Origin of the sequence: Rhodococcus sp. BE178 (assembly GCF_050433545.1) — a bacterium.
Classification (GTDB): Bacteria; Actinomycetota; Actinomycetes; order Mycobacteriales; family Mycobacteriaceae; genus Prescottella.
Genome location: NZ_JBNPXA010000018.1, coordinates 57,672 through 114,274 on the forward strand (window position 1 = coordinate 57,672; position 56,603 = coordinate 114,274).

Annotated in this window: 54 protein-coding genes (2 of these 54 cut by a window edge); 24 read left to right on the plus strand and 30 right to left on the minus strand. The window is 69.2% G+C overall.

Going from position 1 to position 56,603, the window contains the following annotated elements:
* Positions 1-561, plus strand: partial view of an adenosine deaminase gene (locus J2X34_RS24690; protein ID WP_114721836.1) — the 3' portion only. It extends 528 nt beyond the left edge of the window; 561 of the gene's 1,089 nt are visible here — the last part of the coding sequence; its start codon lies beyond the left edge, outside the window; it ends in the stop codon at positions 559-561.
* An 18-nt stretch (positions 562-579) separates the two neighbouring features.
* Here J2X34_RS24690 and J2X34_RS24695 read toward each other — a convergent pair whose 3' ends face one another.
* The 5 genes from J2X34_RS24695 to J2X34_RS24715 are packed head-to-tail and all read right to left on the minus strand — an operon-like array spanning position 580 to position 3,995.
* Positions 580-1,815, minus strand: a complete 1,236-nt coding sequence (locus J2X34_RS24695) for a primosomal protein (protein WP_174912102.1) — start codon at positions 1,813-1,815, stop codon at positions 580-582.
* A gap of 48 nt (positions 1,816-1,863) precedes the next feature.
* Positions 1,864-2,169: a YbaB/EbfC family nucleoid-associated protein gene (locus J2X34_RS24700; RefSeq protein WP_114721838.1), complete on the minus strand. Its 306-nt coding sequence runs from the start codon at positions 2,167-2,169 to the stop codon at positions 1,864-1,866.
* A complete protein-coding gene (locus J2X34_RS24705; RefSeq protein WP_429520004.1) occupies positions 2,166-2,510 on the minus strand; it encodes a hypothetical protein in 345 nt (114 codons plus the stop codon). Before J2X34_RS24705 ends, J2X34_RS24700 begins: the two co-directional genes overlap by 4 nt.
* A gap of 10 nt (positions 2,511-2,520) precedes the next feature.
* Complete coding sequence (locus J2X34_RS24710) at positions 2,521-3,681, minus strand: C40 family peptidase (protein ID WP_114721840.1); 1,161 nt, start codon at positions 3,679-3,681, stop codon at positions 2,521-2,523.
* A complete protein-coding gene (locus tag J2X34_RS24715; RefSeq protein ID WP_114721841.1) occupies positions 3,678-3,995 on the minus strand; it encodes a type VII secretion target in 318 nt (105 codons plus the stop codon). The genes J2X34_RS24710 and J2X34_RS24715 overlap by 4 nt, the downstream gene beginning before the upstream one ends.
* A gap of 128 nt (positions 3,996-4,123) precedes the next feature.
* Between J2X34_RS24715 and upp the strand changes: the two genes are divergently transcribed.
* On the plus strand, positions 4,124-4,747 hold the full coding sequence (gene upp / locus J2X34_RS24720; protein ID WP_114721842.1) for a uracil phosphoribosyltransferase: 624 nt from the start codon (positions 4,124-4,126) through the stop codon (positions 4,745-4,747).
* 54 nt (positions 4,748-4,801) lie between these two features.
* Here the strand turns inward: upp and J2X34_RS24725 are convergent, their stop codons facing one another.
* The 3 genes from J2X34_RS24725 to J2X34_RS24735 are packed head-to-tail and all read right to left on the minus strand — an operon-like array spanning position 4,802 to position 7,770.
* The gene (locus J2X34_RS24725; RefSeq protein ID WP_429520005.1) at positions 4,802-5,467 is read right to left on the minus strand and encodes a PepSY domain-containing protein; all 666 of its coding nucleotides are present in this window, start codon (positions 5,465-5,467) and stop codon (positions 4,802-4,804) included.
* 39 nt (positions 5,468-5,506) lie between these two features.
* On the minus strand, positions 5,507-6,988 hold the full coding sequence (locus J2X34_RS24730) for a phospho-sugar mutase (RefSeq protein ID WP_429520006.1): 1,482 nt from the start codon (positions 6,986-6,988) through the stop codon (positions 5,507-5,509).
* Positions 6,985-7,770, minus strand: coding sequence for a purine-nucleoside phosphorylase (locus J2X34_RS24735; RefSeq protein ID WP_429520007.1), 786 nt, complete (start codon positions 7,768-7,770; stop codon positions 6,985-6,987). Before J2X34_RS24735 ends, J2X34_RS24730 begins: the two co-directional genes overlap by 4 nt.
* Positions 7,771-7,836: 66 nt before the next feature.
* On the opposite strand from J2X34_RS24735, the gene J2X34_RS24740 reads away from it, so the two are divergent.
* The 3 genes from J2X34_RS24740 (at position 7,837) to J2X34_RS24750 (ending at position 10,908) form a co-directional block, all read left to right on the plus strand.
* The gene (locus J2X34_RS24740; RefSeq protein WP_114721846.1) at positions 7,837-8,535 is read left to right on the plus strand and encodes an enoyl-CoA hydratase/isomerase family protein; all 699 of its coding nucleotides are present in this window, start codon (positions 7,837-7,839) and stop codon (positions 8,533-8,535) included.
* A gap of 88 nt (positions 8,536-8,623) precedes the next feature.
* The gene (locus J2X34_RS24745) at positions 8,624-9,760 is read left to right on the plus strand and encodes a M20 family metallopeptidase (protein ID WP_429520023.1); all 1,137 of its coding nucleotides are present in this window, start codon (positions 8,624-8,626) and stop codon (positions 9,758-9,760) included.
* The gene (locus J2X34_RS24750; RefSeq protein ID WP_429520008.1) at positions 9,757-10,908 is read left to right on the plus strand and encodes an amidohydrolase; all 1,152 of its coding nucleotides are present in this window, start codon (positions 9,757-9,759) and stop codon (positions 10,906-10,908) included. Before J2X34_RS24745 ends, J2X34_RS24750 begins: the two co-directional genes overlap by 4 nt.
* Positions 10,909-10,948: 40 nt before the next feature.
* Here the strand turns inward: J2X34_RS24750 and J2X34_RS24755 are convergent, their stop codons facing one another.
* Positions 10,949-11,419 (minus strand): gamma-glutamylcyclotransferase, encoded by a 471-nt coding sequence (locus tag J2X34_RS24755; RefSeq protein WP_114721848.1) that lies wholly within the window; start codon positions 11,417-11,419, stop codon positions 10,949-10,951.
* Positions 11,420-11,620: 201 nt separating this feature from the next.
* Here J2X34_RS24755 and J2X34_RS24760 point away from each other — a divergent pair, with 201 nt between their 5' ends.
* Positions 11,621-13,024, plus strand: a complete 1,404-nt coding sequence (locus J2X34_RS24760) for an NAD(P)H-quinone dehydrogenase (RefSeq protein WP_114721849.1) — start codon at positions 11,621-11,623, stop codon at positions 13,022-13,024.
* Between the two features lie 196 nt (positions 13,025-13,220).
* Positions 13,221-14,444 carry a PLP-dependent aminotransferase family protein gene (locus J2X34_RS24765; protein WP_429520009.1) on the plus strand — a complete coding sequence of 408 codons (1,224 nt, stop codon included), beginning with the start codon at positions 13,221-13,223 and terminating at the stop codon, positions 14,442-14,444.
* 170 nt (positions 14,445-14,614) lie between these two features.
* Here J2X34_RS24765 and glpK read toward each other — a convergent pair whose 3' ends face one another.
* Positions 14,615-16,153 (minus strand): glycerol kinase GlpK, encoded by a 1,539-nt coding sequence (glpK, locus tag J2X34_RS24770; RefSeq protein ID WP_429520010.1) that lies wholly within the window; start codon positions 16,151-16,153, stop codon positions 14,615-14,617.
* Positions 16,154-16,228: 75 nt separating this feature from the next.
* On the opposite strand from glpK, the gene J2X34_RS24775 reads away from it, so the two are divergent.
* Positions 16,229-17,989 (plus strand): glycerol-3-phosphate dehydrogenase/oxidase, encoded by a 1,761-nt coding sequence (locus tag J2X34_RS24775; RefSeq protein WP_429520011.1) that lies wholly within the window; start codon positions 16,229-16,231, stop codon positions 17,987-17,989.
* Here the strand turns inward: J2X34_RS24775 and J2X34_RS24780 are convergent.
* Both J2X34_RS24780 and J2X34_RS24785 read right to left on the minus strand, forming a co-directional pair.
* Positions 17,964-18,506 (minus strand): hypothetical protein, encoded by a 543-nt coding sequence (locus J2X34_RS24780; protein ID WP_174912073.1) that lies wholly within the window; start codon positions 18,504-18,506, stop codon positions 17,964-17,966. The two genes, J2X34_RS24775 and J2X34_RS24780, sit on opposite strands and share 26 nt — an antisense overlap.
* Before the next feature lie 20 nt (positions 18,507-18,526).
* Positions 18,527-19,465: an oxygenase MpaB family protein gene (locus J2X34_RS24785; RefSeq protein WP_114721854.1), complete on the minus strand. Its 939-nt coding sequence runs from the start codon at positions 19,463-19,465 to the stop codon at positions 18,527-18,529.
* An 83-nt stretch (positions 19,466-19,548) separates the two neighbouring features.
* On the opposite strand from J2X34_RS24785, the gene J2X34_RS24790 reads away from it, so the two are divergent.
* Entirely contained in the window at positions 19,549-20,151 is a 603-nt protein-coding gene (locus tag J2X34_RS24790) for a TetR/AcrR family transcriptional regulator (RefSeq protein ID WP_429520012.1), read from the plus strand.
* On the opposite strand, the gene J2X34_RS24795 is transcribed toward J2X34_RS24790, so the two are convergent.
* Complete coding sequence (locus J2X34_RS24795) at positions 20,136-20,921, minus strand: DNA-formamidopyrimidine glycosylase family protein (protein ID WP_429520013.1); 786 nt, start codon at positions 20,919-20,921, stop codon at positions 20,136-20,138. The two genes, J2X34_RS24790 and J2X34_RS24795, sit on opposite strands and share 16 nt — an antisense overlap.
* Positions 20,922-20,925: 4 nt before the next feature.
* Positions 20,926-25,449, minus strand: coding sequence for an ATP-dependent helicase (locus tag J2X34_RS24800; RefSeq protein WP_429520024.1), 4,524 nt, complete (start codon positions 25,447-25,449; stop codon positions 20,926-20,928).
* Between the two features lie 114 nt (positions 25,450-25,563).
* On the opposite strand from J2X34_RS24800, the gene J2X34_RS24805 reads away from it, so the two are divergent.
* The 4 genes from J2X34_RS24805 to J2X34_RS24820 all read left to right on the plus strand — a co-directional run bounded on the left by J2X34_RS24805 (position 25,564) and on the right by J2X34_RS24820 (position 31,028).
* A complete protein-coding gene (locus J2X34_RS24805) occupies positions 25,564-26,901 on the plus strand; it encodes an anaerobic C4-dicarboxylate transporter family protein (protein ID WP_429520014.1) in 1,338 nt (445 codons plus the stop codon).
* A gap of 108 nt (positions 26,902-27,009) precedes the next feature.
* Positions 27,010-27,777: a PaaX domain-containing protein, C- domain protein gene (locus tag J2X34_RS24810; RefSeq protein ID WP_254622607.1), complete on the plus strand. Its 768-nt coding sequence runs from the start codon at positions 27,010-27,012 to the stop codon at positions 27,775-27,777.
* 68 nt (positions 27,778-27,845) lie between these two features.
* Positions 27,846-29,474, plus strand: a complete 1,629-nt coding sequence (locus J2X34_RS24815; RefSeq protein ID WP_114721861.1) for an acyl-CoA dehydrogenase family protein — start codon at positions 27,846-27,848, stop codon at positions 29,472-29,474.
* A 45-nt stretch (positions 29,475-29,519) separates the two neighbouring features.
* The gene (locus tag J2X34_RS24820; RefSeq protein ID WP_114721862.1) at positions 29,520-31,028 is read left to right on the plus strand and encodes an acyl-CoA synthetase; all 1,509 of its coding nucleotides are present in this window, start codon (positions 29,520-29,522) and stop codon (positions 31,026-31,028) included.
* Here J2X34_RS24820 and J2X34_RS24825 read toward each other — a convergent pair.
* Entirely contained in the window at positions 31,012-32,127 is a 1,116-nt protein-coding gene (locus tag J2X34_RS24825) for an N-formylglutamate amidohydrolase (RefSeq protein WP_429520015.1), read from the minus strand. The two genes, J2X34_RS24820 and J2X34_RS24825, sit on opposite strands and share 17 nt — an antisense overlap.
* A gap of 232 nt (positions 32,128-32,359) precedes the next feature.
* Between J2X34_RS24825 and J2X34_RS24830 the strand changes: the two genes are divergently transcribed.
* Positions 32,360-32,959: a hypothetical protein gene (locus J2X34_RS24830; RefSeq protein ID WP_254622606.1), complete on the plus strand. Its 600-nt coding sequence runs from the start codon at positions 32,360-32,362 to the stop codon at positions 32,957-32,959.
* On the opposite strand, the gene J2X34_RS24835 is transcribed toward J2X34_RS24830, so the two are convergent.
* The gene (locus J2X34_RS24835) at positions 32,953-33,585 is read right to left on the minus strand and encodes a TetR/AcrR family transcriptional regulator (protein WP_114721865.1); all 633 of its coding nucleotides are present in this window, start codon (positions 33,583-33,585) and stop codon (positions 32,953-32,955) included. The genes J2X34_RS24830 and J2X34_RS24835 overlap by 7 nt on opposite strands.
* A gap of 60 nt (positions 33,586-33,645) precedes the next feature.
* On the opposite strand from J2X34_RS24835, the gene J2X34_RS24840 reads away from it, so the two are divergent.
* Genes J2X34_RS24840 through J2X34_RS24850 form a run of 3 tightly spaced genes read left to right on the plus strand, consistent with a single transcriptional unit; the run spans position 33,646 to position 36,877 of the window.
* Positions 33,646-34,590, plus strand: a complete 945-nt coding sequence (locus tag J2X34_RS24840; protein ID WP_114721866.1) for a patatin-like phospholipase family protein — start codon at positions 33,646-33,648, stop codon at positions 34,588-34,590.
* Positions 34,587-36,053 carry a flavin-containing monooxygenase gene (locus J2X34_RS24845; protein WP_429520016.1) on the plus strand — a complete coding sequence of 489 codons (1,467 nt, stop codon included), beginning with the start codon at positions 34,587-34,589 and terminating at the stop codon, positions 36,051-36,053. Before J2X34_RS24840 ends, J2X34_RS24845 begins: the two co-directional genes overlap by 4 nt.
* Positions 36,050-36,877, plus strand: coding sequence for an SDR family oxidoreductase (locus J2X34_RS24850; RefSeq protein ID WP_114721868.1), 828 nt, complete (start codon positions 36,050-36,052; stop codon positions 36,875-36,877). Before J2X34_RS24845 ends, J2X34_RS24850 begins: the two co-directional genes overlap by 4 nt.
* Before the next feature lie 34 nt (positions 36,878-36,911).
* Here J2X34_RS24850 and J2X34_RS24855 read toward each other — a convergent pair whose 3' ends face one another.
* The 3 genes from J2X34_RS24855 to hglS form a co-directional block, all read right to left on the minus strand.
* Entirely contained in the window at positions 36,912-37,574 is a 663-nt protein-coding gene (locus J2X34_RS24855) for a DUF305 domain-containing protein (RefSeq protein ID WP_258557873.1), read from the minus strand.
* Positions 37,575-37,720: 146 nt separating this feature from the next.
* Positions 37,721-39,262: an L-piperidine-6-carboxylate dehydrogenase gene (amaB, locus tag J2X34_RS24860; RefSeq protein ID WP_429520017.1), complete on the minus strand. Its 1,542-nt coding sequence runs from the start codon at positions 39,260-39,262 to the stop codon at positions 37,721-37,723.
* Positions 39,259-40,512: a 2-oxoadipate dioxygenase/decarboxylase gene (hglS, locus tag J2X34_RS24865; RefSeq protein WP_114721870.1), complete on the minus strand. Its 1,254-nt coding sequence runs from the start codon at positions 40,510-40,512 to the stop codon at positions 39,259-39,261. The genes amaB and hglS overlap by 4 nt, the downstream gene beginning before the upstream one ends.
* Positions 40,513-40,577: 65 nt before the next feature.
* Between hglS and lat the strand changes: the two genes are divergently transcribed.
* From lat to J2X34_RS24880, 3 genes are all read left to right on the plus strand, one after another.
* Positions 40,578-41,909, plus strand: a complete 1,332-nt coding sequence (gene lat / locus J2X34_RS24870; RefSeq protein WP_429520018.1) for an L-lysine 6-transaminase — start codon at positions 40,578-40,580, stop codon at positions 41,907-41,909.
* A gap of 116 nt (positions 41,910-42,025) precedes the next feature.
* Complete coding sequence (locus J2X34_RS24875) at positions 42,026-43,609, plus strand: MBL fold metallo-hydrolase (RefSeq protein ID WP_114721872.1); 1,584 nt, start codon at positions 42,026-42,028, stop codon at positions 43,607-43,609.
* Positions 43,610-43,687: 78 nt separating this feature from the next.
* On the plus strand, positions 43,688-44,503 hold the full coding sequence (locus J2X34_RS24880; RefSeq protein ID WP_114721873.1) for a tyrosine-protein phosphatase: 816 nt from the start codon (positions 43,688-43,690) through the stop codon (positions 44,501-44,503).
* Between the two features lie 3 nt (positions 44,504-44,506).
* Here J2X34_RS24880 and J2X34_RS24885 read toward each other — a convergent pair whose 3' ends face one another.
* From J2X34_RS24885 to J2X34_RS24915, 7 genes are all read right to left on the minus strand, one after another.
* Positions 44,507-44,860, minus strand: a complete 354-nt coding sequence (locus tag J2X34_RS24885; RefSeq protein ID WP_397484705.1) for a VanZ family protein — start codon at positions 44,858-44,860, stop codon at positions 44,507-44,509.
* A gap of 8 nt (positions 44,861-44,868) precedes the next feature.
* Positions 44,869-45,210 carry a hypothetical protein gene (locus J2X34_RS24890; RefSeq protein WP_429520019.1) on the minus strand — a complete coding sequence of 114 codons (342 nt, stop codon included), beginning with the start codon at positions 45,208-45,210 and terminating at the stop codon, positions 44,869-44,871.
* Complete coding sequence (locus J2X34_RS24895) at positions 45,210-45,602, minus strand: DUF1707 SHOCT-like domain-containing protein (protein ID WP_114721875.1); 393 nt, start codon at positions 45,600-45,602, stop codon at positions 45,210-45,212. The genes J2X34_RS24890 and J2X34_RS24895 overlap by 1 nt, the downstream gene beginning before the upstream one ends.
* A gap of 83 nt (positions 45,603-45,685) precedes the next feature.
* A complete protein-coding gene (locus J2X34_RS24900) occupies positions 45,686-47,476 on the minus strand; it encodes an acetyl/propionyl/methylcrotonyl-CoA carboxylase subunit alpha (RefSeq protein ID WP_114721876.1) in 1,791 nt (596 codons plus the stop codon).
* Between the two features lie 158 nt (positions 47,477-47,634).
* A complete protein-coding gene (locus J2X34_RS24905) occupies positions 47,635-49,062 on the minus strand; it encodes a condensation domain-containing protein (protein WP_429520025.1) in 1,428 nt (475 codons plus the stop codon).
* 136 nt (positions 49,063-49,198) lie between these two features.
* A complete protein-coding gene (locus tag J2X34_RS24910; protein ID WP_174912029.1) occupies positions 49,199-49,612 on the minus strand; it encodes a SufE family protein in 414 nt (137 codons plus the stop codon).
* A complete protein-coding gene (locus J2X34_RS24915; RefSeq protein ID WP_114721878.1) occupies positions 49,609-50,520 on the minus strand; it encodes a sulfurtransferase in 912 nt (303 codons plus the stop codon). Before J2X34_RS24915 ends, J2X34_RS24910 begins: the two co-directional genes overlap by 4 nt.
* A 128-nt stretch (positions 50,521-50,648) precedes the next feature.
* Here J2X34_RS24915 and J2X34_RS24920 point away from each other — a divergent pair, with 128 nt between their 5' ends.
* Positions 50,649-51,035: a group III truncated hemoglobin gene (locus tag J2X34_RS24920; protein WP_174912026.1), complete on the plus strand. Its 387-nt coding sequence runs from the start codon at positions 50,649-50,651 to the stop codon at positions 51,033-51,035.
* Between the two features lie 7 nt (positions 51,036-51,042).
* On the opposite strand, the gene J2X34_RS24925 is transcribed toward J2X34_RS24920, so the two are convergent.
* From J2X34_RS24925 to J2X34_RS24935, 3 genes are read right to left on the minus strand one after another with little or no spacing between them, the layout of a single operon-like run.
* Complete coding sequence (locus J2X34_RS24925) at positions 51,043-51,687, minus strand: Maf family protein (protein WP_174912023.1); 645 nt, start codon at positions 51,685-51,687, stop codon at positions 51,043-51,045.
* Between the two features lie 16 nt (positions 51,688-51,703).
* Positions 51,704-52,042 carry an acyl-CoA carboxylase subunit epsilon gene (locus J2X34_RS24930; protein WP_174912020.1) on the minus strand — a complete coding sequence of 113 codons (339 nt, stop codon included), beginning with the start codon at positions 52,040-52,042 and terminating at the stop codon, positions 51,704-51,706.
* Entirely contained in the window at positions 52,039-53,679 is a 1,641-nt protein-coding gene (locus J2X34_RS24935) for an acyl-CoA carboxylase subunit beta (protein WP_114721882.1), read from the minus strand. Before J2X34_RS24935 ends, J2X34_RS24930 begins: the two co-directional genes overlap by 4 nt.
* Before the next feature lie 140 nt (positions 53,680-53,819).
* On the opposite strand from J2X34_RS24935, the gene J2X34_RS24940 reads away from it, so the two are divergent.
* On the plus strand, positions 53,820-54,653 hold the full coding sequence (locus J2X34_RS24940; protein ID WP_429520026.1) for a biotin--[acetyl-CoA-carboxylase] ligase: 834 nt from the start codon (positions 53,820-53,822) through the stop codon (positions 54,651-54,653).
* A 3-nt stretch (positions 54,654-54,656) separates the two neighbouring features.
* On the opposite strand, the gene J2X34_RS24945 is transcribed toward J2X34_RS24940, so the two are convergent.
* Positions 54,657-55,076: a DUF7144 family membrane protein gene (locus tag J2X34_RS24945; protein ID WP_114721884.1), complete on the minus strand. Its 420-nt coding sequence runs from the start codon at positions 55,074-55,076 to the stop codon at positions 54,657-54,659.
* 233 nt (positions 55,077-55,309) lie between these two features.
* Here J2X34_RS24945 and J2X34_RS24950 point away from each other — a divergent pair, with 233 nt between their 5' ends.
* Together J2X34_RS24950 and J2X34_RS24955 are read left to right on the plus strand one after the other, a co-directional pair.
* Complete coding sequence (locus J2X34_RS24950) at positions 55,310-55,885, plus strand: HdeD family acid-resistance protein (protein WP_174914886.1); 576 nt, start codon at positions 55,310-55,312, stop codon at positions 55,883-55,885.
* A gap of 42 nt (positions 55,886-55,927) precedes the next feature.
* Positions 55,928-56,603, plus strand: partial view of an AI-2E family transporter gene (locus J2X34_RS24955; protein ID WP_429520020.1) — the 5' portion only. It continues 437 nt past the right edge of the window; 676 of the gene's 1,113 nt are visible here — the first part of the coding sequence; its start codon is at positions 55,928-55,930; its stop codon lies beyond the right edge, outside the window.

The following is a 56,603-nucleotide window of genomic DNA, read 5'->3' on the forward strand; positions in this document are numbered from 1 at the left end:
TTCGACATCGCGGGCGCCGAGGCCGGCTACCCGCCGAGTCGGCATCTCGATGCCTTCGAATACATGCGGACCTGCAACGCCCATTTCACGATCCATGCCGGTGAGGCGTTCGGTCTGCCGTCCATCCACGAGGCCATCGCGTTCTGCGGCACCGATCGGTTGGGGCACGGAGTCCGGATCACCGACGACATCACGATCGGACCGGAAGGCGACGTCACACTCGGACTGCTCGCCGACTACGTGCGCGACAAGAGGATTCCGTTGGAGCTGTGCCCCAGCTCCAACGTCCAGACCGGGGCAGTGGCGACTCTCGAGGAGCACCCCTTCGATCTGCTCGCGCGCCTGCGGTTCCGCGTCACCGTCAACACCGACAACCGGCTGATGAGCGACACCTCCATGAGCCGCGAGATGCTGGCGCTGGTGAACACGTTCGGGTACGGCTGGAGTGACCTCGAACGTTTCACCATCAATGCGATGAAGTCCGCGTTCATCCCGTTCGATCAGCGGCTGGCGCTGATCGACGACGTCATCAAGCCCGGCTACGCAGTCCTCATCGGCTGAGCCGGGCCCGATCCCGGCCTACTCCGGACGCAGCCGGTTCTCGAACTCGTTCTCGAGCGCCCGCCACGATTCGGACTCGGCCTGGAACGGCGGATTGGGCGTCATCCGGCTCGGGGTGGGCTCGATGATGTACGAGACGTACCAGCCCAGCGGGGTCGACGGTGCCAGCGCTGCGTCGGTCGCGTCGTCCTTCGCGAAGTCCGCCGCATCGGTGAACAGCTCGACGGCGAGTTCGAGCTGATCGGCATCGACGGTGTCGGGGCCCGCGGCGAGGTCGTCGGCCAGGCCCGGCAGCACGTAGACGTTCTCGTCGGTGACCTCGACGTCGAGCGATCCGTCCACCGCGGCGTTCTGCACCTGCTCGTACGTGCTGACCCGAGCCAGCTCGTGGTCGTGGTTGTCGGCGAGGTAGCGGGCGAGCGCGCGCTCGGAACCGAACACCGAGATCCGGCCGCCGTGTCCGAGGAACACCGCGTGATCGTTCAGGTAGCAGCGGAGCGAGTAGTACGTGGTCTCCGACGTGATGATCTTGATCGGGTCGATTCCGACGAGAGTCCAGAAGGTCTCTTCTTCTTCCTCCTCGGTCTCGTCGGTGTCGTACTCCTCGTAGTCCTCGTCCGATTCGGCGTCGTCGTCGGCGTCGACCACGTTCTCCTCCGCCGCGAGGACCTCCGCCTCCGCGATCGACAGGGCGTCGGCGTCGATGTCGGGGGCGGTGACGATCGAATCGATCGCGTCGAGCACGGCGTCCCAGTCCTCGGCGACCGCGGTGCCGATCCGGTCCCACAGCGCCTCGCCCTCGCGGCCGACGAACTCGTCGGCGCCGCCGCGCAGGTAGGCGAGTTCGGGGTGGTTCTCGAAGAACTTGATCACCGGCTCGAGATCGCACACCTCACCGATGTTGCGCACCATCGCCAGCGTGCTCTCGAGCTCCGAGATGGTCAGCCCTTCCGGATCGCCGGCGGCCAGTTCGGGAACGCCGATCAGATCGAACGCAAAGTTCTCGTCCGGCTCGAGCTCGGGCGCGGCCAGCTTGGAGACGACCGGCCACGACGGGTGCTCGACGAGGTCGTTGTCGTTGTTCGTGCGGATGAAGGCGGCGAGTTCGGCGACGGAGGGGAAGCCGTACAGGTCCTCCTCGTGACCGAGGAACGCCTCCCACTCGTCGTCGCCCTCGCGCCAGCGAGGAGCCCACAGCGTGACGAGGTCGCCTCGGGTGAGACCGAGTTCGATCGGGACGATGTCTCCAGCCATGGCCGGAAGCCTAGCCAGCTCACGCGCAAAGATATAGCCGGACACAGGTCAGCTGTTCGTGAAGTCGGTGAACAGGGCCGCGGTGATCCGGTTCCGTTCCTCGGCGGCGACGGCCGCCGCCCGGTGCGCGGTGTGTGTGATCGTCCGGCCGAGGGCACGGGCGTCGAGCCCGAGCAGGGAATCGCTGAGCCACAGCCCGGTCGGGCTGCCGTTCCCGTCGACCTCGACACGCACCCTGCCGTCGTCGCTGACCGCGTGCGCCCGGATGGATCGCAGCCCCGACAGCGCGTCGTCGAACATATTCAATTGCGCCGACGCCCGCCGCACGATGGCGTCCATGTCGTGTCCGCTCATACCCGTCGCATCCAGCTCGTCGGGGCCTGGTTCTCGTCCTCGGCCTGTTGGGCGACCGCGACCTGCTCACGGGTCGGTAGCCCGAGCCGGTCGAGGACGTCTTCGGGCATGCCGTCGTGCGCGAGCTGCTCGCGTCGGCGGCTGCCGGCCTCCCGCGCGGCCTCTCGGCAGAGCCGGAGGATCTCGTCGGCCAGACACTCGCCGCCGTAGCGCAGTTCGCGCTCGTCGATCCGAATGTCGAGTGGCAGGCCGGCTTCGGTGGCGCGCACCGCGACGGTCCGCGCGCGGTTGACCGCGGTCGCGACCTCGGGGGCCGGCGGGGACGGTGGTTCGAGGGTCATGTTCCTCCGGTCACTCGGTGGGGCGGTAGAAGCCGTAGAAGCCCATGCCGCTGTTCGTTGTACGGATCGAGCTCACCGAGACCGGGTCGCCGGCCTCGACCATCTGGCCGTTGCCGATCACCATCGCCACATGCCCGTCCCACACGGCGAGGTCGCCGGGCATGAGGCTCTCCTGGTCGACGGGGATCCCGACACCCTGTTCCTGAGCGAGCCGGGGCAGCTCGACACCGGCCTCGCCGTATGCCCACTGCGTCAGGCCACTGCAGTCCAGACCCTGCCCCGGCGTGGTGCCACCCCATTGATAGGGGACGCCCTGCTGCGTGAGCGCATTGCGGACGGCGTTCGCGGCTTCCTCGTTGGGGGCGACGGCGGTGCTGCCGTCGGGCAGCAGGATCTCGATGCCGCTGCCACCGAACCGGGGGTCGTACGAGCTGGACCCGCCGGCGCTCCCGGTCTCGACCGAGCCGGCGGACGACCCGGACCCGTAGGAGACGGTGCCCGCAGGTGCGCCGCCGACCGGCGGTGTCGGCGAGCGGTAGGAGCCGGCGAACGCCGACACGAGACGGCCCGCGGCGTCGGACTGCGGAGTGCCGGTCGGCGGCGCGGCGGCCGCAGGTGTGACGGGCGCGGGTGCGCTGGCCGAGGCCGCGACGGTGCGGGCATCGCTGGGTACGGGGTCCGGTGCCGTCAGCTCGACCATCTTCCCGGTGTGCACGGCCAGCTCGCCGCGTACCCGATCGACCACGGCCAGGGCCCGTCCGAGGTGCTCGATCGCGGCGCCGATCAGCATTGCCTGCCCAGCCGGCGTCGCCAGCATGGGCAGCGCGGACGAGGCGATGGACAGGAAGGAGTCGAGGATGCCTTGCAGTTCGGCGGTACCGGCCCGGACGCACTCGGACGCGGCCTCGACGACCGCCGCGATCTCCCGGCCCCGATCGGACAGGTGTACCGACGCGGCCTGCGTGGCCTCGGCCTTGTCGATCGCCGCGTCGGCGGCGGTCCCGGTCCACACGCCGCCGAGGTCGCTGATCCCGATGCGACCGAGCGCGTGGACGGCGTCGACCGCATCGGACGCGGCTCGGATGGCGTCGGCGGGGGACCCGCTGGGCAGGGCGCCCGAACCGAAGGCGCCGAGCAGGTCGAGGACGGGTCGCGCGAGCAGGTCGATCACGGCGCGACTCCGGTTGCACCGAGCGACGCCGCTGTCCCGGCGTCGGTCGCGTCGTAGGTGGCGGCGGTGGTCGCCGCGGCCGCGCTCATCGCCGACCAGGCCGCGGCCAGGCGCCCCAGTTCCGTTGCATGTGCGGCCTGGGCGGTCTCGAACGCCGTGACGAAGTCGCCGCCGATCAGTCCGAACACCGGTCCGAGCAGTGCCGAACCTGCGGCTGCGGCGCCCGCCTGGGCGGCCTCGGACTGTGCGGCCATGGTCGCGGCGGTGACGCCGAACGCGGTGATTCCCTCCGTCACCGCTGAGAACTCGCTCATTGCATCCCCCCGTGCATCCCCGTCGAACTGATTCCGTCGCAGGGTTGGACGCACGGGCGGTGGATTCGGTTCCGGCAAGTTTCCGGGCGAGTTCGAGTGGCGGCGGCGCCCCACTATCCTGTGAAGTCATGGATACGCACGTGGTCGACCATCCGCTCGCAGCAGCTCTCCTCACAACGATGCGGGACGAACGCAGCAGCAACGCAACGTTCCGGTCCGCGCTGCGTGAACTCACCCAGATGCTGATCTACGAGGCCATCCGCGACGCCCCGGTCGAGGAGTTCGAGGTCAAGACGCCCGTCGCCGTGACGACCGGAATCCGGCTGGCGCATCCGCCGCTGCTGGTCCCGGTCCTGCGGGCCGGTCTCGGCATGGTGGAGCAGGCCAGTTCGCTGATCCCGCAGTCCCAGGTGGGATTCGTCGGCATGGCGCGTGATGAACAGACGCACCAGCCGGTGCCGTACCTCGAGTCGCTGCCGGCCGACCTGTCCGGCATTCCCGTGTACGTGCTCGATCCGATGCTCGCGACCGGTGGTTCGATGGTGCACACGATCGACCTGCTGGTCGCGCGGGGCGCCACCGATGTCACCGCCGTGTGTGTCGTCGCGGCCCCGCAGGGTGTGGACGCTCTCGCGAACTCCGGCCACCCGGTGCGGCTCGTGACCGCGACCGTCGACGAGGGCCTCGACGAGAACGCCTTCATCGTGCCGGGACTCGGCGATGCGGGTGATCGCCAGTTCGGTCCGCGTTAGCTCGATCGTGCGTGGACGGAGGTGGCTACCGGACCGGTGGCCGCCTCCGTTCGGTCAGCGCGTCGTGTTCTGCAGGACGCGGCCGGTGACTGCATCGACGTCCACTGCGCGCTGCACGCCTGAGGCGTCGATCACGTCGGCCTCCCACACGTACGTGCCGCCCTTCTCCACCACGAGCTCCAGGTCGATGATCCGGCCGCCCGGGACCTCCGCGAGGACGACGCCCGTAGCGGCGGTGTAATCGAGGTTCGCCTCCTCGGTACCCGGGTTTCGTTCCCCGGTTGCCGAGGGTCCTGCGATGATGCTGTCGCCGTCGGGGGAGACACCGACCTCGATCGCGGCGCCGTCGGTGTTGATGAGTTGGACCACCCAACTACCGTCGCTGTTCTCCTCGATGGAGACCAGCGAGCCGCCGGGAACCGCCGCGATCGCGGTCCGGCCGGCGTGCTCGAAGACCTTCGTGTTCCAGCCCGGTGCCAGGGCCCCGCCCGAACTCGCCGGTGATTTCGTGGCCGGCGCGGGAGTCGTGGCGTTCGCGGCGGCGGCCGTCGCGCTGGACGACTGGGATGCGCTCGTCGCCACAGCAGTCGACGTGGTTGTCGTCGGCGTGGCCGCTGCGGTGGCGGTGTCGCCGTCGTTGTTTCCGCAGCCGACGAGAGCAACCAACGTGACGCCGACGAGCGCGGCCGTCTTCGTTCTCGTGCTGCCGATGACCTTCATGTCGCGACCCCTCGTTGTATTGATGTTTGTCTCAGGCTCTCACGTGACCGCATCCTCCAGCTGACGACGCACCAGCCCGGCGCGCACGAACGCGGTCGCCCGCGCCGCAGCGACGTCACCGGCCGGGACGGCTTCGACCACCTCGAAGTAGCACTTGAGTTTCGGTTCGGTGCCCGACGGGCGGACCGTCACGAGCAGATCGCGTCCGGTGAACACGACGGCGTCCGTGTGCATCGCGCCGCGCGACCGACCCAGATCGGTTGCCTCGACCGGGATCCCGGCGATCTCGGTCGGGGGATCGGTACGCAGCCGCGCCATGATCCGAGCGATGTCGCCGAGGTTGTCGAAGCGAATCGACACCTGGCCGGTCGCGTGCACCCCGAACTCGACGGCGAGTTCGTCGAGCACGCCCTGCACGGTGCGGCCCGAACCGGCCAGGTCGGCGACCAGGTCGGCCACCAGCACCGCCGCCGAGATGCCGTCCTTGTCTCGCACGACGTCGGGGTCCACGCAGTGTCCGACCGCTTCCTCGTACGCGTAGACCAGGCCGTCCCCGGCGCGGACGAGCCACTTGAATCCCGTCAGGGTGCGGGCCGAGCGGAAACCGCGGGCAGAGGCGATCTTCCCGAGCAGCGTCGACGACACGATCGTGGTCGCGACGAGGGCCCCGTCGGGGGCGTGCTGCAGGATCCGCTGCCCCAGTAGCGCTCCGGTCTCGTCGCCGGTGAGCATCCGCCAGCCGTCCCCGGCGGGAACACCGACGGCGCAGCGGTCGGCGTCGGGGTCGAGCGCGATCGCGACGTCCGCATCGACCTCGGCGGCCAGGGCCAGCAGTGTGTCGGTCGCACCCGGTTCCTCGGGATTCGGGAAGGTCACCGTGGGGAAGTCCGGGTTCGGCAGGAACTGCGACGCGACGGTGTGGATGTCGGTGAAGCCGGCGGCACGCAGTGCTGCGACTGCGGTCTCGCCGCCCACGCCGTGCAGCGCGGTCAACGCGATCCGGACATCGCGGCGATCCCCGTACGGCAGTGTGGCCACGCGCTCGAGGTAGTCGTCGAGCAGAGTGTCGTCGGCGGGGGAGACCGGTTGGCGGCGGATCTGCCCCACCCGTCCGATCGCGTCCTCGATCTCCCGGTCCGCGGGCGCGGCCAGCGGCGCGCCGCCCGACAGATACACCTTGTAGCCGTTGTCGGCGGGCGGATTGTGCGACGCCGTGATCTGGACCCCGGCCACCGCGCCCAGGCGGCGCACCGCGAACGCGACCAGGGGAGTGGGCAGCGGTCGCGGCAGCACGGTCACCGCGAATCCCTCCGCGGTCAGGACCTCCGCGGCGGCGCGGGCGAACTCCTCCGACCCGTGTCGTGCGTCCCGGCCGACCACCACGGTCCCGCCGCCGAGGCACCGGTCCCGCAGCCACTGTGCGAGGCCGGCCGTCGTGCGCTCGACGACGCCGACGTTGATGCAGCCGGGTCTGTCCCCGACGGGCCCGCGCAGGCCCGCGGTGCCGAAACGGAGATTCACAACCGCGCCAGCAACTCGCGCAGCAGCCCACCCATGCGTGCAGCGGACGCCTGCCCGGCCGCGAGGACCTCGGCGTGGTCGAGTGGCTGGCCGGTGATCCCGGCCGCGAGGTTGGTGACCAGCGAGACACCCAGTACCTCGGCGCCGAGCGCCCGGGCGGCGATGGTCTCGTGCACGGTGGACATCCCGACCAGGTCGGCGCCGAGGGTGCGCAGCATCCGGATCTCCGCGGGGGTCTCGTAGTGCGGCCCGGGCAGGCCCGCGTACACGCCCTCGCTCAGCGTCGGGTCGATCTCGCGGGCGAGCCCGCGCAGTCGCGGGCTGTAGGCGTCGACCAGGTCGACGAACTGCGCGCCCACCAGGGGCGAGCGTGCGGTGAGGTTGAGGTGGTCGCTGATGAGAACCGGTTCGCCGACGCTCATGCCCTCCCGGATGCCGCCGGCGGCATTGGTGAGGATGACGGTTCCGGCGCCCGCCGCGATCGCGGTGCGCACCGGATGCACGACGCGGGACAACTCGTGGCCTTCGTATGCGTGCGCGCGGCCGAGCATCACCAGCACCGGGGTGTCACCGACACGGATCGACAGCATCGTCCCGGCGTGGCCGGACGCGGACGGTGTCGCGAAGCCGGGCAGGTCGGCCATCGGGACGGCGGCGGACGCCCGGCCGAGGGCGTCGGCCGCGGCCTGCCAGCCGGATCCGAGGACGACGGCGGCGGCGTGTTTCGCGATTCCGGTGCGGTCGGCGAGGACGTCGGCGGCCTGCTGCTCGAGTGTGCCCATGAAGGGACACAGTAGTGCGACCGGTAGCGACGCCACGAAATGTTACTCACGGGTAGTATCCGGAACATGCCATACCTGAATCGCCAAGGCGACGTCTTCGTCCTCTACCTCGGCAACGAGGGGGAGACGGACAACGAGAACCGGTTCCATCCCGACTGGATCGATGCGACGCACGCGTTGCTCGACGAGGTCGAGGCGCACGAGGGACCCGCGGCGCTGGTCACGACGGCCACCGGCAAGTTCTTCACGAACGGCCTCGACACCGACTGGATCTTCGGCAATCTCGACAAGCTGCCGGGCTACCTCGACCGGGTCCACACGGTGTTCTCCCGCATCCTCGAGTTCCCGATGGCGACCGTCGCCGCCGTGCAAGGGCACGCGTTCGGCGCCGGCGCGATGCTGGTCGCCTCCCACGACTTCCGGGTGATGCGCAGCGACCGCGGCTACTTCTGCCTCCCCGAGGTCAACCTGAACATGCCGTTCACGGTGGGCATGTCGACGCTGCTGTCGACGCGGCTGCCCCGTCAGACGGCGGTCGAGGCGATGACGACCGGTCGCCGGTACGGCGGCGCGGACGCGCTCGCTGCCGGGATCGTCGACGACGCGGTCGAGGGGGACCTGGTGCTCGGCGCTGCCGTCGCGCGTGCGTCGGCGCTTGCGTCCACGCACGGCGCGAACCTGGCCGGGATCAAGCGTGGAATCCATCGCGAGACGCTCGAGGCGCTGGGTACCGAGACCGACGAGAGCAACTTCAAGTTCGGATAGGCGGGCCCGGGCGGGCAGGAGTGAGAGACTGGGATCTGTGAAATCAGGATCCCTGTCGGCCTCGCTGTTCGCCTCGGTGTCGGACACGGTGTCGGCGGCGCGATCCGATCTGGTCGCGCTGTCGCACTCCGTTCACGCCGAACCCGAGCTCGCGTTCGAGGAGTACCGCAGCGCGGCCAAGGTCACCGAGGTGTTGCGGGGCCGCGGTTTCGAGGTGCGTACCGGGGTCGCGGAGCTGCCGACCGCGTTCGATGCGACCTTCGGGGGCGGGGAACTGGTGCTCGCCGTGCTCGCCGAGTACGACGCGCTGCCCGAGATCGGTCATGCGTGCGGGCACAACATCATTGCGGCATCCGCGGTCGGCGCCGGCCTCGCGCTCGCACCGATCGCCGACACGCTGGGGATCACCGTTCGGGTGATCGGAACCCCGGCGGAGGAATCCGGCGGCGGCAAGGTTCTGATGCTCGAGCGGGGTGTGTTCGACGACGTGGCTGCGGCCCTGATGGTGCATCCGGGCCCGTTCGACATCGTCGGCGCCACCTCGCTGGCGCTGGCGGACATCGCGGTCACGTTCACGGGTCGGGAGGCGCACGCCTCGGCGGCACCGGAGTTCGGCCGCAACGCCGCCGACGCGACCACCGTCTCTCAGGTCGCGTTGGCGCTGCTGCGACAGCATCTGTCGCCCGGGCAGCAGTTGCACGGCATCGTCAGCGACGGTGGCGTGGCGCCCAACATCGTTCCCGCGCGCGCCGAGATGCTGTACTACCTGCGGGCGCGGACCGCGGAGTCGCTCGACGAACTGGCCGCCCGCGCCGAGTCGTGTTTCGCGGCGGGCGCCCTGGCGACGGGGTGTACGCACGCGGTGCGGACGGTCTCGCCCACCTACACCGAGCTGCGGCCCGATCCGTGGCTGGCGGACGCCTACCGCGAGGAGATCGTCGACCTCGGTCGAACCCCGCTTCCGGTGGAGCTGGAATCGTCTCGCCCCCTGGGCAGTACGGACATGGGAAACGTGACGCACGTTCTCCCCGGCATTCATCCGGTGGTGGGGATCGACTCGGGTGGGGCGGTGACCCATCAGCCCGAGTTCGCTGCTGCCGCCGTGACCGAGTCGGCCGACCAGGCCGTGGTGGACGGCGCTACAGCGTTGGCGCGCACCGCGATCCGTGCTGCACTCGACGAGGGTCAGCGCGGGCGACTGCTCGAGGGGGTGGCGCGGCGGTGAACGAGGGCATCGAGAAGTGGCTCGCCGAGCACACGATCGACCTGTCGCGGTGGCGACGGCACTTCCACGCGAATCCGGAACTGGCGCGGCACGAGTTCGCGACCACCGCGTTCGTCGCGAGCCAGCTGTCCGCGGCCGGCATGTCGCCGCTGCTGCTGCCCGGTGGGACGGGCGTCATCTGCGACATCGGCCCCGGCGGCATGCGGATCGGTCTGCGCGGCGACATGGACGCGCTGCCGATGCAGGAGGCCACCGGTGCGCCGTACACGTCGACGGTGCCGGGGGTGGCCCACGCGTGCGGCCACGACGCGCACACCGCAATTCTGCTGGGTGCCGCGCTGGCGCTGAACGCGTTGCCGCAGTTGCCGATCGGTGTGCGGTTCATCTTCCAGCCGGCGGAGGAGGTGATGCCGGGCGGTGCGCTCGACGTCGTCGCCGCCGGTGGTATGCAGGGGGTGTCGCGGATCTTCGCGCTGCACTGCGATCCGCGGCTCGAGGCGGGCCGGGTGGGGGTGCGCGTCGGCGCGATCACGTCGGCGGCCGACACCGTCGAACTCGTCCTCGACTCGCCGGGAGGGCACACCTCCCGGCCGCACCTGACGACCGATCTGGTGTACGCGATCGGCACGGTGATCACCGGTCTGCCCGGCATGCTCAGCCGCCGCATCGATCCGCGCAGCGGCACCGTGATGGTGTGGGGCGCGGTGAGCGCGGGGCAGGCGCCCAACGCGATCCCGCGCAGCGGCATCCTCACCGGAACCGTCCGGACCGGCGACCACGACACGTGGGCGCTGCTCGAGCCGACGGTGCGGGAGATCGTGCACGGGCTGTTGGCGCCGACCGGCGTGCGGTACGAGTTGAACTACCGACGGGGTGTGCCGCCGGTCGTGAACGACGAGGTGTCGGCGCGCATGCTCGAGGACGCGGTCCGCGCGATCGGCCCCGACGCGCTGGCCGACACCCCACAGTCCGGCGGCGGGGAGGACTTCTCCTGGTACCTCGAGGAGGCGCCGGGCGCGATGGCGCGGTTGGGCGTGTGGTCGGGGCACGGCGAACAACTCGACATCCACCAGCCCACCTTCGACCTGGACGAGCGGGCGCTGACGACCGGGGTCCGGGTGCTGACGAACCTGGTGCTCCAGTCCTGAGTCGACACTGAGCCGGCCCTGTGGCGGCGCTGTGGCGGCCCTACGGGGTGCCGGGTCCCACGTTGCGGCTGTTGCGGGTGCGCAGGCTCCGCACGTAGTCGGCGGGGGCTCCGGCGATCTCCGCGGCGTCGGCCATCACACCCAGGTAGCGGGCGGACGGCAGTCCGCCCTCGTAGGCGTCGAGCACGTACAGCCAGGCCAGGACGGGTCCGTCGGCGGTGTCGACACGCAGCCGGATCTTGCGGTGGATGCCCAGTTCGGAACCCTCCCAGCGGTCGAGGCGCTCCTCGTCCTCGGACGGGACGTCGTACAGGACGACGAACACCTTGGCGTCCGGGTTGTCCGGATCCTCGACGACCGTCGCGAGCGCGCCCTCCCAGCCGATGTCGCCACCGCTGAAGGTCAGCCGCCACCCGCGGAGCCACCCGGTGCCCGCCATCGGCGAGTGCGGGCAGCGCTCGAGCATCTGTTCGGGATGCATGTTGGACCCGTAGGCGGCATAGATCGGCACGGCGGCAAGCCTAATCGCTGTACTCGACGCTCGGGTAGCGGGAGAACCGCCGCGCGCACGATCCGGCGCATTCGGCGATTCCGAGAGCGCATGATGGGGGGTCAGAGGGGGGTCGCGGCCTGCGTGTTCCCGGTCACTGGAATAGCGTTGTGCACGGGCCTGGCTGGAGATCCCGGCCGGCGCGGTGAGCTTGGAGGACGAATGACCCGGATCGTGATCATCGGTGGCGGACCTGCCGGATACGAGGCAGCGCTGGTGGCCGCACAGCACGGCGCCTCCGTTTCCCTGGTCGACTCCGACGGTATCGGCGGCGCGTGTGTGCTGTTCGACTGCGTTCCCTCCAAGACGTTCATCGCGTCCACCGGCATCCGCACCGACATGCGCCGCGCCACCGACCTGGGCATTTCCCTCGATCCCGCGAGCGCGACCATCTCGCTTCCGCAGATCAACTCCCGCGTCAAGAACCTCGCGCAGGTCCAGTCGTCCGACATCCGGGCCCGCCTGCAGAGCGTGGGCGTCCAGCTCCTGTCGGGTACCGCCGAGCTCATCGACCGGCAGATCGGCATGGCGGCGCACCAGGTCCGCGCCACGCTGACCACCGGCGAGGAGAAGGTCCTCGACGCCGACGTCGTCCTCATCGCCACGGGCGCCAGCCCGCGCGTGCTGCCGGGCGCTGTGCCGGACGGCGAGCGGATCCTCACGTGGCGTCACCTGTACGACCTCGAGGAACTGCCGTCGCACCTGGTGGTCGTCGGTTCCGGCGTCACCGGTGCCGAGTTCGTGTCCGCGTACACCGAGATGGGCGTCAAGGTGACGTTGGTGTCCAGCCGTGACCGCGTCATGCCGCACGAGGACGCCGACGCGGCACTCGTCCTCGAGGACGTGCTCGCCGAGCGCGGCGTGACCCTCGTCAAGCACGCGCGCGCCGACGCGGTCGAGCGCACCGAGGACGGCATCGTCGTCAAGCTCGCGGACGGTCGTACCGTGCACGGCAGCCACGCCCTGATGGCGGTCGGTTCCACACCCAACACCGAGGGCCTGGGACTCGAGAAGGTCGGCATCGAACTCGACAAGGGCGGCTACCTGCGCGTGGACCGTGTCTCGCGCACGACGGTCTCGGGCGTCTACGCCGCCGGCGACTGCACCGGCCTGCTGCCGCTGGCGTCGGTTGCCGCGATGCAGGGCCGCATCGCGATGTACCACGCGCTGGGCGAGGGCGTGAGCCCGATCAAGCTCAAGACCGTCGCGTCGGCTGTCTTCACCCGCCCGGAGATCGCGAACGTCGGCGTCAGCCAGGCCGCGATCGACAACGGTGAGGTCCCGGCCCGCACCGTGATGCTGCCGCTCAACACGAACCCGCGCGCCAAGATGTCGGGTCTGCGCCGCGGCTTCGTGAAGATCTTCTGTCGCCCGGCCACCGGCGTCGTCATCGGTGGTGTCGTGGTCGCGGCCACGGCGTCGGAACTGATCCTGCCCATCGCGATCGCGGTGCAGAACAACCTGACGGTCAACGATCTGGCGCAGACGTTCTCGGTGTACCCGTCGCTGTCGGGTTCCATCACCGAGGCCTCGCGTCAGCTGATGCGTCACGACGACCTGGACTGACCGACGTCCTGTTCACCATGTGAGACGATGATTTCATATAGTGGAGCGATCTGTGGGACGATGCGATAAGTCGGTCGAGAACCATCGGCCCATCGCATCGCTCTCCGCCCCGTCGATCCGGGACGACCTGGGTGTATCTGCCTTCGTCCTTCGCCGTCGTGCGCGACGGCAGTTTCCCCGACTACGGAGTTGCTCTATGTCCCTCGATTCCTCGCACGGTCCGTCTCTCGTGTTGTCGTCACGGATGGCCGGGCTACGCAGCTCGGCCATCCGCGATCTGCTCACTCTCACCGCCCGCCCAGATGTGATCAGCCTGGCCGGTGGGCTGCCGGCCACGGAACTCGTTCCGCGCGAACGCATTGCGCTGGCCGCCGAGCGGGCATTCGCCGATCCCCGCGCTGTCCAATACGGCGAGACGTCCGGCTGGGCGCCGCTGCGCGAGACGATCGCGGCGCGTGAGAGCGAGCGGGTGGGGCGGAGAATCGAACCAGCCGAGGTGGTCGTCACCCACGGATCGCAGCAGGCGCTGAGCCTGCTCGCGCAGGTGCTGCTCGATCCGGGCGATGTCGTCGTGGTCGAGGAGCCCGGCTACACGGGGGCGCTGCAGGTGTTCCGGACCGCGCAGGCCGCGTTGGTGCCCATCGGACTGGACGGCGACGGCATGGACACCGATGCCCTCGAGCGGTCGTTGCGGGAAGGGTTGCGGCCCAAGGTTGTCCACACGGTCAGCAACTTCCACAACCCGCGCGGGGTGGTGCTGTCCGCGGCTCGGCGTGCGCACCTCGCGAATCTCGCTGACCGGTACGGCTTCTGGATCATCGAGGACGATCCGTACGGCGAACTGTGGTTCGGCGAACCGACCCCCGACCCCGTCGCGACCCACTCGGCCCGGGTGCTGCGACTGTCGAGCGGATCCAAGACCCTCGCACCGGCGTTGCGGATCGGCTGGCTGCATGGCGACCGCCGGGTGTGTGAGGTCGTCGAACTTCTCAAGCAGGGCGCCGACCTGTGTGGATCGTCCCTCACACAGCAGATCGCGACCGAACTGCTCGGCGACACGGCGTGGCTCGGCGGGCACCTCGACACGATCCGTGCGGCGTACGGGTCGCGGGCGGGCGCGCTCGTCGGCACGCTCGAGGAGGCCTTCGGTGACAGGATCGCGCACTCCACGATCCACGGCGGCATGTTCTGTTGGGCCGAGTTCACCGATGGCACAGACACCGCGACTCTGCTGGACACCGCGGTTCGGCACGGCGTCGCCTATGTGCCGGGCGGGGCGTTCGGAGTCGCTGCCGCCCACCCGCACGCGGCGCGGCTCTGCTTCGCGACCTACGACGGCGCGGTACTGGCCGACGGCGTCCGGCGGATGCGGGAGGCCCACGACGCGCACGAGCGCTCGGAGACTGTTTTCGACGCGTGAACGATTTTGTACAAAACCTCGTGATCTCAGGAGAGGGATCCGGCCGAGTCCCGTATCGAGGTGCGCATCGACTTTGCCGTCGAGGCCGGCGAAGTCGGTGTCCGGGTGCGTCAGGTCGGCCCGGGTCCCGCGACCGAGTACTGGCGTGAACGCCTCTCGGCGTGGAAGGGCTACGTCGAAGGGGCGTCGGCGGTGTCGCCCGACTCGCCTGCGTCGTCGGTCCAACCGTAGGTACGTTCGACGGCTTTGTTCCACCCGCTGTAGAGGCGTTCGCGGTCGGACTCGTCCATCTTCGGTTCCCACGTCTTGTCCTGCGCCCAGTTGTCGCGGATGTCGTCCTCGCTCTTCCAGAATCCCACCGCGAGACCCGCGGCGTACGCGGCGCCGAGTGCGGTGGTCTCGTTCACGACGGGGCGGATGACCGGGACGCCGAGGATGTCGGACTGGAACTGCATCAGCGTTTCGTTGACGACCATGCCGCCGTCCACCTTGAGCGAGCTCAGTTCGACGCCGGAGTCGGCGCGCATCGCCTCGATGACCTCCCGGGTCTGGTAGGCGGTGGCCTCGAGGGCGGCGCGGGCGAGGTGTCCCTTGTTGACGAAGCGGGTCAGGCCGGCGATGACGCCGCGGGCGTCCGGCCGCCAGCGCGGTGCGAACAGACCCGAGAACGCGGGCACGAAATAGGCGCCACCGTTGTCGGCGACGCTCTTGGCGAGCGGCTCGATATCCTTGGCTGACTGGATGATTCCCAGGTTGTCGCGCAGCCATTGGACGAGGGAACCGGTGACGGCGACCGATCCCTCGAGCGCGTAGACGGCGGGCTTGTCGCCCAGCTTGTAGCAGACCGTGGTGAGCAGGCCGTGTTCGCTGTGTACGGGCGTGGTTCCGGTGTTGAGCAGCAGGAAGTTTCCGGTGCCGTAGGTGTTCTTGGCCTCGCCCTCCGACAGACACGCCTGCCCGAACGTCGCGGCCTGCTGGTCACCGAGGATACCCGCGATGGGGATGCCGGCGGAGATGCCGGGCAGCGCGAGGTCGCCGTACACCTCGGACGAGCTTCGGATCTCCGGCAGCATCGAGACCGGGATGCCCATCGCCTCGCAGATGTCCCGATCCCAGTCGAGGGTCCGCAGATTCATCAGCAGCGTGCGTGACGCGTTGGTCACGTCGGTGACGTGCAGACCGCCGGTGAGGTTCCAGACGATCCACGAGTCGATCGTGCCGAAACACAGCTCGCCGGCCTCGGCGCGCTGTCGGGCGCCCTCGACATTGTCGAGGATCCAGCGCACCTTGGGGCCCGCGAAGTACGTCGACAGTGGCAACCCGGTGACCTCGCGGAACCGCCCGCGGCCCTCCTCGCCGGCCAGTTCGTCACACAGCCGATCGGTGCGGGTGTCCTGCCAGACGATCGCGTTATAGACGGGTTCACCGGTCTCGCGGTCCCACACCACGGTGGTCTCGCGCTGGTTCGTGATGCCGACCGCGGCGATGTCGCCGGCCGTGAGGTTCGTCTTCGCGAGCACCGAGCCGACCATCTCGCGGGTGTTGCTCCACAGCTGCACGGCATCGTGTTCCACCCAGCCCGGTTTCGGGAAGATCTGGTCGTGCTCCTTCTGCGCGACGCCCACGACCTGACCGGCGTGGTCGAAGATCATGCAGCGGCTCGACGTGGTTCCCTGGTCGATCGCGGCTATGTACTGGCTCACGGGCATCCTCGTCTCTCGGGCAGTCTGGGCACGAAGCTACTAGCCTGGGGGCAGATTTGCCGACAACCACGGGAGCCCGAGTTGGACAAGCAGCCTGGTGTGCAATTCCTCGGTCCGCAGCAGCGCGAGCAGGCCTGGGAGAAGTTGGGAACCGAGCAATTCGACGTGGTGGTGATCGGTGGCGGCGTCGTCGGTGCCGGCGCGGCGCTCGATGCCGCGACGCGCGGGCTCAAGGTGGCGCTCGTCGAGGCCCGCGATTTCGCCTCGGGCACGTCGTCACGCTCGTCGAAGATGTTCCACGGCGGACTGCGCTATCTGGAGCAGCTCGAGTTCGGTCTGGTGGCGGAGGCGCTGCACGAGCGGGAACTGTCGATGTCGACGCTCGCGCCGCATCTGGTCAAGCCGTTGAAATTCCTTTTCCCGCTGACACATCGGGTGTGGGAGCGGCCGTACATGGCGGCCGGATTCCTCCTCTACGACCGGATGGGCGGCGCGAAGTCGGTCCCGGCGCAGAAACATCTGACGCGGGCGGGTGCACTGCGGATGGCGCCCGGACTCAAGCGGCACTCGCTGGTCGGCGGAATCCGCTATTACGACACCGTCGTCGACGACGCCCGCCACACGATGACCGTGGCACGCACGGCGGCCCAGTACGGCGCGGTCGTTCGGACCTCGACACAGGTGGTGGGCTTCCTTCGGGAGGCCGACCGGGTGTCCGGCGTGCGGGTCCGCGACTCGGAGACCGGTGAGACGACCGAGGTCTGCGGCCACGTCGTCATCAATTCCACCGGTGTGTGGACCGACGAGATCCAGTCGCTGTCCCGCCAGCGCGGACGGTTCCGGGTGCGGGCGTCCAAGGGCGTGCACATCGTGGTTCCGCGCGATCGGATCGTGAGCGACGCCGCGATCATCCTGCGCACCGAGAAGTCGGTGCTGTTCGTGATTCCGTGGGGTGGCCACTGGATCATCGGCACCACCGACACCGACTGGAATCTCGACCTCGCGCACCCGGCCGCGACCAAGGCCGACATCGACTACATCCTCGGCAACGTCAACAAGGTGCTGGTCACCCCGCTCACCCCCGACGACATCGACGGCGTGTACGCCGGGCTACGTCCGCTGCTGGCGGGGGAGAGTGACGAGACGTCGAAACTCTCGCGGGAACACGCCGTCGCACGCGTCGCGCCGGGCCTCGTCGCGATCGCCGGCGGCAAGTACACGACCTACCGGGTGATGGGGCAGGACGCCGTCGACCTGGCCTCGGAGGACATTCCGGCCCGCGTCGCGCCGTCGATCACCGAGAAGGTGCCGCTGGTCGGCGCCGACGGCTACTTCGCGCTGGTCAACCAGGCCGTGCACCTCGGCCAGCTGTACGGACTGCACCCGTATCGGGTCAAGCACCTGCTCGACCGGTACGGCTCGCTCATCGACGAGGTCCTGGAACTGGGTCAGGACTCACCCGAGTTGCTCCAGCCGATCACCGACGCGCCCGACTACCTGCAGGTGGAAGCCGTGTATGCGGCCGCGGCCGAGGGTGCGCTGCATCTCGAGGACATCCTCGCGCGCCGCACCCGCATCTCGATCGAGTACCCGCACCGCGGCGTGAACTGCGCCGAGCAGGTGGCCGAGCTCGTCGCGCCGATCCTCGGCTGGGACGCGGCCACGATCGACCGCGAGGTCGAGACGTATCGGGCGCGCGTCGAGGCCGAGATCATGTCGCAGGCGCAGGCGGACGACGCGTCCGCCGACGCGCTGCGGGCCGCGGCCCCGGAGGCGCGTGCGCAGATCCTCGAGCCGGTACCGGGCACGGTGCTGCCTAGTGGTGGGTCAGCACGATCTTGACGACGACGACCGCGGTGGCTGCGACGGCCAGCAGCCCCGCGGCGATCAGGGTGTCGCGCGAGGGTCGTTCGCCGCGGAGACGGGCGATGACGAAGACCATCGACGCGATGCGGATGAGGATCGTGACCTCGGCGATCACCTGGGCGGTGAACGGCTCGAGCCAACCGAAGACGGCGGTCGCGAGGAGGACGATGGGAAGGACCGCCGAGCTGAGGACCGGGACCGAATCGCGCAGTTCGGCCAGGCGTTCGGCGGTCGTCAGCTGACGGCCGGAGCGCACCGATCTGCCGACGCCTTCCGCGAAGGCGTGGGCGATGAATGTCGACACCGCGGTTCCGGCCACGACGGCGATGGTGCGGGAGTCGCTGCGAGAGACGGTCTCCGGAATCAGCGCGGCGAGGATCAGGATGTTGCCGTACACGTAGGCGCTGATGCGACTGGCCGCGTTCTCCCGGTCGAGAGGAACCGAACGACTCAACAGGGGGCGGTGCAGCAGCGAGCGAAGGTCCGGTTCCATGCGTAAAAGCGTCGCATACCTCAGTTGAGGGGTGGAACGTAGTGGCTCGGATCGTTGCGATGCTCGAGCGGCGGAAGGTTGCGCGTCGGCGTGTGCACCAGTGGAGCGTCGGCCGGTGACCGCCCGCTGACCCGGTCGACGCCGCCACGGGCCCGCGGATGCTTGCGCCTGCGCTCCGGAACGAGTCGGAATGCCACATTCACGAGTTCGCCGACGCGGCGGTGCAGCCACGCGTCCAGCGGCCCCCAGCGGTAGCCCAGCAGATCCCGCACAGGCTGGTCGTACATCCCGACCGTGAGCCACACGAACCCCTTCGACACCGGAATCCGGGCGACCCGCCAGATCGGCTCCGGCACCCACATCAGGAACGGGGGACGGCCGATGTCGGACAGGTCGAGCACGTCACGGGCAGCCCTGTTGTCCTCGAGGACGTCGCGGCACATGTGTTCCCAGTACCGCTGGAAGTCCTCCCACGTCTGCGGCACCGGACGCATGCTCATCCCGTAGAGCCGGTACCACTGGATGTGCTCGGTGAACAGTTGCCGCTTCTGGGCCTCGGTGATGCCGCCCATGAAGTTGTCGGCGGTGAGGATCGTGCCCATGAAGAACGTGGCGTGCGCCCAGTAGAACGTCTCGGGGTCGAGTGCGTGATAGCGCCGTCCCTTCGCGTCCACGCCCTTGATGTCGCGGTGGTAGTTGCGGACCTCCTCGGCCGTCTGCTGCGCGCGGTCACCGTCGAACACCACGCCGCCGATCGGGTACAGCGACCGGAACAGGCGTTCCCACCGTTCCTCGAAGAACCGGGAGTGCTGCTCCACTCCGGCGCCCAGACCCGGGTGCATGTTCTGCATAGACCCCGCCCACAGACCCTGGAGCATGCCGCGCCAGTCGCCGAAGTAGCGCCACGTGAGCGAGTCGGGACCGAGCGGTATCGGCGCCGACGTGTCCGAACGGGTCATGCGAGCCGCCTTCCGGGAGCAATTGACTACACCCGTTGTCAGATTAGGATCGGGGCGGTACGCGGTCAAGGGCTGGAGGTGCGGTGGGTACGCAGCGGACGTGGGCGGGGACCGGAATCGAGGAACGCCGTGCCGCCCGGCGCGACACACTGCTCGCCGCCGGCATCGAACTGCTGGGCGCACAGGGCGGTGCGGCCGTCGGCGTCCGCGCGGTCTGCCGCGCCGCCGGACTCACCGAACGGTACTTCTACGAGAGTTTCGCCGACCGCGACCGATTCGTCCGAGCGGTGTACGACGACGTCGGCCGGCAGGCGCACGCCGCACTCGTGGCGGCGGTCGGAGCGGCACCGGCACCACACGACCGCGCGGCCGCGGCCGTGTCGGCCTTCGTGGAACTGATGGTCGACGACCCGGCGCGTGGCCGGGTGCTGCTGCTCGCGCCGCTCGTCGAGCCCGCGCTCGGTGGGCAGGGGCTCCAACTCGCCCCGGCCTTCGTGCTGCTCGTACACGAGCAGCTGTCGCAGATCACCGATCGCGACGAACGGCAGATGACGGCGGTCGGCCTCGTCGGGGCGCTCACGAGTCTGTTCATCGGGTACCTGGACGGCACGATCGTGACATCCCGCGAGCGGTTCGTCGGACACTGTGTCGCACTGCTCGACGGTGCCGGTCAGCGCAGCGGCTGACAGTTGGGGCAGTAGAAGATCGAACGCTCGCGGCCGGGTTCCTCGGCCAACTCGTCGGCCACGATCAGGGTGCCGCAGCGCAGGCACGGCTTGCCGCCGCGCCCGTACACCCAGTCCCGTCGGCCGGGCCGTCGATCACCGGTGGTGACGCGGACGGCGCGGTCGCGGTTGGCCTGGAGCAGTCGGTGCGCCAGGTCGACCACCTTGGGCAGGTCCGGCACCCGGTCGGTGGGGGTTCGCGGATCGACGCCGCGTAGGAAGCAGATCTCGTTGCGGTACACGTTGCCGATGCCCGCCATGATGCGCTGGTCCAGCAGGGCCTCGCCGATCGGACGATCCTCGGCCGCAGCCAGATTCGCGGCCGCGACCGCCGCGTCCCAGTCGGGGCCGAGCAGGTCGGGGCCCAGGTGGCCGACGACGCTCTCCTCCTCGTCGCGGCCGATCACTTCGGTGATGCCGAGTGAGAATCCCACGGCGACGGCGTCATCGGTGCCCAGAACGATGCGGGCCTGATGTCCGGGGCGCTTCCACCGGGCGCCCCGGGGGTACACGTGCCAGGCGCCCTCCATCTTCAGGTGGGTGTGGATCGTGTGGTCGCCGACCCGGGTCAGCAGGTGTTTGCCGCGGGCGATCACCGAGTCGACCGTGTTGCCGGACAGGTTGACGGTCGCGTAGCGCGGGACCCGGACGTCGCACTCGGTGAGCACGTGGCGGGTGAGGGCTGCGTCGAGCCGCTGCGCCGTCCGCCAGACGGTGTCTCCCTCGGGCATCGCCTCACGCCCGCAATCTGTAGCCGCGCGGGGTGGCCGAGAATCCGACCTCGGCGAGCAGTTGTGCGAAGTTGTGTCCGTGAATCGTTGCGCCGTCGACCTTCTCGACCACGACCTTGTCGATGCCTCCGCGTTTGACGGTGCCGGCGAGCGATTCCGCGGCGGTGCGCAGTGCGCCGATGTCGTCGGTGAAGGTGAGGACGGTGCGTCCGCCGCGCTCGACGAACAGCACCAGTTCGCCCTCGACGAGCACTGCCAAGCCGCCGGCCTTGCGGCCGGGCCGGTGCCGCGGTGCGTCCTCGCCCGACATCGACGGCGGCCACGGCAGTGCCGCGCCGTACGGGTTCGCGGGATCGCATGCCGCGAGCGTGACGGCGGGGATGGAGGTGTGCCGGCCTTCGATCGAGTCGCTGTAGGTCCGCAGCCGGTCGACGACGTCGGAGGTGGAGAACTGGGCGCCGCCGAGGGTGTCGACGAAGTAGCCGCGGCGGCAGCGGCCACCGTCCTCGAAGCCGCTGAAGACCTTGTACATCAAGGCGAAGCCGCCGGGAACGTTCTCGCTCACCACCGATCCGCGCGTGACGACACCGTAGCGTTCGAGCAGTAGGTCGGCGGTGGCGTGTGCGCGCAGCGTGGGGTCCGGCTCGGGTTCGGGAAGCAGCGACCAGCGTCCGCCCGCGGTGGGCGGGCCGGGTCTGGTGGGCATGGTGGGCCGGCCCAGCCGCCGGTAGGCGTGCGCGCGGGGTGCGCGCCGCGGCGTGCGGTGGCTGGGTGTGGAGCGCGAGGTGTCCGACAGCAGCGCCCGCAGCGGGGCCAGCGTGTCGTTGCCGATGTATCCCGCCCACACCAGGTCCCACAGCGCGGAGGTGAGCGCGGGATCGTCCGTCGCGCCGAGTGTGTCCGAGAGTTGCCGGAAGAAGTACGCGCCGCCGCCGGCGAGGGTGTCGAGGACGGCACGGTGCATCTCGGTGAGTTCGATGTCGGCGGGTGTCGCGAGCGTGAGCGGGGACGATTCGGTCAGGTGCAGGCTCACCCAGCCGTCCTTCCCGGAGATCTGTCCGGCGCCCGCCCACAGCACCTCGCCGGTGGAGGTGAGTTCGTCGAGCATCGCGGGGGAGTAGTCGCGGACGCGCGAGCCCAGGATCAGGGTTTCGAGGGCGGACGCCGGAACCGGAACTCCTGCAAGCTGTTCCACGACGGTCGCGACACCGTCGATACCGCGCAGCGAACCCCCGACGTGCTGCCAGCCCGGCAGGAAGCGGCCGAGGGTCGCGGTGCTCACCGGCTCGACGTCCTCGCGGGCCGCGGCCAGCGAACGCCGGCGCAGGCGCCGCAGCACCTCCGCGTCGCACCACTCGCTGCCGGTGGCACCGGGACGGAACTCGCCCTCGACCACGCGCTTCTCGTTCGCGAGCCGGACCAGCACGTCCCGCGCGACGGCCGATCCGATGCCGAACCGGTCCGCGGCCTCGGCCAGCGTGAACGGGCCGTGGGTGCGCGCGAAGCGACTCAGCAGATCACCCAGCGGGTCGTCGACCGGCTCGATGAATGCCGCGGGCGTGCCGATCGGCAGCGGTACGCCGAGCCCGTCGCGCAGCCGTGCGGCGTCCTCGATCGCGGTCCACCACTGGCGGCCCGCGAACGAGACGTGCAGCGCGCGTCGGTGTTCCACCAGTTCCTCGAGCCACGGCAGCGGGTCGGCGGTGGCGCGGGCGGCGGCCTCCTCGGTCGTCAGTGGCCCCAGCAGGCGCAGCAGGTCGGCGATGCCCTCGACGTCGCGGGCGCGCCGTTCCGGGACCAGGCGCTGCAGTTCGTGCTCGGCCTTGGCGATGACGTCGGCGTCGAGCAACTCGCGCAGTTCCACCCGGCCGAGCAGTTCGGCGAGCAGTGTCGAGTCCAGGGACAGCGCGGCAGCGCGGCGTTCGGCGAGCGGGCTGTCGCCCTCGTACATGAACGCGCCGACGTAGTCGAACAGCAGCGAGCTCGCGAACGGCGACGGCGACGCGGTCTCCACCTCGACGATGCGGATCTGCCGACAGGCGATGCGGCCGAACAGGTCCCGCAGCGCGGGCAGGTCGTAGACGTCCTGCAGGCATTCGCGCACGGTCTCGAGCAGGATCGGGAACGTCGGATACTTGCGGGCGACGTCGAGCAGTTGCGCGGAACGCTGCCGCTGCTGCCACAGCGGCGCTCTCTTGCCGGGGGTACGGCGCGGCAACAGCAGTGCGCGCGCGGCACATTCGCGGAACCGCGACGCGAACAGTGCCGAGCCGCCCACCTCGTCGGTGACGATGTCCTCGATCTCGTCGCGTTCGAACGCGAACAGTTCGGCGCCGGGCGGGTTGTCCTCGGTGTCGGGCAGGCGGACGATGATGCCGTCGTCAGACGCGGTGGGGGCGGCGTCGACGCCGAAGCGTTCCCGCAGTCGGGCGCCCACCGCGAGCGCCCACGGCGCGTGCACGCGCAGCCCGTAGGGCGAGTGCAGCACCAGTCGCCAGTCGCCGAGTTCGTCGCGGAAACGTTCGACGACGAGCGTGCGGTCGGTGGGGACGCGTCCGGTGGCCTGCTGCTGATCGTCGATCAGGGCCGCGAGGTTGGTGGTGGCGTTGGCGTCGAGTCCGCTCGCGGCGAGTCGGGTGGCCACCTCGTCCGGGGTGCTGGTGGACAGCTCGCGCAGGAACCCCCCGAGCGCCTCCCCGAGTTCGGCGGGACGGCCCAGACCGTCGCCGTGCCAGAACGGCAGCCGTCCGGGCAGTCCGTACGCGGGACTGACGAGCACGCGGTCGAACGTGATCTCCTCGATCCGCCAACTGGTGGCGCCGAGTGCGAACACATCGCCCACCCGGGACTCGTACACCATCTCCTCGTCGAGTTCGCCCACCCGAGAGGCCTTCTCGCCGACCATGTACACCGCGAACAGGCCGCGGTCGGGGATGGCGCCGCCGGAGGTGACGGCGAGGCGCTGCGACCCGGGCCGTCCGGTGAGGGTGCCGGCGTCGCGATCCCAGACGAGCCGGGGCCGAAGCTCGGCGAACTCGTCGGACGGATAGCGGCCCGCGAGCAGGTCCAGCGTCGACTCGTACGCCGAGCGGGGTAGCGTCGCGAACGACCCACTGCGACGGACCATTTCGTACCACTGCTCCACGTCGATCGGTTCGAGCGCGGTGGCGGCGACGGTCTGCTGCGCGAGGATGTCGAGCGGGTTGGCCGGGATCTCGAGCGCCTCGATTTTGCCACTGGTCATCCGTTCGACGGTGACGGCGCAGTGGATCAGGTCGGTGCGGTGCTTGGGGAACAGCACGCCGCGGGAGATCTCGCCCACCTGGTGTCCGGCGCGGCCGACGCGCTGCAGTCCGCTCGCGACGGACGGCGGCGCCTCGACCTGGACGACGAGGTCGACCGCGCCCATGTCGATGCCGAGTTCGAGGCTGCTGGTCGCGACGACACAGCGCAACCGTCCCGACTTGAGATCGTCCTCGATGATGGCCCGCTGGTCCTTGCTCACCGAACCGTGGTGGGCGCGGGCCAGTAGGGGATCGGCGCCGTAGTTCACCTCGGTGGGCGCGCCGATCTGCGCCGGCGGCCGGCCCTGCTTCTCGACGGCGCCGCCGAGGCGTTCGGCGTAGATCTCGTTGAGCCGTGCGGTGAGCTTCTCGGCGAGGCGGCGGGAGTTCGCGAACACGATCGATGAGCGATGCGCGAGGATCAGGTCCACGATCTGCTCCTCGACGTGCGGCCAGATGGACCCGGCCTGCGGCGCCGGCGACATCGAGTCCGGATCCGGTTCCGCGACGCCGAGTTCGGTCATGTCCTCGACCGGGACCCGCACGGTGAGATCGAAGGTCTTCGCTGCGGGCGGCGCCACGATCCGGATGGGCGCGGCGCCCGCCAGGAACCGGCCCACCTCCTCGTGCGGACGCACGGTCGCCGACAGCCCGATCCGCTGGGCGGGCTTGGTCAGGAGCTGGTCGAGGCGCTCGAGCGACAGCGCGAGGTGGGCGCCGCGTTTGGTGCCGGCGACTGCGTGTACCTCGTCGACGATCACCGTGTCGACTGCCGCGAGCGTCTCCCGCGCCGACGACGTGAGCATCAGGAACAGCGACTCGGGGGTGGTGATGAGGATGTCCGGCGGGGTCTTGATCAGCTTGCGGCGCTCACCGGTGGGGGTGTCACCGGAACGCACACCCACGCGGATCTCCGGGGGCTCCGACCCGAGCCGCTTCGCGGTCTGGGTGATCCCGACCAGCGGGGCGCGCAGGTTCCGCTCGACGTCGACGCCCAGCGCCTTGAGCGGCGAGATGTACAGGACACGGGTGGCCCGGTCGGACTCGGTCGACGTGGACAGCTGGTCGAGCGCCCACAGGAACGCCGACAGGGTCTTGCCGGAGCCGGTGGGTGCCACGACGAGCGTGTGCGACCCGCTCGCGATGGAGTCCCACGCCCCGAGCTGTGCGGCCGTCGGCGCATCGAAGGCACCGTCGAACCACTCCCGGGTGGGCGCGGAGAAGCGGTCGAGGACGGCGTCCATGCGCTCCATCTTGCCCGCAGGCACCGACACGCACTTTCAGCCAGCGTCCCGGCCCGACCGCGTAGTAGCTTCCTGAACAAACGATCGGTCTTCACAAAGAACGGGCGGGGCGGCATGGAGACGTTGAGGATGGTGCTCGAACTCGTGGTCGTGCTGGGCGCGATCGTGATGGGCACCCGCTCGAGCGGCGTCGCGCTCGGCCTGTGGGGCGGCGCGGGCGTGGCCGTGCTGGTGTTCGTGTTCGGCGAGGACGTCGGAACGCCGCCGGTGGACGCGCTGCTGATCGTCCTGTCGGTGGTGCTGGCGTCGTCGATGATGCAGGTGGCCGGCGGCATCGACTGGATGGTGACCATTGCCGCCCGGCTCATCTCGAAGCGGCCGAAACAGATCACGCTGATCGCGCCGCTGGTCGCGTTCCTGTTCTCGGTGGGCGCCGGGACGTCGAACATCCTGTACCCGCTGCTCCCGGTGATCTACGACCTGTCGTACCGGAACGGGGTCCGGCCGTCGCGTCCGCTGTCGTTGTCGGTCGTGTCGACCGGCGTCGCGCTCGCCTGCAGCCCGGTCTCGGCCGCGATGGCCGCGATGGTGACGCTCACCGACGTCTCGCCGTACGACTTCGAACTCATCGACATCATCAAGATCACGCTGCCGGCCGCGATCATCGGCATCGTGCTCTCGGCGTTCGTCGTCAACAAGCTCGGCAAGGAACTGCGCGACGACCCCGAGGTGCAGGCCCGGATCGAGTCCGGGGAACTCGAGGTCGCGGGGGCCGGTGGTCCGGGCGCCCTCAAACTCGAATCGACCACGAAGGGCCGCAACGCTGCGCTGATCTTCCTCGCCGGTGTCGCCGCGATCGTCGTGTTCGGTCTGTTCAAGGACATCCGGCCGGATGCCGCCGACGGCACCCCGCTCGGCATGACGCCGATCATCGAGATGATCATGTTCCTCGTCGGCACCGTGATCCTGCTGGTGTCGCGGCCCGACGTGTCCACGGTGCCCGCCTCGACGGTGTTCCGTGCCGGCATGGTCTCGGCGATCGCCCTGTTCGGACTCGCGTGGCTGACCGACACGTTCATCAGCGCACACAGCGACACCATCACCAACACCGTCGGCGACTGGGTGAACGCGGCACCGTGGATCTTCGCGCTCGGCGTGTTCCTCGTGTGTGTCCTCACCACGAGCCAGTCGACCGCGACCCGAACGATCGTGCCGATCGGTCTCGCGGCGGGCATCGCGCCGGGCGTCCTCAGCGGAATGTGGGCCGGCGCCTTCGCCGGCGTCTACCTGCTGCCCACCAACGGCTCCCAGATCGCGGCCGCCAACTTCGACCTGTCGGGCACCACCAAGCTCGGCACCAAGCTCGTCGACCACTCGTTCTTCATCCCGACCGTGGTCCTCGCGGCCACGACCGTCGCGGCGGGTGCGGGCCTGGGCGTGTTGCTGGGGTGAGGGGTTGATCGCCCCCACGGTCGGTGTCGCGCGTGGAGCCTTACGGTTGGACGATGCCGCAGGGACATCTCCCGTTTGCCCTGCCTGCGTGACAAGGAGTGAACCGACGTGGAGGGTGCTGACGACCCGACCGACCGCTCGCGGCTGGACCTGGCGGCGCATCTACCGCGACTGACGGCGCGTGGTGTGATTCTCAGTCTCCTCGTGAGCAATCACCCGGCGCGGCCGACGCCGGCGCAGGTCGTCCGGGCCGCGGGAGTGTTCGGTATCAAGGAATCTGCGGCGCGGGTAGCGTTGAGCCGGATGGTGTCCGGTGGCGATCTCACGCGAACACCCGACGGGTTCCATCTGAGTGCACCGCTGCTCGAACGTCGTCAGCGGGTGCTGCACGAGGTGGAGCAGGGGACCCGCCCGTGGAACGGGGAGTGGGAGATCGTCGTCGTCACCGGCACGGGACGCGATCCCGGCGATCGCGCCGCGCTGCGCGAGCGGCTGTCCCGGCTCCGGTTGGCCGAACTGCGCGAGGGCGTCTGGCTGCGTCCGGCCAACCTGACGCGGGTGCTCGACCTGGCCGCCGAACCGGTGGAGGTGCTGACGGGAAGTCCGGTGCGCGACGCCGGTGAACTCCTCGGATCGTTGTGGAACCTCCCGGCCTGGGAGCGGGAGTCCCGGCGGCTGCTCGAGCTGATGAACCTGGCCGAGAGCACGGTCGACCGATTCACGGTCGCCACCGCGGTTGTTCGACACCTTCTCACGGATCCTGTTTTACCGCAGGAACTTCGACCGAATTCGTGGACGGCCGACCGTGTGCATGCGGCGTGGGGCGCGTACCAGGAGGAGTTCGTGTCGATTCCGGAGGTCGGTCACACGAACTGACCGAATATTACTCATTGACTTCGACTGTTCGGAAAACGTAATGTCCGAATCAGTCGAAGGAGGCAGTCATGCAGACACACGAGGTGTTCAACCAGTCCGTTCCGCTGTACGGCCACAACGTCGCCGACGATCCGACGCTGCTCGAGGGGCTCGTCCGTGAGGGCGCGGAATGGGCCGTCGACGACGTCAGCCGCCTCGGCGCGCTGGCCGGAACCGAGCACGTGCAGGAACTGGGCCGGCTCGCGAACGAGAACCCGCCGGTCCTGCGGCCCTACGACCGGTTCGGTCACCGCACCGACGACATCGAGTTCCACCCGGCGTGGGACGAGCTGATGTCCACGGCCGTCGCCAACGGGATGCACGGCGCACCGTGGAGCGACGCCCGGCCGGGCAGCCACGTGGCGCGCGCCGCCAAGTTCTACGTGTGGAGCAATGTCGAGGCCGGCCACACCTGCCCGATCTCGGCGACGTACGCCGCCGTCCCCGCGCTGCGGGAGAACCCCGAGCTGGCCGCGATCTACGAACCGCTGCTGTCCAATTCGTCGTACGAGGGCGGCCTGAGGCCTCCGTTGGAGAAGGCGGGCCTGCTCGCGACGATGTCCATGACCGAGAAGCAGGGCGGCTCCGACATTCGAGCCAACACGACGCGCGCCGTCCTGCAGCCCGACGGCACCTACCGGATCGTCGGCCACAAGTGGTTCACGTCGGCGACGATGGCCGACCTGTTCCTGGTCCTGGCGCAGACCGACGCGGGCGTGACGTGCTTCCTGGTGCCCCGCGTCCTTCCCGACGGCACCCGCAACAACGTTCGACTGATGCGGCTGAAGGACAAGCTGGGCAATCGGTCCAACCCGTCGGCCGAGATCGAGTACGAGAACGCCTTCGCGTGGCGTGTCGGTGACGAGGGCCGTGGTGTGCCGACGATCATCAAGATGGTCAACATGACTCGCCTCGACTGCCTGATCGGGGCGGCGTCGGGCATGCGTCGGGGCGTCACCCAGGCCGTGCATCACGCGACGCATCGGCAGGCCTTCGGCAACTACCTCATCGACCAGCCGTTGATGCGGAACGTCCTGGCCGACCTGGCCGTGGAGTCGGAGGCGGCGTCGCTGCTGATGATGCGCCTCGCCGGCGCCCACGACCGTGCCACTCGCGGTGACGTGGCGGAGTCCGACTTCCTGCGTCTGGCCCTCGCGGTCGGGAAGTACTGGGTGTGCAAGCGGTGGCCCGCTCATGCGGCCGAGGCGATGGAGTGCTTCGGGGGCAACGGCTTCATCGAGGAGTCTCAGATGCCGCGCCTGTTCCGCGAGTCCCCGCTCAACGGGATCTGGGAAGGCAGCGGAAACGTCGCGGCGCTCGACGTGCTGCGGGCGATGGGCAAGAATCCGCGCACCGTCGAAGGGTTCTTCGACGAGGTCGCGCTGGCCGGTCCCGAGCCGAGCATTCAGCGTGCGGTCCGCGAGATCCGTTCCCAGCTGACCGATCTGGCGGACGCGGAGGTCCTCGCCCGTCGCGTGATCGAGCGGATGGCACTGGTTCTGCAGGCGTCGCTCCTGGTGCGGCACGGCAATCATGCGGTCTCCGATGCCTTCATTGCCACCAGAATCGACGGCGACCGTGGCAGCGTGTACGGAACGCTGCCCGCCGGCGTGGACTTCGCAGCAATTATCGATCGCGTCACCTCGAAGGTCGGCTGACAGAGCCGACCGCGGCCCGGAACACAATGTCGAAGGAGTCGATCAATGCAGGGAATCGGTGACTGGGCCACCCGGCGGGCCCAATTGAGCGGCGACAAGGTCGCTTTCGTGTCCGGTGAGCGCACCTGGACCTACGGCGAGTTCGACGACCGCGCGAACCGGCTGGCGAACCAGCTACGCGATCGGTTCGGCGTCAGGCGCGGAGACCGCATCGCCGCGGTCGTACCCACGTCCGTGGAGTGCCTCGAGATCCTCTTCGCGGTAGCGAAGCTCGGCGCCGTATTCACACCGATCAACGTCCGGCTCACGGCGTCCGAGATCGGTTATGTCCTGGCCGATCTCGGAGCACAGCTACTCTTCGTGCACGGGGCGTTCACCCAGGCGGCAGCTGCGGTGAACGAACCGGGCGTGCGGGTGCGCGACGTGGTAGCACTGGGGGCGGAGTACGACGACCTCGTGGCGACCGCCGATCCGGACCCGTTGCCGGCGCTGACGGATCGCCACGACGTGGCGGTGATCATGTACACGTCCGGAACCACCGGGCGACCCAAGGGCGCCATGATCACCCACGAGAACCTCCGGGCCAACGCGGCCGCCGTCACCTCCGCGTTCGGACTGCGTTCGTGCGACGTCACCGTGACGGCACTTCCGATGTTCCACATCGGCGGGCTGGGGCTCTACACACTGCCGTTCATCTATGTGGGCGCCATGAACGTGATCATGCCGTCGTTCGATCCGGTCGCGGTCCTCGACGCGGTGGTCGCGCACCGGGCGACTCAACTGTTGTTGGTGCCCACGATGTGGCAGGCCGTCATGGGTGTGCCCGATCTGGAACGCTACGACCTGTCCTCGCTCGACTGTGCCCTGACATCCGGTGCGCCTGCACCTGTCTCGGTGCTGGACTTCCTGGCGCGCAGTGGTATCCCGTTCCGGGAGGGGTTCGGGATGACCGAGTGTGCCCCGTCGATCGCGCTGCTCGACTCCGAGCACGTTCGGGAGAAGGCCGGATCGATCGGACGGCCGCTCTTCGGGATCGACACGCGGTTGGTCGACGACCTGGACCGCGACGTGCCCGTCGGAACGGTGGGAGAACTGTTGGTCCGAGCCGACAACGTGTTCGCCGGGTACTGGATGCGTCCGGAGGAGACGTCCCATGCGTTGCGGGGTGGATGGTTCCACACCGGGGACATGGCACGAGCGGACGACGAGGGTTTCATCACCCTGGTCGACCGGAAGAAGGACATGCTGATCAGCGGCGGTGAGAACGTGTACTCCCGTGAGGTGGAGGTGGTGATCGCCGAGATGCCCGGAGTGCGCAACGTGGCGGTGGTCGCGGCCTCCCACGAGAAGTGGGGCGAGACGCCGGTGGCCTTCGTCGTGCCGACCGAGGGTGCCGCACTCGCCGAGGACGACGTCATCGCCTTCGCTCGGCAACGGCTGGCGCGTTTCAAGGTGCCGACCCGGGTCCGGTTCATCGAGGCGCTGCCGACGACGGCCACGGGCAAGGTGCAGAAGAACGCGCTCCGCGATCGCCTGCTCACCGAGACGGTCTGAGCGGGAACCGGCTCCGGTACTCGTCCCAGCTCGCCTTGCACGCGCGGGCGAGGTGGTCGATCCGGTCCTGATCGGCTCTCGGCCAGTCGACGCCCGGTTCCATCAGTTCGGCCGTCGCCCGTTCGCCGAGCAGGAACTCGCGCCGGAATTCGGCCTGCACCGCACCGAGGACGACCCCGGCGGCCTCGGTGCGGTGCCGCAGCGCGGCAAAACGGGCGCCGGCCGTGATGATCTCCTGGCTGCCCAGGTACGGCTGGTTGAGCTGCACGGCTTCCGCCTCGGCGGTGAAGTCCACGAATCCCTTGCGATGTGCCTGCGCGAGTGCGCGGACCCGGGCGGGGTCCATCGTGACCGGATTGTCGCCCCGCGGATCGCCCTCGTGGTCCCCGCGATTCGACAGGGCCACGACATCCGGTAGCAGGTCGGGCTCGGCCCGCAGGACGTTCACCGCGCCGTCGCGTCGGGTCGTGTGGTTCATCGTGTCGTGGAACGAGAGGGTCGTGAAGTCGGTGCCGCGGCGCAGGGCCAGTTCCGCCATGTGGTCGACCAACTCGTCGCGGGTGCGCTCGTAGACGCCCAGGCCGCGGTCGGCGACCTCGGTGAAGGTGTCGGCCAGATGCTTCCATCCGGCGTCGTCGGTGGGTTCGAGCAGCAGCGGGTAGAACGAGAACGTGACCGGTCGGACGGCGTCGACGCCGCCGAGGTCGGCCCGGTTGCCGGGGCCGGCCTGCCGCACCCGCGCGAATGCCTCGCGCAGCGTCGCCTCGAGATCCGTCGGGCGGGCCCGGTTGGGGTCGCGGATCATGCGCGGGTGCGGATTTTCGACATACACGATCCGGGGGTCGATCTCGGCCCAACGCCGCACGATCGGCCCGGTGGACATATCGGTGAAATCGAACTGGAGTCTGCGAGTGAACTCGGGTGCGAGGAACGGTGCGAGCTCCTCGGGGATCGCGTAACCCGAATGCGGGCAACTCACCAGCAGATCCGCCTCGGCCAGCGCCTGATCGAGCGTTCGATTGCCTGGGTCGGCGTAGAACACCAGGTCCTCGGGCGTGAATTCGGTTCCGGCAGGGAGGAACAGGGGCGTGCCAGTCATGGCTCGACCATATCGTCTCGGAATACTTTGGGGCGGTAGGGAAATGCGGTCGAATCGGACAGTGGGGAGCGCTGCCGAACGGGCGACGGGCCGCGTCGTCGAAGTCGCTCGAGATTCGGTCGAGAATCCCGGTAAGGCCGTACAGACCGGCCTCCACTCACTAGTCTAGTGGATGTTCCGGACGGTCTTTGACCAGGTCGGGGCCGTCTTCCTGCAAGGAGGGGAGCTCCCCGTGAAACTCCACAGAACAGCCGCCGTGTCCGTGCTGGCCATCGCGGCTCTGGGTGTCGCCACCGGCACCGCCTACGCCGAGCCCGGACCTCCGCCGAGTCCTGGGGTCATTCACTATCAGACCCAGATCGGTTCGAACGGAACATCGCTCGACACTGTGCTCGATGCCGGCACCTTCCGGGTCGCAGGCAATGTCGTCGACGTCGTCGATCCCGCGGGCGCCACCGTCGGCACCATCCCGCTGACCTACCCGGTGGCGGGTACCGACATCTCGCTGGTCCCGTCGGTCGACGGCAGCAGGCTCACCCTCACGCCGGCGGTCCCGGCCCAGGGCGTCGCTGCGCTGCACAACGTGGACGCCCGCCAGGACGCCTACGACAACATGGTCCGGCAGATCGAACAGGGCTGGTTCAACGGAGGACAGATGTCCGCGCAGATCGGCGCGGGTGTCGGTGCCGTCGTCGGCTGCGTTCTGTTCCTGTTCGTCGGCTGCATCCCGGGTGCCGCGATCGGTGGCGCGATCGGAGCAGCGACCGGAATCACCAACAACAACCCGGCGGTCCAGCCCGCCGTGTTCGATTTCATCGCCACGCTCTACTGACCCGGCCGGTCGCTCGCCTCGGAGTCGGGGAGGGGCGAGCTCCGGTGGAGCAGCGCGCGCAGGTTGTCGGTGACGATGCGGGCCGAGATGGTGGGGTCGATGGCGCGCTGGATGCCGAGACCCACGCCCAGGCTGAGAACGCTGCGGGCGGCGTCGTCGGGTGGGATCGGGAGCGTGACGCCGGTCGTCTCGGTCAGCGAATTCAGCAGGGCCAGAACCATTCCGTGCGCCATGCCGAGCGTCGACGCGAGCGCGGCCCGGACCTCGGGGTCGTGTCGGGACGCGGCGATGAACTCGAACTCGAGCATCGTCCAGTCGACATCGCCGAGTGTTCGTTCGGCCCAGTCCTGGAAACGGGCGAGTGTGGTGTCGAGTTCGCCGTCCGCCGCGAGCAGTGCGGCGACCTCCGCGAACTTGGTCGAGTGGATCAGGTCCAGGACCTCGAGGCACAACTCCTTCTTGCCGCGGAAGTTCGAGTACACCGCACCCTTCGAATAGCCCGCCGTCTCGGCCACCTTCTCGAGCGACGTCGCCGCGTATCCGTCGGTCAGGAACAGGTCGCGGGCGGTCGACAGCAACTCGGCCCGGGTCCGGGCCTGACTCTCCGACCTGGTCAGACGGGGCATCGCCAATCTCCTCGCGCATTTGGGCTACCCAGAGTATCTGGATGCTGTTAGTTTCTAGATATGACGTCGAGTGACACACATCTCAGTCGCGGCTTGGTGATCGGATGCGGGGGAACGTTGGGGGCGGCGTGGGCGGTCGCGGCGCTGGTCGCCGTGCGGGACGCGCTCGGCTGGGATCCGCGCGACGCCGACGTCCTGATGGGCACGTCGGCCGGGGCCGAGCTGGTGACGATGCTGGGCAGCGGAATCGGTGTCGACGAGATCCTGGCTGTGCAGTTGGGCGAGTCGACGCATCCCGTGCTCGCCGGACATCTCGCCGGCGCGCCGGGACGTTTCCCGCCGCTACCGCGACCGCGCCTGGGCTCGCCCGGGCTGCTGCGTCGCGGCCTGCCGACCGTGACCGGGCTGAGCGGGATGCTCCCGGAGGGCGGTGGCGACGCGGGCTGGCTTGACCGGCTCGCGACCGGTCTCGGTGCCGGTGGCTGGGTCTCGCATCCCGACACCCGGCTGGTCGCGATGGACTACGGCACCGGCGAGCGGGTGGCGTTCGGTGCGCAGGGGGCACCGAACGCGACGCTGTCGGAGGCGCTCCGGGCGTCGTGGGCGATCCCGGGCTGGATGCCGCCCGTCCGGATCGGCGGCCGACGGTTCGTCGACGGCGGTGCGGCGTCCACGGCGTCCGCCGACCTGCTGGCCGGGCGCGGACTGGACGAGGTGATCGTGTTGGCTCCCATGGCGTCCGGCGGACGCATCCGCGCTCGGGGACCGGCGATCCTCGAGCGGACGGTGTTGCGGAACTGGATGAGCGCCGGACTCGACGCCGAATGCGCGGCGCTGGAGGCGTCCGGCACCCGGGTGATCCGGATCGACGCGACCGCCGAGGATCTCGCCGTGATGGGCGCCAACTTCATGGACGACCGGCGTCGGCTCGCGACGCTGGAACACGCGCTGCGCAGCACCCGGACCGCGGTGGAGCACGCCCTCACGACAGGAGTTCGCGGATGACCCGCCACCACGAGGTGATCGTCGTCGGCGCCGGAATCTCGGGAATCGGCGCCGTGATCCGGCTGCAGCAGATGGGGGTCGACGACGTCGTCGTCCTGGAGAAGAGCGATTCGCTCGGTGGGACGTGGCGCGACAACACCTATCCCGGGTGTGCGTGCGATGTACCGTCGGCGCTGTACTCGTACTCGTTCGCGCCCAACACCGACTGGAGTCGACTGTTCGCGGGGCAGGACGAGATCCGCGAGTACATCGAGCGGACCGCGGCCGGGCACCGCGTCCACGAGCGCGTCGAGTTCGGCACCGAACTGCTGCGCGCGCAGTGGGACGAGCCGTCGCGCCGCTGGCTGCTGGAGACGTCGAACGGTGTGCTCACCGCGAACGCGGTGATCGCGGCCGCCGGACCGTGGAACCAGCCGCTGATCCCCGGCATCCCGGGGCTCGACGGTTTCGGTGGCGAGGTCTTCCACTCGTCGCGGTGGAACCACGACTACGAGCTGGCGGGCAAGCGGGTGGCCGTCGTGGGGACCGGCGCGTCGGCGGTGCAGTTCGTGCCGGAGATCGCGCCGACCGTGGCGGAGTTGCACCTGTACCAGCGCACCGCGCAGTGGGTGCTGCCGAAGCCGGACACCACGATCCCGGGCGCGGTGCGAGCGGCCATGGGGCGGGTGCCGGGCGCGCTGAAGGCGTTGCGGCGCATCCAGTACGGAATCATGGAGGCGCTCGGGATCGGCTTCCGCAACCCGTGGATCCTGCGGGTGGTCCAGCAGATCGGTCGGGTGCAGCTGCGGGCGCAGGTTCGCGACCCGCACCTGCGGAAGTCGCTCACCCCGGACTACACGCTCGGCTGCAAGCGCCTGTTGATGTCGAACACGTACTATCCCGCGTTGAATCGCCCGAACGTCGAGGTGCACGCGAACGCGGTACAGCAGGTGCGTGGCAACGTGGTGGTCGGCGCCGACGGCCAGGAGCGCGAGGTGGACGCCATCATCTTCGGCACCGGCTTCCACATCCTCGACATGCCCATCGCGGGAAGGGTGTTCGACGGTCAGGGCCGCAGCCTGGGCGACCACTGGAAGGGCAGCCCGAAGGCGTACCTCGGCACCACCGTCGCCGGGTTCCCCAACGCGTTCGTGCTGCTCGGTCCCGCGCTCGGCACCGGCCACACGTCGGCGTTCATGATCCTCGAGGCGCAACTCGACTACCTGGCCGCCGCGATCGCCACCGCCCGCGCCGCAGGCTGGACCCGGATGGAGACCCGTCCCGAGGTGCAGGCCGCGTTCAACGCCGAGGTGCAGCAGGCACTCGCCACCACCGTCTACAACGCCGGCGGCTGCCAGAGCTACTTCCTCGATGTCAACGGCCGCAACAGCTTCAATTGGCCGTGGTCGACCGGGCGGATGCGGGAGAGGCTGCGGCACTTCGACGAATCGGCCTACCTGACCTCGACGGAGGTTTCGTCATGACCCGGTATCCCGCGATTGCTCTCGGCGGCGCGCGGGTGCTCGTGACCGGCGCCGGACGCGGCATCGGCAGGGCCACCGCGCGGGCGTTCGCGGCCCACGGCGCGACCGTTGCTCTGGCCGACATCGACCGGAGTGCGGTCGAGGACGCCGCCGCAGGTCTCGGTACCGCCCACGTGCTGGACGTCCGGTCCCGGGCGTCGTGGGACACGTGCGTGGCCGAGGTGGGGCCGATCGACATTCTCGTCAACAACGCTGGCGTCATGCCGGCCGGGGCGTTCCTCGACGAGCCGGACGCGACCGGTGAGATGACGATCGACGTCAACGTATGGGGACCGATCCACGGCATGCGGGCCGTGGTACCCGGCATGATCGAACGCGGCCGCGGCCACGTCGTGAACGTCGCGTCGCTCGCTGGGAAGATCGCCATCCCCGGGCTCGCCGTGTACAACGCGAGTAAGTATGCGGCCGTGGGACTCTCGTCGGCGGCGCGCCTCGAGTTCGCCGAGCACGGAGTCAGCGTCAGCGCCGTGCTGCCCAGCGCGGTCCGCACCACACTGACGTCCGGGATCCCGCTCGGCAAGGGCCTGCCCACCGTGGACCCCGAGGACATCGCCGACGCCGTCCTGCGCACCGTCCGCACGCGACGCGCCGAGACCCCGGTCCCCGGGTACCTCGCGGCCCTCGACGTCGGGGTGGCGGTGGCGCCCGAACGGCTGGTGCGGCTGATCCGACGCGTCATCGGCGGGGAGCGGGCGCTCACCCACGTCGACCCCACCGCGCGGGCCGACTATGACGCGCGGCTGCGGCGCACCGAGTCGGAATGAATCCCGCGGTCGGCGCGGGGAGGTTTCGACGGCACTAGGGGAGTGGCGCCGCGTTGCGCTGCGCGAGCATGACCGTCATCAGACCGGACTCCTGGGTCTGGGACTGGAGCATCTCGCGGGCCGCCTGTTTCACCGGTCCGTCGGCGAGTTGTCGGTCCGCGGCCTGCGCCATCGCGATCCCGCCCCGGTGGTGACGCTCCATCAGTTGCAGGAACAGGATCTCGGCGTCCGGGCCCCGGCTCGCCGCCAGCGCGTCGAGTTCCGCCATGGTCGCCATGCCCGGCATGGACAGGTCGCCGCCGGCGATCATGCCGGTGCGCGGGCCCTCGTGGTCGGTCACGTCGAGAACCTGGACGCCCTGGGCCTGGTCGAGCATGTTTCCGGGGAAGAAGCTGCCCATGTAGACGCAGTGGTCGAAGCTCGCCGAGACGATGCCGGCCCCGCGGCCCTCGTACGCGCCCAGTCGGGAGATGTTGCAGCTGTAGCCGCTGCTGCTGCGGCCACTGTCGCGTTCGGCGGCGGGGACGTCACCCTGCAGGCCGGTTTCCGGCATCGAACCCGCACCGCAGTCCGCCCGCGCGGCGGCAACACTGCCCACGGGCACCATGATGGCGGCGGCAGCGGCGACCGCGAGCGCTCGGCGGGAACGCGTGCGTGCGAAGAATCTCGGCCGCGATGCGAGCCTGCTGGTGGTCACAGCGTCCCCCTGCGTCAGTCGTCCCGGAAGGCGACCGCCACGACCCCGTCGGCCCCTCTGCGGAATTCGCCCGACCGGACACCTGTCCGATCGTCACCGTAGTGTGTGTGACACACCTCATACAGCCAACAGGGTGCGGGCGTAGTTCAGGAGGGATCCGGCCCGAATTTCACCCCCTGGGCGAGGGGGAGTTCATCGGAGTAGTTGACGGTGTTGGTGGCGCGGCGCATGTACGCCTTCCAGGCGTCCGAACCGGACTCGCGTCCGCCGCCGGTCTCCTTCTCGCCGCCGAACGCGCCGCCGATCTCGGCGCCCGAGGTGCCGATGTTGACGTTCGCGATGCCGCAGTCGGAGCCGTCCGCGGCCAGGAATCGTTCGGCCTCACGCTGGTCGGTGGTGAAGACGGCGGACGACAACCCCTGCGGGACACCGTTGTGCAGCTCGATCGCCTCGTCGAACGTGTCGTAGGGCAGGACGTACAGGATCGGGGCGAACGTCTCGGCGCGCACGATCGCGGTCTGCGACGGCATGCGGACCAACGCGGGCGTGACGTAGAACGAGCCACCGCCGCCGACCCGCTCGCCACCGGTCACCACGACACCGCCGTCGGCACGCGCGGTGTCCAGCGCCGCGTGCATCGAGTGGAACGCGGCACCCGAGATCAGCGGCCCCACCAGCACCCCGTCGTCGAACGGATTACCTACCGTCAACTGCCGGTACGCGTCGGCGATCCGGTTCGTCACCTCGTTCACGATCGACCGGTGCACGATCAACCGGCGCAGCGTCGTGCACCGCTGGCCGGCGGTACCGGCGGCCGCGAACACGACGGCGCGCACCGTCAGATCCAGGTCGGCGGACGGCGTCACCACCGCCGCGTTGTTGCCGCCGAGTTCGAGGAGGCACCGTCCGAAGCGGGCCGCCACCCGCGGCGCCACGGCCCGTCCCATCCGCACCGATCCGGTGGCGCTGACAAGTGCCACGCGCGGGTCGTCGACGAGTTGCTCGCCGACCACCGCCGTCCCGAGCACCACATGGTGCAGGCCGTCGGGGGCGCCGGTCTCGGACGCGGCCCGGCGCAGCAGCGCATCGCACGCCATCGCGGTGAGCGGTGTGCGCTCCGACGGTTTCCAGACGACCGGATCGCCGCACACCAGCGCGAGCGCGGTGTTCCACGACCACACCGCGACCGGGAAGTTGAACGCCGAGATCACCGCCACCACACCGAGCGGGTGCCACGATTCCGACAGCCGATGTCCGGGGCGCTCCGACGCCATCGTGCGGCCGTACAGCTGCCGCGACAGGCCGACCGCGAACTCGCAGACGTCGATCATCTCCTGCACCTCGCCGAGCGCCTCCGAGCGGATCTTGCCCGCCTCGAGCGTCACCAGCTCGGCCAGATCGCTCTTGTGCTCGGTGAGCAGCTCCCCGAGCCGGCGGACCACGGCGCCGCGCCGGGGTGCGGGCACCGTCCGCCACGTCGCGAACGCGTCGTGGGCGCGACCGACCGCCGCGTCGACGACGGCGGAGGTGCTGGGATGCACGAACGCGAGCACCGAGCCGTCGATCGGGGTGTGTGCCGTGAGCGGCGCGGGACCGGCATCGCCGGCGATCTCGGGAAGTGTGGCGCCGCAACGCCCGAGCGCGACGATCGCGCGGTCCGCCAACGTGCCGGTGCCGGGAAGCGTCATGATCCGGTCCCTCCTGAGCGTTGCTGTTGTCGCCGATACAGCTCGTACGGGTCGTGCACCTCGCGGTCGATCGCCGCCGCCAGCGCATCGCGGTCGTAGCCGACGCCGGACTCCCCGGCCGTCGCGCGGGTGTCCGTGTCGAGGTTGGATCGGAAGATCCCCGCCGCGGACTTCGGCAGGAAGTCCTCGTAGACGATCGGTGCGCGAACCCCGTCGTGGTACGTGAAGTAGGCCATGCCGCGCTGCTCGAGGTCGTCCTCGGACCGTGGGAACCGCTTGTCCCACAAACGGTTCTCGTTGAACGGATCCGCACCCAGCAGTTCGTCGTACAGCGTCCGTCCCGCCGGGGTGAGCGCGATCCCGCGCGCCTCGACCTCGCCGAACCGCACCCGCAGCTCGCCGTCGGTGATCGAGCCGTCGGAGTCGAGGAAGCGGCGCGGCTCGGCCAGCGCACGGAACGACGTCTGCCGGAGCAGCACCGCAGGTCCGTCCCACCGCGGCGGGCCCTGGATCCGGTCGATCATCGCGATGCCGCGCGCCGACATCCGCGCATAGAGGTCGTCGATGTCGAGGACCCGCGGCGTGAGGTGGTTGATGTGGGTACTGGTCACGCCCCCGATGTCGGCGGCCACCGCGGAGACCTGCTCGAGTTCCCGGTACCAGCCGCGGTCGACCGGCTCGCCCGACAACTCGAACACCCCGGTGGCCAGCTTGACGAACCGCTGCGCCTGCGACTCGTCCAGTCCGCCGTCGTCGGCCGCGCGGCGGGCGAGCGAGAGCAGCACGTCCGGGAACAGTCGCCGCCTGTCCAGGAAGCCGTCGAGCCGCCGCTGCAGATCGGCGTCGAAGAACCGTCGGTCCGCGGTGGTGAGCATCGACGTGAACACCCGGAACGGGTTCCGGGCCAGTTCCTCGGGGTCGATCGGGCGGAACGCGGTCGACACCACCGGAACCGGGGGAGTGGCCTCCCTCAGGTCGTAGAACCCCACCGGATACATGCCGAATCCGGCGAACAGGACTGCGACGTCGTGCATCTCGGCCGCGGTGCCGACCCGGATCGCGCCGTGGCGCTCCGCCGTCACCCGCGCGATGCTGCCGAGGCGCTCGGCCGAATCCGGATGAGCGGCCAGGAAGTCCGCATTGACCTGTCCGGTGACCTCCACCAGGGTCGTGTAGGCCGGCACCTCGCGGCCGTACGTGCGAGACAGCGCCGCAGCGAATCTCGACCGTAGTTCGTGGATTTCGGCCATCGCACCTCGATCGTACGAGTCCCGACAGCCCTCCGTGACCCGGAACGCTGACGTAGCCTTTCCGTATGAGCACCGCGGTCCGCCCCGCGGCCGGTGACTCGGACCTGCCGGCCGCGCGCGTTCACGACGTCCTGCGCGCGCACATGCTCGCGGACGGGTTCGACCTCGTCCTGGATCTCGAGACGTCCCGCGGCGCGCACGTCGTCGACCTCCGCGACGGCACGACGTATCTGGACATGTTCGGGTTCTTCGCGTCGTCGGCGCTCGGCATGAACCACCACGCGCTCGCCGACGACGAACAGTTCCGCCACGAACTCGTGACGGCAGCGATCAACAAGCCCAGCAACTCCGACGTCTACACCGTCCCGATGGCGCGGTTCGTCGACACGTTCGCGCGCGTGCTCGGCGACCCGGCGCTGCCGCACCTGTTCTTCGTCGACGGCGGCACCCTCGCCGTCGAGAACGCGCTCAAGGTCGCGTTCGACTGGAAGAGCCGACTCAACGAAACTCGCGGGCTCGACCCCTCGCTCGGGACACAGGTGTTGCATCTGACGGAGGCGTTCCACGGTCGCAGCGGCTACACGCTCTCGCTCACCAACACCGACCCCACCAAGATCGCGCGGTTCCCCAAGTTCGGATGGCCGCGCATCGACGCGCCGTACCTCGCGGACGGACGAGACCCGGAACAGGCCGAGGAAGTTGCGCTCGCGCAGGCGCGTCGCGCCTTCGAAGAACACCCGCACGACATCGCGTGCTTCATCGCCGAGCCGATCCAGGGGGAGGGCGGCGACCACCACTTCCGGCCCGAATTCTTCCACCGCATGCACGAGTTGTGCCTCGAACGCGACGCGCTGCTGATCTTCGACGAGGTCCAGACGGGCTGCGGGCTCACCGGCACCGCGTGGGCGTTCCAGCAGATGGGTGTCACCCCGGACGTGGTCGCGTTCGGGAAGAAGACCCAGGTGTGCGGGATCATGGCCGGCGGCCGCGTCGACGAGGTCCACGACAACGTCTTCGAGGTCAGTTCGCGGATCAACTCGACGTGGGGCGGCAACCTCACCGACATGGTCCGCGCCCGGCGCATCCTCGAGGTGATCGAGGAGGACCGGCTGATCGACCGCGCCCGACTGTGCGGCGCGCACCTGCTGCGGCGACTCGAGGAGTTGGCCGCCCGGTACGACGCCGTGACCGAGCCGCGGGGGCGCGGCCTGATGTGCGCGATCACGCTGCCGTCGCCCGAGTACCGGGATCGGGTGGTGACCGAGTTGCGCGAGCGCGAACACGTGCTGTTCCTCGCGACCGGCGAGCGCGGCATCCGGTTCCGGCCGCCGCTGACCGTGACGATCGCCGAACTCGACGCCGCCCTCGACGCGCTCGACCGGGTCCTCGTCCGCTGACTCCGTAGGGTCCTGAGACCCCCATCCAGGTGTTTCGTCCCACATCGACGGTGCGCCGGGCGGGTCCGGTGCGTGGTCTCGTTACGATTGTCGAGGTCTATCGAGGAGGCAGACGAGTGCAGATCACCAGCGTCGGACACGCCGGATTCCACATCCAGACCGAAGCGGGGTCGATTCTCTGCGACCCGTGGGTGAACCCCGCGTACTTCGCGTCGTGGTTCCCGTTCCCCGACAACACCGGCCTGGACTGGGACGCCCTCGGCGACGTCGACTACCTGTACGTCTCGCACCTGCACAAGGATCACTTCGATCCGGAGACGCTCACCAAGCACGTCAACAAGGACGCGACGGTGCTGCTCCCGGACTACCCGGTGCCGGACCTCGAGCGTGAACTCCGCAAGCTGGGGTTCACGAAGTTCTTCGAGACGCAGGACTCCGTCAAGCACCGCGTGAGCGCAGCCGGCATCCAGGTCGCTCCGCAGGCTCCGCTCCAGGCGGGCGAGCTCGACGTCATGATCATCGCGCTGCGCGCCCCGGCAGACGGCCCGATCGGTGACTCCGGCCTGGTCGTCTCCGACGGCGAGACCGTGTGCTTCAACATGAACGACGCGCGCCCGGTCGACATGGATCCGATGCTCGAGGCATTCGGCAAGATCGACATCCACCTGCTGCAGTACTCGGGCGCCATCTGGTACCCGATGGTCTACGACATCCCGGCCGGCACCAAGCGCAACTTCGGCAAGCAGAAGCGTCAGCGTGGCATGGACCGTTGCCGCAGTTACATCGAGCAGGTCGGCGCCACGTGGGTCGTGCCGTCCGCCGGTCCGCCGGTGTTCCTGGACGACGCGCTGCGTTCGCTCAACGACGACCACGGCGACGAGGGCAACATCTTCCCCGACCAGATCGTGTTCCTCGAACAGATGCGCATCCACGGCAACGACGGCGGCCTGCTGATGATCCCCGGATCCACCGTGGACATCCACGGCGAGAAGGCGACGCTGGCGCACCCGATCCCGGACGCCGACGTCGACAAGATCTTCACCGACAAGGCCACCTACATCGAGGACATGGCCCAGCGCATGGCACCGGTCATCGCCGCGGAGAAGGCCGCGTGGGCGCCCGCCGAGGGTGAGCCGCTGCTGGGTCCGCTCAAGGCCAAGTTCGAGCCGATCATGGCGCAGTCCGATCTGATCTGCGACGGCATCGGCTACCCCGTCGGCCTCGAGATCGGGGACGAGACCGTCGTCCTCGACTTCCCGAACCGCACGGTCCGCGCGCCGCAGGCAGGTGACGGCAAGTACCGCTACGGCTTCCGCATCGCGCCCGAGTTGGTGCGCACGGTGCTGCGCGACGACGAGCCCGACTGGGTCAACACGATCTTCCTGTCCACCCGCTTCGAGGCGTGGCGCGTCGGCGGCTACAACGAGTTCCTCTACACGTTCTTCAAGTGCCTGACCGACGAGCGCATCGCGTACGCCGACGGCTGGTTCGCCGAGGCGCACGACGACACCGCGTCGATCGAGGTGGGCGGCTACGAGATCCAGCGTCGCTGCCCGCACCTGAAGGCGGACCTGAGCAAGTTCGGCGTCGTCGAGGGCTCCAACCTGACGTGCAACCTGCACGGCTGGCAGTGGGACCTCGAGACCGGTCGCTGCAAGACCTCGAAGGGCCACGAACTGCGCTCGAAGAAGCTGAGCTGACGGCCACCACACACGACACGAATCCGCCGGCCGAGGCTCGAGAGAGCCCCGGCCGGCGGTGTCGTTTACCGTGGGCGTATGACGTCAATCCCCGGCGCGAAGCCCGGCGCGAGCATCCCCATCCTGTCCGTCCCGAACCTGCGCGACATCGGCGGCTACCGGACGAGTGACGGCGGCTCGGTTCGCTTCGGGCGCTTCTACCGGTCGACCGACCTGAGCAAGATCACCGTTGACGACGCACCGCGTCTCGCGGACCTGGGCCTGGTCACCGTGTTCGACCTGCGCACGCACTCCGAGCGTGAAGCCGCACCAGACCGACTGCCCGCGTCGGCGCGCGAGGTGGCACTCGACGTCCTGGCCGACAAGGCCTACCGCTCCGTGCCCGCGCAGATGCAGGCCGTGCTGGCCGATCCGTCGATCGCGGTGACGATGCTCGGCGAGAACAAGGCCGTCGACTACTTCCTCGGCAGCTACCGCGACTTCGTCACGCTGCCGAGCGCGATCGCGTCGTACCGGGGCATGTTCACCGACCTCGCCGCCCCGGACGCCCTCCCGGCCCTCGTGCACTGCACGACCGGCAAGGACCGCACCGGCTGGGCCACCGCGTCGCTGCTGCTTCTGCTGGGCGTCGACGAGGACGACGTCTACCACGACTACCTGCTCACCAACACGCAGCTGCTGCCCGCGTTCGCGTCGGTGTTCGACAAGTTCACCGTCGCGGGCGGGGATCCGGAACTCCTGAAGCAGGTGCTCGGCGTGCGGTCCGAGTACCTCGACGCGGCGCTGAAGCAGATGCGGGAATCCTTCGGCACGATCGAGGGCTACTTCGCCGACGGTCTCGGTATCGACAAGGACGGACAGGAGACCATCCGCAAGCACCTCGTCGAGGGCTGACTGTCAGACGGGTATCCGCAACGGCCGGGCGAACACCCGGGCCAGTACCAGACCGAGCGCGATGCCCACGGCGTCCGCGGCCGCGTCCCACACTGATCCGCTGCGCTGGATCGGCAGCAGCCCCTGCAGCACCTCCGACACGGCCGCGAACGCCAGCAGCCACGCCGCGGTCCACGCGACGCCGATGCGGGCGTACCGCGATGTGAGCGCCAGCGCCGTGAACATCAGGGCGTGAGTGACCTTGTCGCTGTTCTCCGGTCCGCTCGGAACCGTGGAACCGGGGGAGAACAGCATCACGAGAACCACGACCGTCGCGATCGCGAGCGGCACGTGACGCCGGTCGAGCTTGTCGAACACGGGGCCCCTCAGCGCTCGGTGAGGGTCAGCCCGAGGGCGCCCTCGGCGAATCGTCGGACCGCGTCGGTCGCGGTGGCGAGCACGTCGTCGTGGCCGGGCCGTGCCCAGCCGCTCAGGACGCCGGCGTCCCCAGAGGGGGCCACACCCACCTCGGCGAGCAGTTCGCCCGTCGTCGGCTCACACACGGCCCAGGAATAGTGCTCGTCGGCGGCCCACTGGCGGGACCGCTCGGCGACGTAGCCGGTATCGGCGATGCCGCCGTCGCGCAGCGCCGGACGGTCGTCGACCCGTTCGTCGGCCCGCAGCGCGCGCAGGTACCAGGATCCGGCATTGATCTCGATCGGTTCCATCAGCAGCCGCCGCGTCCCTTCTTGCCGCCGAACAGAATCGCGGCCGTCGCGGGGATCAGCAGGAAGAACAACCAGCTGTTGTCCATCGGCACGAGGAAGAACAGCGCGAGGGCCACGAACGGGATCACCGCCATGACGCTGTTGCGCCATCCCGGGGTGTCGTCGGAGTCGCCGGACGGCTCGGGCGCGGTCGCGGGCGCGGATGCCGTGAGGGCAGGCAGGTCCGCGAACAGGGTGTCGAGCTGGCCGCGCGTGGTGGCAGCCGCGATCCGGCCGCTGCGCTCGTCGAACTCGGTGACCGTGAGCCGCCCGTCGCTGAAGTGCCGGGTGAGCGCGTCGAGCGCCTGCTCGCGTTCGGCGGTGCCGATTCGGATATCGGGGACGTCGGCCATGCCTGGATACTACTGTGCGCGCCTTGCGGATCCGAGATCCGCAAGGCGCGCACAGGGTGGAGCAGTGTGTTCCTATCGAAGCATCACTTCAGCTCGGCGAGGACCGTTCCCTGGGTGATGGCGGCGCCGGCCTCGACCGACAGACCCGTCACGACACCGGCCTTGTGGGCGGTGACCGGGTTCTCCATCTTCATGGCCTCGAGCACCACGATCAGATCGCCCTCGGCGACCTCCTGGCCCTCCTCGACGGCGACCTTGACGACGGTCCCCTGCATCGGGGCGGTCACGGCGTCACCGGACGCTGCACCCGCGCCGGCACCGCCACGCTTGCGCGCCTTCGGCTTCTTGCGGATGGCACCCGCGGGAGCGCCACCGGTGCCGATCGAGAACTGACCGGGCAGCGAGACCTCGACGCGGCGGCCGCCGACCTCGACGACGACCGACTGACGGGGGAGGTTCTCCTCCTCGTCGGCAGCAGCACCGGAACCGGTGAACGGCTCGATGGTGTTGTCCCACTCGGTCTCGATCCACTTGGTGTAGACCTCGAAGCTCTCGCCGTCACCGACGAAGGCCGGGTTCTCGACGATGTGGCGGTGGAACGGGATGACGGTCGCGAGACCGTCGACCTCGAACTCGGCGAGCGCACGAGCGGCGCGCTGCAGTGCCTGCTCGCGGTTCTCGCCGGTGACGATCAGCTTGGCGAGCATCGAGTCGAACTGGCCGCCGATGACGTCGCCCTGGACGACACCCGAGTCGACGCGCACGCCGGGGCCCGACGGCTCCTTGTAGACCGAGATGGGGCCGGGAGCGGGCATGAAGCCGCGGCCGGCGTCCTCGCCGTTGATGCGGAACTCGAAGGAGTGGCCGCGCGGAGTCGGATCCTCCTTGATCTCCAGCTCTTCACCGTTGGCGATGCGGAACTGCTGACGCACCAGGTCGATGCCCGCGGTCTCCTCGGTGACGGGGTGCTCCACCTGCAGGCGGGTGTTGACCTCGAGGAAGGAGACGGTGTCGCCCTGCACCAGGTACTCGACCGTGCCGGCGCCGTAGTAGCCGGCCTCCTTGCAGATGGCCTTCGCGGATGCGTGGATGCGCGCGCGCTGGTCGTCCGTCAGGAACGGCGCGGGGGCCTCCTCGACGAGCTTCTGGAAGCGGCGCTGCAGCGAGCAGTCGCGGGTGCCGGCGACGACGACGTTGCCGTGCTGGTCGGCGATGACCTGGGCCTCGACGTGGCGGGCCTTGTCCAGGTACTGCTCGACGAAGCACTCGCCGCGACCGAAGGCGGCGATGGCCTCACGGGTAGCGGACTCGAACAGCTCCGGGATCTCTTCGATGGTCTGGGCGACCTTCATGCCGCGGCCACCGCCACCGAAGGCGGCCTTGATCGCGACCGGGACGCCGTACTGCTTGGCGAACTCGACGACCTCGTCGGCGTTCTTGACCGGGTCCTTGGTGCCGGCGGCCATCGGAGCCTTGGCGCGCTCGGCGATGTGGCGGGCGGTGACCTTGTCGCCGAGGTCACGGATGGACTGCGGCGAGGGGCCGATCCAGATCAGGCCCGCGTCGATGACGGCCTGCGCGAAGTCGGCGTTCTCGGACAGGAAGCCGTAGCCGGGGTGGATCGCGTCGGCGCCGGACTTCTTGGCCGCGTCGAGGATCTTGTCGAACACCAGGTAGGACTCGGCCGAGGTCTGGCCACCGAGGGCGAACGCCTCGTCGGCGAGCTTCACGAACTGTGCATCCGCATCGGGCTCCGCGTAGACAGCGACGCTGCCGTATCCGGCGTCCTTCGCGGCTCGGATGACCCGCACAGCGATCTCGCCGCGGTTGGCGACGAGCACCTTCGTGATGTGCGCGCTGGCATGACTGGGCACTGAGCCTCCTGTGTTTCGCATGGTCTGTCCCCGCGGTTCACCCGTGAGCATCACCGGCAGGTATCTGTTGGCATCTCATCGGAGTGTAGGCACCAATCCGATAGACGATGTAACCGGATAGCGCTTACACATTAAGGGCTGTGGTCGTCGCCGCAACCCTACTGACCAGTAGTGGTGTGGATACCCGCGGCGACCGCCGGTGCGACGGTGCGAGCCGGTTCCTCGGTCGGAACCACCTCCAGCAGGGCCCGCCGGGCCCGCGCCAGGAAGAGCATGACCGCTTCTGTGGCGGCCGGCGTTCCCGGAAACCGGGCGGACACGTTGACGCCGTGGGGCGTTCGATTCACCCAGACGTACACGTCGTGTGTGTAGTGGCGGCTGCGCAGAGCCCGGGCCTGCACCTCGGGCCACTGCTGCGCCATCGGGACGAAGCGGACATCCATGTACGACACGACGAATCGGGGCCGGATCGGCGTCGCGAGGATCTCCTCCACGCGGGCGAAGGGCACCTTCGCCGCCGACTTCGTCAGCGACACCGCGGCAGCAGCACGCGCGGCGGACTCCGCGAAGTCCTCGGCGCCGGCGATGTCGAACTCGATGGGGGACAGGCCCACGAACCAGCCGAGCGACGTCGCCCAGTGCGGATCATTGCGTGTGTGCACCGGGGTCACGGTCCGGAACACCGTGTTGCCGGTCAGTTCGGTACTGGCCTGCGCCAGGCACGCAAGGACGCCGGCGAAGAAGTTCTGACCGGCGCGGTGGCACACCGTGTTGAACGCCGCGGCTTGACGGGCATCGAGCACCCACTCCGAGACCGCGCGCTGCGCGACCCGATTCTCCGGCCGCGGACCCAAGTCGAGTGGGAAATCCGACAGCCGGCCCTTGCTGCGCACGAACGCCGTCCGCCAGCACTCGACGGCGGGGTGCCGGTGATCGATCGTTGCAGCGGAGGCACGCTCCTCGGCGCCGAAATCGATGTAGCTGCCGGCGGGAACCAGATCGGACGGGCTGCCCGTCAGCGCCTCGGTGTACAGGCGGCTGATCTCGTGCGCGACCAGCACCACCGACAGTCCGTCGATCAGCGAGTGGTCCGCGGCGAAGAACACCGTGCACCCCGGCTCGGGGTCGGAGTGCTCGAGCGTGACGAACAGGTAGGCAGGCCAGCGGTGCGGCGAGGTGAGCTCGTCGAACAGGTCGTGCACGCGCTCGAAGACCGTGTCGGCGTCGAACTCGTACTCGTGACGGACCTCGTTGAGATCGATCTGGTCCGCGTCGATCGTGTACCTGCGGATCCGGCCGTCGGACAGCAGCTCCGCGTGGCTCCGCAGCGGCTCGTGCCGCGCGATCCATGCGCGGACCGCGGTGCGGAAGGCGTCGTGATCGAGCGGCTCGGGCAGGCGGAAGGCGGTGCCGAGCCAGGACTCGCGGCCGTCGTCGTGGGTGCTGTCCGCGGTCCGGCGCAGGTGCGCCTCGTGGATGTAGGAGGCGGGACGGCCGTCCTCCACCCACCCGGGTCCCGCTTCGGGTAACCACTCGGTGAGCATGCCGGCGGAGATCGCGTAGTCCGCGAGCTCGGTGAATTCCATCGTGGAGAATCCAGTCTCTTGTTCCGCCGCGGTGGCGGCGGTGAAGATCGTCACAGTCGAGGTTGTCGGGGAGGGTCGCTCCCCGGTGCATTGCTGTTTCGGGTGATGTGTCAGGTGTTACGCGAAGTGCACGCGATCAGTTGCGGAGGTGCCGCTTGATCCGTGCGAGCATCGCGCTCATGCCGCGCAGCCGCAGGGGGCTGACAGCGTCGGCCAGGCCGAGATCCGAGTAGAAGTCGTCGGGAACCGCGAGAATCGTTGCGGCGCTGTGCCCGTCGAGCCCCTGGTGCAGGATCGACGCGAAGCCCCGCGTCGTCGGGGCCTCGGCGGGAGCGCTGAAGTACAGCCGCACCTTCTCCCTGTCCGCGCTGTCGACGAACAGGAACAGCGGCGACTGGCACTCCGGCACCGGCTCCATCGCGCCCTGTTCGAGCTCGGCGGGCAGCGGTGCCAGCTCGCGACTGAACTCGAGCAGCAACTGCAGCTTGTCCTGCCCGTCGACCGCCGCGAAGTCGTCGACGATCTCGGTGAGGCTCTCGGGCAGGCTCACGACGCCACTTCCGCGGGCGAACCCGGCACGACACCCGGCTCGTCACCCTTGACGATCGGCACGCGCACGACGTTGCCCCACTCGGTCCACGAGCCGTCGTAGTTGCGGACGCTCGGGAACCCGAGCAGGTGGGTGAGGACGAACCACGTGTGGCTCGACCGCTCACCGATGCGGCAGTACGCGACGACGTCGTCGTCGTGCGAGAAATCGGCGTAGATCTCCTCGAGCTCCGGGCGGCTGCGGAAACGCCCGTCCGGCGCCGCGGCCCGCGCCCACGGGATCGAGATCGCGGTCGGGATGTGACCGCCGCGCAGCGCACCCTCCTCCGGGTAGTCCGGCATGTGGGTGCGCTCGCCCGTGTACTCCTGCGGGGACCGCACGTCGACCAGCGGGCCCGCCCCGAGGTGCGCGAGCACGTCGTCCTTGAACGCCCGGATCGAGGAGTCGTCGCGCTCGACCACCGGGTACTGCGTGGGCGCCGGCATCGGCACGTCGAGCGTGGTGTCCCGGTTCTCCGACAGCCACGCGCCACGGCCGCCGTCGAGCAGGCGGACGTCCTCGTGGCCGAACAGCGTGAACACCCACAGCGCGTACGCCGCCCACCAGTTGCTCTTGTCGCCGTAGATGATCACGGTGTCGTCGCGTTCGATGCCCTTGCGGCTCATCAGGTCGGCGAACGCCTCACCGTCGATGTAGTCGCGGGTGACCGGATCGTTGAGGTCCAGGTGCCAGTCGATCTTGACCGCGCCGGGGATGTGGCCGATGTCGTACAGCAGGACGTCCTCGTCCGACTCCACCACCTTCACACCGGGGGCGCCCAGGTTGACGGACAGCCACTCGGTCGAGACGAGTCGCTCCGGATGGGTATACGCAGCGAACGCGGGATTGGGGTCGGGCGCGACGGGCACGGGTGGGCTCCTGAGGCTGACGAGGGTGGAGGGTTGTCCGTCACCAATTCTAGGTGGTGGCCCGATTCACAGGGTGGGCGATATCGCCCCGGCCGGTTCGGCGCTACCGACGGGTACCGTCGGGCCCCGTGACGAGTCCCGCCGACCCCTCTGGCGATCTGGCCACCCGTGCCGACGTCGATCGCCTGTTGCGCGCGTTCTACCAGCGCGCACTCGTGGACCCCGTGCTCGCTCCCGCGTTCGAGACGCTCGCAGTTGTCGGACTCGACGAACACCTACCCGTGGTCGGCGACTTCTGGGAACAGATCCTGTTCCGCACCACGCGCTACCAGGGCAGCTTCACTGCCGTGCACGAGGCTTTGAACCGTCAGCACGGGCTCGCGGGCGAACGGATGGAGCGCTGGCTGGAGTTGTGGTGCGCAGCGGTGGACGAGCAGTTCGCGGGGCCGGACGCCGAGCGGGCCAAGGCGAAGGCGCGGGCGATGGCAGGGTCCCTGCAGCGAGGGTGGAAATGAGCTGGGGCTAGCGCACCAGCGCGTTCGCAGCCCACAGTTCGGCGATCGAGACGCCGACGTCGGACAGGAGTCGCCGGACCAGCGGCAGGCCGATCCCGATGACGCTCGACGGATCGCCCTCGAGTCGTTCGACGAACCAGCCGCCGAGACTGTCGAGGGTGAAGGCGCCGGCCACCGTCAGAGGTTCACCGGTCGCGAGATACGCCTCGAGATCCTCGGCCGACGGGTTCGCGAAGTGCACGACGGTGCCACTGTGATCGGCCGCGTCGGCGATGATCGCGCCGTCGGCGATCCGCAGGACGCTGTGCCCGGTCAACAGGGTTGCGCTGCGGCCCGCCATCGACTGCCAGCGTCGGCGCGCGACGTCGACGGTGTGCGGTTTGCCCTGCAGTTCACCGTCGATGAGAAGCATGGAATCGCACCCGATCACGACGGCATCGGTGATGCCGTCGGCGACCAGGGCGGGAATCACGTCGCGGGCCTTGGCCTCGGCGAGCGTGGTGACGACCAGTTCGGGAGCCGCGGACGGGCCCAGACGGTCGATGATGGCGTCCTCGTCCACACCGGACACTCGGACGGTCGGCTCGACCCCGGCGCCCCGCAGCACGGACAGCCGTGCCGGGGACGCCGAGGCGAGAACCAGATGGGTCACTGCGTGAGCCGTTCGATCAGAACGGACGCGGCGCGACCGGGTTGCCGAACGAGTACGGCGAGAACGGCGCGCGAACCCGGTGCATGCGGGTCGGTGCACCCCACGTCTCGGGCGGCCGCTGATCGGACACGGCGTCGCCGGCCGAAGCAGCTGCCGCGGACAGGACCGCGACGAGTGCCGCGATGTCCTGATCCGTCGGGTTGCCCTTGACGATCGTGATCACGGGACCCTGCGACCCCGCTGCGACGTCGGGCTCCAGACCTGCGACAGCTTCAGCCAACGCGGCTCCTTCGAGCGAGGACGCGTCCAGCAGCTCGGCGTCGGCGAGTACTTCTTCCCGGGTGGTCGCTGTCATAGGGGGATGTTCCCATGCTTCTTGGGCGGAAGTGAAACCATCTTGCGCTCCAGCAGGCGCAGAGCGGAGACGATCTGTCCGCGGGTGTGCGACGGAGGAATGACCGCGTCGACGTAGCCGCGCTCGGCCGCGACGTACGGGTTCACCAGGGTGTCCTCGTACTCGGCCTGCAGCTTCAGGCGCAGTGCGTCGACGTCCTCACCGTTCTTGGCGGCCTCGAGCAGCTGCTTGCGGTAGACGAAGCCGACGGCGCCGGACGCGCCCATGACCGCGATCTGTGCGGTCGGCCACGCCAGGTTGACGTCTGCGCCCATGTGCTTGGAGCCCATGACGTCGTACGCGCCGCCGTACGCCTTGCGGGTGATGACGGTGATCTTGCCGACCGTGGCCTCACCGTACGCGTACAGCAGCTTCGCGCCGCGGCGGATGATGCCGTTGTACTCCTGCTCGGTGCCGGGCAGGAAGCCCGGGACGTCGACCAGGGTGATGATCGGGACGTTGAACGCGTCGCAGGTACGGACGAAGCGCGCGGCCTTCTCGGATGCGTCGATGTCCAGGCAGCCCGCGAACTGCATGGGCTGGTTGGCGACGATGCCGACGCTGCGGCCGTCGACGCGACCGAAGCCGACGATGACGTTCGCGGCGCGCTCGGCCTGCACCTCGAGGAACTCGTCGTCGTCGAGCAGGCGACGGATGACCTCGTGCATGTCGTACGGCTGGTTCGCCGAGTCCGGGATGATCGTGTCCAGCTCGAGGTCCTCGGGGGTGAGCGAGTCCTCGATGGAGCCGTCGATCGGGTCGGACGGTGCCAGGCGCGGGGTCGCGGCCTGATTGTTGCTCGGCAGGTAGGACAGCAGGTCCTTGACGTAGTCGAGGGCGTCCTGCTCGCCGGAGGCGACGTAGTGCGCGACACCGGACTTGACCATGTGGGTCCGGGCGCCGCCCAGGTCCTCCATGGTGACGTCCTCACCGGTCACGGTCTTGATGACGTCGGGGCCGGTGACGAACATCTGGCTGGTCTCGTCGACCATCACCACGAAGTCGGTCAGCGCGGGGGAGTAGACGTGGCCGCCGGCCGCCGGGCCCATGATCAGGGAGATCTGCGGGATGACGCCGGACGCCTGGACATTGCGGTGGAAGATCTCGCCGTACAGGCCGAGCGAGACGACGCCCTCCTGGATACGCGCGCCGGCGCCCTCGTTGATGCCGATCAACGGGCGGCCGGTCCTGATCGCGAGGTCCATGACCTTGACGATCTTCTCACCGTAGATCTCGCCGAGGCTGCCGCCGAACACGGTGGCGTCCTGGCTGAAGACGCAGACGTCGCGGCCGTCGATGGTGCCGTAGCCCGTGACGACGCCGTCGCCGACGGGGCGGTTGTCGGCGAGGCCGAAGTTGGTGCTGCGGTGGCGGGCCAGGGCGTCGAGCTCGACGAACGAGCCCTCGTCCAGGAGCGCGGTGATGCGCTCGCGCGCCGTCAGCTTGCCCTTCGCATGGACCTTCTCGACTGCGGCCTCACCCATCGGCTGCATTGCCTGCGCCTGGCGGTTCCGCAGGTCAGCGAGCTTTCCCGCCGTCGTGTGAATATCCGGGGTATTCGCCGCCTCCGCCGCGGCTGGCTCCTGCACACTGGTCATGGGATGTGAGCTTAACCAGGTCTCCGAGGCCTCCGTCGAGTGAGGTCTGGTTGCGTTGAATTATTCAACCTAAGCTACTGACGAGTCACATTCCAACCGTGTCCCCGGGCGCATTCTAGGCTGGTCGAATGGCTGGAGACATGTGGACCGATCTCACCCGACCCCCGCTGAACGCCGACGCGCTTCGGCGCGCGCTCGTTCGTGACGCCGGGGGTGACCCGGATGCGTTCTGGGCGCGGGTCGACGTGGTGGCCGAGACCGGTTCCACCAACGCCGATCTGCTGGCCCGGCCGCGGGACGCCCACTACGCACGCAGCGTTCTCGTCGCGGAGTACCAGTCGGGCGGCCGGGGCCGGCACTCGCGACCGTGGGTGAGCGCACCCCGGGCGCTGATCACCGTGTCGGCGGTGCTCGACATGCCGGGCATGGACCTCTCCGACATCGGATGGCTTCCGCTGCTCTCCGGGATCGCGGTGGTCGACACGTTGCGCACCATCGCGGAGGTCGATGCGGAACTCAAGTGGCCCAACGACGTTCTCATCGGCGGGAAGAAGGTTGCCGGCATTCTCGCGGAAGTTGCCGCCACGGCACCGGTGCCGACGGTGGTCATCGGGATCGGGTTGAACGTGAGTCTGACCGAGGACGAGTTGCCGGTGCCGACCGCGACCTCGCTGCTGCTGGAGGAGGCTGCCGTCACCGACCGCGACATCCTGGTGCGGGCGGTGCTCCGGGAGTTGGCGCGACGCTGGCGGGAGTGGCAGTCCGTCGGGTGGCGAGTGGAGGACCTCGCGGCGGCGTACCGGCAGCGGTGCGGAACGCTCGGACGGCTGGTGCGCGCCGAGCTTCCCGGCGATCGGGAACTGGTCGGGATCGCGACCGACGTCGACGTCGAAGGACGAATCGTGATCGAGGCAGACGGTGAGTCGCCGGTCGCGGTGTCGGCCGGCGACATCACCCATCTGCGATCGGTGTGAGCGTCAGGCGCGCTCGGTGTCCCACGTGGACACGGCCCAGATCACCACGATGTCGAGCGCGATGATCAGGATCGACCACATCGGGTACCACGGGATCCACAGGAAATTCGCGATGATCGACAGTGCCGCGATGATGATGGCGGTCACCCTCGACCACGTCGCACCGGTCAGCAGTCCCAGTCCGACGAGGACCACGACGATGCCGAGGATCAGGTGGATCCAACCCCACGTGGTGAGGTCGAACTGATAGACGTACTCGGGGCCGACGACGAAGAAGTTGTCGTCCGCGAGTGCAGAGATTCCCTGGAAGATCTGCAGGATTCCGACTGTCATGAGAATGATCGCGGCGGCGATCGACGCTCCCGCAGCGAATCCCTGTTTGGCGCCGCCCGAACTGTGGGTCGTCGGTGTGCGATCCGTCATCGCAGTTCCCCTTTCGATCGGTCGAGAAGACATCGCTGGAGAAGCCACTCCATCAGCAGGAGTGTCGTACCGAATTCTGCGGGGAACCTCACCCGCTGCGGGTGAAACCGCGCAGAATCGCAGTCGGAACCACAAAGTCGTTCATCGCTGGCAATCGTGTGAATTGCTGCTACTTTGACGCTCATCCACGATTCGCGTGACGCGGAGGGAAAACGATGAATGGTCAACAAGGCATGTCGGCGGGATCGGACGAAGTCTGGGTCGGTGATTCCGGGCAATTTGAAACTGCTCGGCGGTTTCTCACCGGACTGACCGTCGTATTCGGTCTGCTCACGCTCGGCCTCGGAATTGCGATGCTGGTCTGGCCCGACGCGACCCTGGTGGTGGCGGCCGTCCTCATCGCGATCCAGGTCTTCGCGTTCGGCATCATCCAGATCGTGCGGTCCTTCGCCGAGGTCGGCGCCCCGACCGCGGCGCGCACCCTGACCGGCCTGTCGGGTGCTCTCGCGGTCCTGCTGGGCTTCCTCGTTCTCCGCAGTCCGCTGCAGACGCTCGTGATCATCGCGCTCGTCATCGGTGCATGGTGGGTGTTCCGCGGTGTCCTCGACATCGTTGCCGGAGCGTCGGAGGTCCCAGGCAACCGCGCGGTGGGCATCGTGTTGGGCATCATCAGCGTGGTGGCCGGCGCAATCGTGCTGCTCCAGCCCGAGCTCTCGCTCGGGGTCTTCGTGATCGTCGTCGGCGTCTGGATGATCCTGTACGGCATCATCGTGGTCGCCGCGGCGTTCCTCGCACGACGTACGAGCTGATCCGCCAGGACCGAACCGGTCCTCGCCGCGAGCGGAGGTCGGATGGCACGCAGGAACGATCGGCAACCGCCCGCTCCGACGAACCGCTCGGACTGGGCGATCCCACGCGGCCTGATCGTTCTCCTCGCCATCGCCGCCGGCGTCGTCGCCGTGACCGGGATGAAGGCCTTCTCCGGCGTGCTGGGCCCGGTGTTCCTCGCACTGATGCTGACGGTCGGCGTCCAGCCCATTCAGGAGTGGGTGCGCCATCGGGGCTGGCCACGCTGGATCGGGATGCTCGGCGCCCTGGTCGCGGTGTACGCGATCCTGCTCGGTCTCGTGGGAGCGCTCGCGATCTCGGTCGCGCAGCTCGCGACGCTCCTCCCGCAGTACTCCGACGACGCACAGCAGCTGCTCGACCAGGTCGAGCAGCGGTTGGAACAGCACGGCATCGGATCGGACCAGATCCAGAACGCGCTGTCGGGCATCGACTTCGGTAAGGCGGTCGGCTACGCGGAGGCTCTCGTCTCGGGCCTGCTGGGCGTGTTCTCGAACCTGTTCTTCATCCTCGCGCTGCTGCTGTTCATGGCATTCGACGGTATGTCGATGCACGATCGGCTGGCCGTCGTCGCCCGGTACCGGCCCGAAATCGCTTATGCCATCGAAACGTTCGCTTCGGGAACCCGCAGCTATCTCATCGTGTCGACGGTGTTCGGGTTGATCGTCGCGGTGATCGACG

Coding starts and splice junctions, on each gene's coding strand:
- J2X34_RS24695 (WP_174912102.1), bottom strand. CDS start 1,815: ATGGCTGGAGACATCGTCCCGATCGAACTCGGTCTCACCCGAGGCGAC.
- J2X34_RS24700 (WP_114721838.1), bottom strand. CDS start 2,169: ATGAGCGGACACGACATGGACGCCATCGTGCGGCGGGCGTCGGCGCAA.
- J2X34_RS24705 (WP_429520004.1), bottom strand. CDS start 2,510: ATGACCCTCGAACCACCGTCCCCGCCGGCCCCCGAGGTCGCGACCGCG.
- J2X34_RS24715 (WP_114721841.1), bottom strand. CDS start 3,995: ATGAGCGAGTTCTCAGCGGTGACGGAGGGAATCACCGCGTTCGGCGTC.
- upp (WP_114721842.1), top strand. CDS start 4,124: ATGGATACGCACGTGGTCGACCATCCGCTCGCAGCAGCTCTCCTCACA.
- J2X34_RS24725 (WP_429520005.1), bottom strand. CDS start 5,467: ATGAAGGTCATCGGCAGCACGAGAACGAAGACGGCCGCGCTCGTCGGC.
- J2X34_RS24735 (WP_429520007.1), bottom strand. CDS start 7,770: ATGGGCACACTCGAGCAGCAGGCCGCCGACGTCCTCGCCGACCGCACC.
- J2X34_RS24740 (WP_114721846.1), top strand. CDS start 7,837: ATGCCATACCTGAATCGCCAAGGCGACGTCTTCGTCCTCTACCTCGGC.
- J2X34_RS24760 (WP_114721849.1), top strand. CDS start 11,621: ATGACCCGGATCGTGATCATCGGTGGCGGACCTGCCGGATACGAGGCA.
- J2X34_RS24765 (WP_429520009.1), top strand. CDS start 13,221: ATGTCCCTCGATTCCTCGCACGGTCCGTCTCTCGTGTTGTCGTCACGG.
- glpK (WP_429520010.1), bottom strand. CDS start 16,153: ATGCCCGTGAGCCAGTACATAGCCGCGATCGACCAGGGAACCACGTCG.
- J2X34_RS24780 (WP_174912073.1), bottom strand. CDS start 18,506: ATGGAACCGGACCTTCGCTCGCTGCTGCACCGCCCCCTGTTGAGTCGT.
- J2X34_RS24785 (WP_114721854.1), bottom strand. CDS start 19,465: ATGACCCGTTCGGACACGTCGGCGCCGATACCGCTCGGTCCCGACTCG.
- J2X34_RS24795 (WP_429520013.1), bottom strand. CDS start 20,921: ATGCCCGAGGGAGACACCGTCTGGCGGACGGCGCAGCGGCTCGACGCA.
- J2X34_RS24800 (WP_429520024.1), bottom strand. CDS start 25,449: ATGGACGCCGTCCTCGACCGCTTCTCCGCGCCCACCCGGGAGTGGTTC.
- J2X34_RS24805 (WP_429520014.1), top strand. CDS start 25,564: ATGGAGACGTTGAGGATGGTGCTCGAACTCGTGGTCGTGCTGGGCGCG.
- J2X34_RS24815 (WP_114721861.1), top strand. CDS start 27,846: ATGCAGACACACGAGGTGTTCAACCAGTCCGTTCCGCTGTACGGCCAC.
- J2X34_RS24820 (WP_114721862.1), top strand. CDS start 29,520: ATGCAGGGAATCGGTGACTGGGCCACCCGGCGGGCCCAATTGAGCGGC.
- J2X34_RS24825 (WP_429520015.1), bottom strand. CDS start 32,127: ATGACTGGCACGCCCCTGTTCCTCCCTGCCGGAACCGAATTCACGCCC.
- J2X34_RS24835 (WP_114721865.1), bottom strand. CDS start 33,585: ATGCCCCGTCTGACCAGGTCGGAGAGTCAGGCCCGGACCCGGGCCGAG.
- J2X34_RS24840 (WP_114721866.1), top strand. CDS start 33,646: ATGACGTCGAGTGACACACATCTCAGTCGCGGCTTGGTGATCGGATGC.
- J2X34_RS24845 (WP_429520016.1), top strand. CDS start 34,587: ATGACCCGCCACCACGAGGTGATCGTCGTCGGCGCCGGAATCTCGGGA.
- J2X34_RS24850 (WP_114721868.1), top strand. CDS start 36,050: ATGACCCGGTATCCCGCGATTGCTCTCGGCGGCGCGCGGGTGCTCGTG.
- amaB (WP_429520017.1), bottom strand. CDS start 39,262: ATGACGCTTCCCGGCACCGGCACGTTGGCGGACCGCGCGATCGTCGCG.
- hglS (WP_114721870.1), bottom strand. CDS start 40,512: ATGGCCGAAATCCACGAACTACGGTCGAGATTCGCTGCGGCGCTGTCT.
- lat (WP_429520018.1), top strand. CDS start 40,578: ATGAGCACCGCGGTCCGCCCCGCGGCCGGTGACTCGGACCTGCCGGCC.
- J2X34_RS24880 (WP_114721873.1), top strand. CDS start 43,688: ATGACGTCAATCCCCGGCGCGAAGCCCGGCGCGAGCATCCCCATCCTG.
- J2X34_RS24890 (WP_429520019.1), bottom strand. CDS start 45,210: ATGGAACCGATCGAGATCAATGCCGGATCCTGGTACCTGCGCGCGCTG.
- J2X34_RS24895 (WP_114721875.1), bottom strand. CDS start 45,602: ATGGCCGACGTCCCCGATATCCGAATCGGCACCGCCGAACGCGAGCAG.
- J2X34_RS24905 (WP_429520025.1), bottom strand. CDS start 49,062: ATGGAATTCACCGAGCTCGCGGACTACGCGATCTCCGCCGGCATGCTC.
- J2X34_RS24930 (WP_174912020.1), bottom strand. CDS start 52,042: ATGACAGCGACCACCCGGGAAGAAGTACTCGCCGACGCCGAGCTGCTG.
- J2X34_RS24935 (WP_114721882.1), bottom strand. CDS start 53,679: ATGACCAGTGTGCAGGAGCCAGCCGCGGCGGAGGCGGCGAATACCCCG.
- J2X34_RS24940 (WP_429520026.1), top strand. CDS start 53,820: ATGTGGACCGATCTCACCCGACCCCCGCTGAACGCCGACGCGCTTCGG.
- J2X34_RS24945 (WP_114721884.1), bottom strand. CDS start 55,076: ATGACGGATCGCACACCGACGACCCACAGTTCGGGCGGCGCCAAACAG.
- J2X34_RS24950 (WP_174914886.1), top strand. CDS start 55,310: ATGTCGGCGGGATCGGACGAAGTCTGGGTCGGTGATTCCGGGCAATTT.